The following is a 57,671-nucleotide window of genomic DNA, read 5'->3' as shown; positions in this document are numbered from 1 at the left end:
CGGCGATGTCCCCGGGCCTCCGGGGCGCCACCACGTAGGGGACCGCTCTCCCCGAGGCCGCTTCAAAAGCCGCCACCATGTCCAGAACGCTGTACCCCTGGCCGGTACCCAGGTTGTAGACATGGAGCCCCGGGGCTTCATCGGTGGGCTTCAGGGCGCACAGATGGCCCTTGGCCAGGTCCACCACATGGATAAAATCCCTCACTCCGGTACCGTCATGGGTGGGATAATCGCTTCCGAAGACGCTCAGGCACTCCAGTTTTCCCACGGCGACCTGGGCAATATAGGGCATGAGGTTGTTGGGGATGCCATTGGGGTCTTCCCCGATGAGCCCGCTCTCATGGGCACCCACGGGGTTGAAATACCGAAGGAGCACCACGCGCCAGGAGCTGTCCGCCACCAAAAGGTCTTCGAGCATCTCTTCGACGATGAGTTTCGACCGGCCATAGGGGTTGGTGGCGCTTCGCGGAAAGCTCTCGTCCATGGGGACCGTCTCCGGCTCTCCGTACACCGTGGCCGAAGAAGAAAAAATGATATTCCTGACATCGGCCCTGTCCATGGCATGGAGCAGGTTCAGGGTGCCGGTGAGGTTGTTCTGATAGTAGGCCAGGGGCATCTCCACGGACTCGCCCACGGCCTTGAGCCCGGCAAAATGAATCACGGAATCGAACCGATGCGAAGCAAACAGCGCATCCAGAACAGCTTCGTCCAGCAGATCGCCCTTCACGAACTCCAGGGACTTGCCCGTCAGGTTCCGGACCCGGTGCAGGGACTCCTCCGAGCTGTTGGACAGGTTGTCCACCACCGTGACTCGATGGCCGGACTCAAGCAACTCCAAACAGGTGTGGCTGCCGATGTACCCGGCACCGCCTGTGACCAGTACATGCATAATCTATCCTCTCTGCCGTTGCCCCAAAGGCAAGGGCGTATCCGTATGGTTCATAAATAAAGCTACAGCGCCCTGACAACGGAGGGAGAGCGGCCCTCCACAGGGCAATCTTCCACCACGGCCTGGGGGTTGTCCCTGACCAGCCTCAAGGCAGCCTGCTCACCGATGACCTTGGAGGCCGCCTTCACCCCGTCGCTCATATCCGTTGTTCGGTAATTCTCATCGTGGGCGTCCGACCCCATGATATCCACCGCCCCCTTTTTAAGAAGGTAGCGGGCACAGGAGGCGATCTCCCGACCAAAAGTCCCGGCCACGCTGTCTGCAGTAACCTGCACCAGGGAACCGGTCTCGGCCACCATCTCAAAAAGGCGATTCGGATCCCTGATGATGCTCGGGTTTCGTTCCGGATGGGCGATGATGGGATGAAGCCCCCGGTCAAGGTAGGCCCTCAAAATAGGCACCGCCACCCTGGGAAGATGGCTGCTGGGAAACTCCACCAGAAGGTACCGGGAGCCGTTGATGGTAAAATCCTCCAGGTTGTCCGGCATGAAGCCTGCCACCACCTCGGCGCCGGGCACCAGGGTCACCCCGATGCCCTCCTCCCGGAAACGACGGTTGAGCTTGTCGATGAGGGGCCGATAGCAAAGGGCATCCAGAAGGTCCACCCCGGCGTGAAAGGTGGCGGCAATACAGGAGGTGCCCCCTTTGTCTGCCTGGGCAGCCATCACCAGGGTTTCGGCCATATCATCGGAGCCGTCGTCCACTCCGGGCAGTATATGGCAATGTATATCCGTCCAACGGGTATGCGGCATGGGTAATATCCTCGTATCTCAACTGAAATCGCCGGCTGGCGTCAAGGCATGGCTCGGGCTGTCACAACAAATCAACACGAATGCAGGTGTCCCAAGCATCTGCGGTGCAGTCCACATGGCGGGGTATGGTCGTTTCAAGGGCCGACCGTCGTCACTCCTGTACTGAATCCACCACGATTCAGTGTAACCACAACGCGTGATTACGGCAATACATTTTCTCCGAACAGCCCCGACTTTCGCGGCTTCGAAAGGATCCGCCCTGTTCCCGCGCAGCTGTCGCATCGCAATATTTCTCTTTTCATGCCTCAGAGTTTCCCTTATAGTCATACGTTGTTCAGGGTAAGGAATTGATGTCATGCCCACCGGAGGCGTCCCGACGCAAAACACCGTATCTTTCGGTTCATGACTGAAACATAGTGCTACTCATCTTATCTATATCTTTCGGAGGTTCTTCATGTCTTACGAAACCATTCTTGTGACAGCGGAAAAAAACATCGCCACCATCACCTTCAACCGCCCCAAGGCCCTGAACGCATTGAACGACAAGCTCCTTACCGAACTCTCCGCCGCCCTCGACGACATCGCCGCCCGGCAGGACATCCATGTGCTCGTGCTCACCGGAGCCGGGAGCAAGGCCTTCGTGGCCGGTGCGGATATCACCGAACTCGCCACCCTGGACGCCGCACAGGGCAAGGCCTGCTCCGAAAAAGGCCACAAGGCCATCGGCAAGCTTCAGGAACTGGAGATTCCGGTCATCGCCGCCGTCAACGGGTTTGCCCTGGGCGGAGGCAGCGAAATGGCCCTGGCCTCTGATTTTATCTATGCGTCCGAGGCGGCAAAATTCGGCCTTCCCGAAATCACCCTCGGCCTCATCCCGGGCTACGGGGGCACCCAGAGACTTCCCCGGGCCATCGGCGCCAACCTGGCCAAGGAGATGATCCTCACCGGAAAGATGATCTCTGCAGCAGAAGCCAAAGAGATCGGCATGGTCAACAAGGTCGTGGCCCCCGAGGCCCTCATGGACGAAGTGATGAAGACCGCCGAGGCCATTGCGTCCAAGGGCCGCGTTCCGGTCCGTGCAGCCAAAAAAGCCGTCAACGAGGGATTGAACGTGGACCTGCCTTCGGGGTGCGCCATTGAAGTGGAGGCCTTTGCCGCCTGCGTTTCCGGCAAAGATGCCAAAGAGGGCACCAGCGCCTTCCTTGAAAAACGCAAGCCTGTGTTCAACGCCTGATCCAAACCGGGCGGCGGGTCCCAGGGCCCCATGCCCCTGTCGCGTCCTCGCCCGGCGGCCTCTCTCCGGCTGCCGGGCATTCGCCTTCGGGAGCCGGCCTGTTTCGCCCGGCAGCCCGGACAGTTACCCGCCATCACCCTCCGTTGCCGTCCCAGGGAACACCCTTTTCCCCTGTCCTTTAAGAAATACCCTCCATCTCGTTGTATGTGTTCATATTTCGGCCGTCCGATTTTATAATTGAAAAGTTTTTTTAAGTGACATTTGCAGGTGAATCATTTATGACCTGTTAACTGTAACGATATGATTGACACACACGGCCGTGACCCCATGGGACCCCGCCTTCCACACCAGTATCCGTAAGCCTGGTTCTTACAGGATGCCCTGTGTTGTGATCCGGTTTTTTTGACGTCACGGTCACCACCCATACCCACCGTCGGGAGAGGACAGCTCGCATGATTTACGATATTGATTTTGAAACGATGCCGAGGGAAGCCTTGGAAGCGATTCAGCTCAGGCGACTTCAAACCACCCTTGAGAATGTCTACGCAAAGGTTCCCTTTTACCAGAAGCAGTTTAAAGAGGCAGGCATCGTCCCTGCGGACATCCGCTCTCTCAAAGACCTCTCCAAGCTTCCCTTTACCACCAAGCAGGACCTCAGGGACAACTACCCGTACGGGATGTTTGCCGTGCCCATGGAGAGCGTTGTGCGCATCCACGCATCCTCCGGCACCACCGGTTCTCCCACCGTGGTGGGATACACCCGCCGGGACATCGACAACTGGTCCGACCTCATGGCCCGTGCCCTCTGCGCAGGGGGTGCCACCCGAGGCGACATCATCCACAACGCCTACGGTTACGGACTGTTCACAGGCGGCCTGGGGGTCCACTACGGCGCCGAGAAACTCGGGGCATCCGTCATCCCCGTCTCAGGCGGCAACACCAAGCGCCAGATCGTCATCATGAAGGACTTCGGCCCCACCATCCTCACGGCCACTCCCTCCTACACCCTGCACCTGGCCGAAGTGGCCCAGGAGATGGGCTTCTCCTTTGCCGATCTGAACTTCAAGTTCGGTATCTTCGGCGCCGAGCCCTGGAGCGAAAGCATGAGGCGCGAGCTGGAAGAGACCCTGGGCATCGATGCCGTGGACATTTACGGCCTCAGCGAGGTGATGGGACCCGGTGTTGCCATCGAATGCCACGAAGCCAAAAACGGGCTCCACATTTTCGAGGACCACTTCATCCCCGAGATCATCGACCCTGTCACCGAAGAGCCCCTGCCCTACGGTGAGACCGGGGAGCTGGTGTTCACCTCCATCACCAAGGAGGCCTTCCCCATCATCCGGTACAGGACCCGGGACATCACCTCCCTGCACCCCGAGCCCTGCGTCTGCGGCCGAACGCACATCCGCATGAAGCGGGTCAGCGGCCGAACCGACGACATGCTCATCATTCGAGGGGTCAACGTCTTCCCCTCACAGATCGAGAGCGTGCTCATGAAGAGCTCCGATACCACCCCCCACTATCAGCTGGTGGTGGATCGCGAGAACACCCTCGACACCCTCACGGTGAAAGTGGAGGTGAGCGAAACCCTCTTTGCCGATGAGATCAGAATGCTCCAGACCACGGAGAAAAAAATCGCCAAGGATATCAAAGAATACCTTGGCGTGTCTGCCAAAGTGATGCTGGTGGAGCCGAAATCCATTGCCAGAAGTGAAGGAAAAGCGGTAAGAGTTATTGATAACCGGAAGCGATAAACCGATACGGACGGAGATAATCGGAGACCGGCCGACCCGGTATTCGGTTATCCCGGACAGGTTGATCGACATAGCCATCACGTATTTTATTCATTACGATGCTCATGAAAGGAGGCCTTTGATGCGCGTTGAACAGATATCCATTTTCTTAGAGAACACCGGCGGGCGCATTGCCGAAGTGACCACGATTCTTTCTGCCGCCTCTGTGAATATCCGCGCACTTTCCCTTGCGGACACCACAGACTTCGGTGTGCTCAGGCTCATTGTCGACGACAATGAAGCAGCGGAAAAAGCCCTGAAGGATAACGGCTTCTCCGTCGGAAAAACCAGCGTGGCAGCCGTTGCTGTCGAGGACAAACCCGGAGGCCTCAACCGCATCCTGATTCTCCTTGCCGAAGCCGACATCAACGTGGAGTACATGTACGCCCTGCAGCAGAGCGGGGACCACGCGGTCATGATCTTCCGTTTCGACAACATCGACGACGCCGTGAAGGTCCTTGAAAAAGAGGGCATCCGCGTCTACAAGGCAAGCGAAGTCGCCTCACTGTAAGCACGCGAGAGCGCAGCCGGTGTGCACGATGTCACCCCACGTGTCCCGCACAGGCCCGCGTTTCATGATTGTTAAAAAAAGCGGTTCCCCATGGGGAGCCGCTTTTTTCATTTGGAGTTGCCGCCCATGGCTGAATCACATTCCGAACAGCCCTCGGCTGACCTCGAACGCAAACTGCTCCACGGCCTTCACCTGGAGTGGACCTCCGCACGCGATTGCAACGGAGACCCGGGGATCCTCAGCCTGCTCCCCCCGCTGTTTTCCCTCAACAATGCCCGGGGCACCCTGGCCCACTGGAACGTCAACCGGCGCGAGATCTCCTTCAGTCGCCATTTTATCCTCCACCACCCGTGGGATGCCGTGCGGGAAGTGCTCCTGCATGAAATGGCCCACCAGGCAGCCTATGAACTCTTCCATGCCAGGGAGGAACCTCCCCATGGCCCGGGGTTCCGCAAGGCCTGCGCGCTCCTCGGAGCCAATCCGAAGGCTTCGGGCACCTACCCCACCCTGCGGGAGCGGCTTGTTGCGGGCCACGCCTCCCCGGAAGAGACCCTTTCGCGGCGCATCGAAAAACTCTTTGCCCTGGCCAAAAGCAGCAACCCCCACGAGTCCGAAGCAGCCCTTGCCAAGGCCCAGGCCCTCATGGAAAAGCATCGCATCGACACCCCGGAGGCTGCCGAGCCCCAGGACGGATACACCACCCTCTTCCTGGGCCACCCTGCCCTGCGCCACCACCGGGAGTTCTATGCCCTGGCCAATCTCCTTACCGAGCACTACTTTGTCCGCTGTGTCTGGGCCATGGCCTGCGTGGTGGACAAAGGGAAGATGGGTCGGGTGCTGGAGGTGAGCGGAGCCCGCTCCCACGTGCTCACGGCGGAGTATGTCTACACCTTTATCCTGGACTTCATCGACCGCACCTGGACAGAGCTCCAGAAAGAGAGGGGGCAAAAACTCGGGCGGCTACGCAAAAGCGACTACGCGGAAGGGGTTGTGGCGGGATTTTCACAAAAACTGGGAACGGAGAAGGTAAAACGCCCCACCACTCTCCTCCCCGAGGTGGTCAAAGACCCGGTACTCGACGCTTACATCGAACAGCGCTACCCGAGGCTTGCCACCCGGAGCCGGAGAGTCCGACGGGTTGATACAGAACTCATCGGTCGAGGCAGAGAAGCGGGACGCCGCATGACCATCCGCCCGGGGCTCAACGAAAAAAGGGCACCCAAAGGTGCCCTTCTCACCGACTGATAAGCCGGTGCCGCTGTCTGTCAGACGGCGGCACCGTGCAAAAGATCAAGCGCGATCAAACCCTCCCACGAGGTGCAGGTGGAGATGGAACACCTCCTGGCCGCCGCCCTTCTCCACATTGAAAAACACACGGTATCCGGACTGGGCAGTCCCCTCTTTTTCGGCCAGGCCCCTGGCCACGGTCATCATCCGCCCGATAAGCACTTCGTCACACGCCTCGATGTCGTTGATGCTCCGAATGTGCTTGCGGGGAATGATGAGAAGGTGAACCGGGGCCTTGGGGTTGATGTCCCGGATGGCGATCATGTCCTCGTCTTCGTAGATGAACTCCGAAGGAATCTCTTTGCCGATAATTTTACAGAAAATGCAGTCAGCAGCCACAGCCTCTCCTTTCTCGTTTCCATTAGGATCATGCCAGGATTAAAGTACACATGACGAATTTGAGGCAGAGTTTCGTTATGTATTATTATTCGCAAAAAACGGCCCTGCAGCGCCTGAAGGACGCCGCCGCGCCGTTATGACAGGTCAACGTTCGTAAAACATATCCGCCCATGACCCGATGAGGTCATCGGCGGTGAGGGCCTCGTCCAGCTCTCTTAAAAACCGGCTCCTGGGAATCTCTTCGGCACCGAACCGCAGGAGGTGATCAGTGGTCACCTGGCAGTCCACGAACCGGAACCCTTCCGCCTGCAGGAACCGCACAAGTCGGACAAAACAGACCTTGGATGCGTCTGATTTTCGGGAAAACATGGACTCCCCGAAAAAGCCCCGCCCCAGGGAAACACCGTAAAGCCCTCCCACCAGCTCATCCCCGTCCCAGGCTTCCACGGAATGGGCGTAGCCTTCGCGGTGAAGGGCCAGGTAAGCCTCCTGCATCTCGTCAACGATCCAGGTTCCCTCCTCATCACCCCGGGGCACCGACGCACAGTTTGAGATCACCTCGGCAAAGGCACGGTCCATGGTGACCCGGTACCGTCCCCGATTCAGGGTCTTGCGCAGAGACCGGTTCACCACAAGTTTTTCGGGGTAAAGGACCAGCCTGGGGTCGGGAGACCACCAGAGAATGGGTTCACCGGGACAGTACCAGGGAAAAATGCCCATGGAATAGGCAAGGATAAGGCGTGGCACCGTCAGGTCACCGTCCAGGGCCAGCAACCCGTCCTCACGGGAAAATTCAGGGGGTGGAAAGGTCAACTGCTCGGACAATTGGAACAACGGCATGCATCGTCACCTTTACGCGTAGCTGAAGGTGAGCTCATCACGCCGGAACCCGATGGTCACGGTGCCGCCCTTGGACAATTTTCCGAACAGCAGCTCGTCTGCCAGCCGATCCTTGATGGTGGTCTGGATCAGGCGGCCCAGGGGTCTTGCCCCGTAATCGGGATCATACCCCTTGACGGCGAGCCAGTTCCGCGCCTTGGGCGTCAGCTTGAGCTGCACTTTTCGCTCGGCGAGCTGGCCTTTCATCTCGGTCATGAACTTGTCCACGATCATCTCCATCACCTTTTCAGACAAGGGGTTGAAGGTGATGATGGCGTCCAGGCGGTTGCGGAATTCAGGGCTGAAGATCCGTTCGATGGCCGAACGTCCCTTGCCCTCGATCTCGCTGTCCGGGCTTCCGAAGCCGATGGTCTTGGTGCTCATCTCCCGGGCCCCGGCGTTGGAGCTCATGAGGATAATCACGTTGCGGAAATCGGCTTTTTTGCCGTTGTTGTCCGTCAGGGTGCCGTGGTCCATGACCTGAAGCAGGATGTTGATGAGGTCCGGATGGGCCTTTTCGATCTCGTCCATGAGCAGCACACAATGGGGGGTCTTGCGGATGCGCTCCGTAAGAAGCCCGCCCTGCTCAAAGCCCACATATCCGGGAGGGGCCCCGATAAGGCGTGCCACGGCATGTTTTTCCATGTACTCGCTCATGTCGAAGCGCAAAAACTCCACGCCCAGGTTAAGGGCCAGCTGTTTGGCCACTTCGGTTTTCCCGACGCCGGTGGGGCCGGAAAAGAGAAAGGAGCCGATGGGCTTGTCCGGAATGGAGAGCCCGGCGCGGGAGCGCTTGATGGCGGTGATGAGACCGCCCAGGGCTTCATCCTGACCGAAAATGGCGTGCTTCATGCGCTTGTCGAGGGTCTTGAGGCGATCCCGATCGGATTTGGAGACGCTGCGCGCCGGAATCTTGGCGATGACGGCCACCACCTTCTCCATGTCGGAGACACGCACCTTGTGGGTGGTGTCCGCCTCGTCGAGGCGCTTGATCACCCCGGCCTCGTCGATGACGTCGATGGCCTTGTCCGGGAGATGGCGGTCGTTGATGTGCTTAAAGGAGAGATCGGCTGCAGCCTCGATGGCCGCAGGAGTATACTCCACCTGATGGTGGGCCTCAAAGCGGTCCTTGAGTCCGTTTAAGATCTCCACGGTCTCGGCCACGCTGGGTTCGCTGATATCGATCTTTTCGAACCGGCGGGACAGGGCCCGGTCTTTTTCAAAGTTGTTCTTGAACTCTTCATAGGTGGTGGAGCCCATGCAGCGCAGCTCCCCGTTGCCCAGGACCGGCTTGAGCATGTTGGAAGCGTCGATGGACCCGCTGCTGGTGGCTCCGGCCCCCACAACGGTGTGGATCTCATCTATATAGAGAATCACGTTGGGAATGGCCTTCAGGGCTTCGATGACTCCCTTCATGCGCTTTTCAAAGTCTCCCCGGAACTTGGTGCCGGCAAGGACCGCAGGCAGGTCCAGGGAAAAAATACGCGTATCTTTCAAAGGCTCGGGCACCACACCGGAGGCCACCATCTGGCCAAGACCTTCGGCAAGGGCGGTTTTTCCGACCCCGGGGTCCCCCACGAAGATGGGGTTGTTTTTCCGCCTCCGCAACAGGACCTGGATGATGCGCTGCATCTCCTTGGTCCGCCCGATGAGGGGATCCAGGCGCCCGTCAAGGGCCCGCTCCACCAGATCGACGGTGTAGAGTTTCAGGGGATCTGTCTCTTCCTTGTCGTCACGGGCCTCACCGCCTTCGGAACCGGGCTGTCCGTCTCCGGCAGGTGTCTGCTTCTGCTCCTGCTCATGGGAGATATAGCGAAGCACAGAGAGCCGGGTCACCCCTTCGGTTTCCAGGAAATAGCTGGCATGGGAGTCCCTCTCCTGGAAAATGGAGGCAATGACATCGCCCACCTCCACCTCTTTTTTCTCGGCAGAGCGCACATGGGATACGGCCCGTTGTATCACGCGCTGAAACCCTAAGGTCTGTTGGAGCACATAATCTTCGGAGCCTGCGAGTTTCTCGATCTTCTCCTGAAGGAATGTGTCCACCTTGCTTTTGAGTTCAATGGTATCGCCGCCACAGCTTTCGATGATATCTATGCCTGTGGGATCATGGAGGATGGCAAACAGCACATGCTCTATGCAGACATATTCATGGCGTCGTTTTTTGGCTTCTCGAACTGCAAAGCCCAAGGTTGCGCTGAGTTCTCTGCTTATCATAGGTCGTTATTCTCCATAACGCTTCGCAAGGGGTAGCCGTTCTCCTCGGCCAGTTCATGGACAGTATCCACCTTGGTTTCAGCTACCTCGTACGTGTAAATACCGCACAATCCCTTGCCCTGGTGATGAACGTGAAGCATGATCTCCGTCGCTTGTTCCTGCGATTTACGAAAAACCGTCATCAGGATATCCACCACAAAATCCATGGGAGTATAGTCATCGTTCACAAGGAAGACCCGGTACATGGGAGGCTCATTCAGCCTGGTGTCCCTGTCGACATCCAACTCTTCGTGCAGATCGGGATGATTCTCGGCCATTGGTCACTCATTCCCCCTGAAATCCTATGGTTAAAATTATAACACAGAACAAGGCAAAAAAGCATCGACGATCGCGAGGGCCAGGGGATCGGCTGAAGGGTAAAAATCCCCGCATACCTTTGCCCTTTAAGGGAATCGTCGATGCTTCCGTTGAAAAAAACGGTCCAAACGATCAGGACATGCCACAGCATTTTTTGAATTTCTTGCCGCTTCCGCAGGGGCACGGATCGTTTCGACCCACCTTACTGTCCGCGCTGCGCGCGGGCTGCTTTGCAGCGCCGCTGTCTGTGTGGGAGTAAGAAAGGTTGGCCTGGGTCCGCTCAGGATTGACCTCTTCCACCTGCTCGGGTTCGGCGATCTGGATCCGGAAAAGGATGGCCACCACCTCCTCCTGAATCCTGTCGATCATGGCCTGGAACATCTCAAAACCCTCTTTCTTGTAGACGATCAGCGGGTTCTGCTGGGCATAGCCCCTGAGGCCGACCCCCTCCTTGAGGTGGTCCATGGAGAGGAGATGATCTTTCCAGTGGTTGTCCACGGTCTGGAGAATCACGTAGCGCTCCAGCTGACGGAACTGATCGGTCCCGATGAGGGCCTCTTTGCCGTTCATGATGCCCATGGCATGCGCCAGAATCTCTTCGGCCAGTTTCTCCTTGGTCAGGCCGTTGCCGGAGGCATCCACGGTAAGGGTGGTGTTGAAGTGGCTCCCCATGAGCTGGGCAAAGGTCTCCCAGTCCCAGGATGCGGGGAGGGATTTTTCCACGGCGATGGCCGAGGCAATATCCCAGGCGATCCCTTCCACCATGCGCTCCACGTCCTCATGGAGATCTCCGCCTCGCAACGCATCGCGTCGCTGACGGTAAATCACCTCGCGCTGTTTGTTCATCACGTCGTCATATTCGAGGATGTGCTTTCGAATATCGAAGTTATGGCCTTCCACTTTTCTCTGGGCGTTTTCAATGGCCCGGGAGATGAGCCGGTGTTCGATGGGCTCTCCGTCTTCGAGGCCGAGGCGCTCCATGATGGTGGTGATACGCTCCCCGCCGAAAATGCGCAGGAGGTCGTCCTCCAGGGAGAGGAAATAGCGGGAGAGACCCGGATCGCCCTGGCGACCGGAACGGCCCCTGAGCTGGTTGTCGATACGTCGACTGTCGTGGCGTTCGGTGCCGAGGATGTAGAGCCCCCCCAGCTCGGTAACGCCCTCGCCGAGGACGATGTCCGTCCCTCGACCGGCCATGTTGGTGGAGATGGTCACCGCCCCTTTCTGGCCCGCCATGGCAACGATTTCCGCTTCCTTGCCGTGGTGTTTGGCGTTGAGCACCTCGTGCTTGACGCCCTTCTTGCTCAGTTTCTTGCTGAGCTGCTCGGACATATCGATGGAGATGGTGCCCACCAGAACGGGCTGCCCTTTTCTGTTGACGCTGATGATCTCGTCGATGACCGCATCGAATTTCTCTTTGCGGGTCTTGTAGATCACGTCCGGCATGTCCTTGCGGAGCAGGGGCTTGTTGGTGGGAATCACCAGGCACTCGAGGCTGTAGATCTTCATAAACTCTTCAGCCTCGGTCATGGCCGTACCGGTCATGCCGCAGAGGGTGTCGTACATACGGAAGTAGTTCTGGAAGGTGATGGACGCCAGGGTCTGGTTCTCGTTTTCAATGCGAACCTTCTCCTTGGCCTCCAGGGCCTGGTGAAGACCTTCGCTGTAGCGACGCCCTTCCATGAGGCGGCCGGTGAACTCATCGACGATGACCACCTTGCCGTTTTTGACGATATAATCGGTGTCTCGCTTAAAGGCCACATGGGCCTTCAGGGCCTGGTTCACGTGGTGAAGGATCTCGATGTTGGAGGGATCAAAAAGGTTCTCCACATTGAGTTTTTCTTCCGCCTTCTGAACCCCCTCCTCGGTGAGGGTCACGCTGCGGCTCTTCTCGTCCAGGGTGTAATCCACCTCGCTTTTAAACAGGGGCATGATGCTGTCCACCAGCCCGTAAAGCTGGGTGGACTGCTCGGCAGGGCCCGAAATGATAAGGGGCGTCCTGGCTTCGTCGATGAGGATACTGTCCACCTCATCCACAATGGCAAAATTGAGATCCCGCTGAACCAGCTGCTCCTTGGTGAACTTCATGTTGTCGCGGAGGTAATCGAAGCCGAACTCGTTGTTTGTGCCGTAGGTGATATCGGCGTTGTACGCGGCCTTTCTCTCGGCATCGTCCAGGCCGTGGACGATCTTGCCCACGGTGAGACCCATGAAGCTGTAGAGCTGCCCCATCCACTCGGCGTCTCGGCTGGCCAGGTAGTCGTTGACGGTGACCACGTGGACCCCTTTGCCGGTGAGGGCATTGAGATAGGCAGGAAGGGTGGCCACCAGGGTCTTGCCCTCCCCTGTTTTCATCTCGGCGATCATGCCGTTGTGAAGGGCCATGCCACCGATGAGCTGGCAATCGTAGTGCCGCATTTCAAGGACCCTGCATGAAGCTTCCCTGACGGCTGCAAAGGCTTCGGGAAGGAGATCGTCCAGGGACTCTCCGTCGGCATATCGCTGCTTGAAGGCGGGGGTCAACGCCTGGAGCGCTGCATCATCCAGTGCTTTGTATGTGGCCTCGAAGGCGTTGATCTGCTCAACCACCTGGGCAAGGCGCTTGACCACACGGTCATTCTTTGTTCCAAACAGACGGGTCAGTAATTTTATCAGCATCGGCTGCATTCCTCTCTCAGCGGGAAACCGTTTTCAATTTCACGATCATCAATTGATGGCCTTTCCACACGGACGTTTGCCATGTGTGGGACCGGGGGACGTCATGGGAGGCCCATGACGATGGGGGGACCTTCGGTGGCGGCTCACGTTGATCCTGTCAGCACGAGGGAAGCCCATGGACAGCCGGGATCCGGCATCCGCCACATAGTTGTACAAAACGGGGATAAAATCAAGGGAAAGGCGGTGGGGAACCCGGCAAAAAAAGTGAGCCCGGCGGGGGATCTCGGTCAATCGAGGATATATTTCTCGGGATTAACAGGCATGCCGTTGAGATGCACCTCGTAATGCAGGTGAGGACCGGTGCTCCGCCCGGTGTTTCCCATCAGGGCGATCTTGTCCCCACGCTTTACATGCTCCCCTTTTTTCTTCAGGGTTTTGGAGAGATGCCCGTAGCGGGTCAGCATGCCATGCCCATGGTCCAGGGAGACCATAATGCCCATGGAGCCGCGGGCTCCGGCATAGGTCACCACCCCGTCGGCAGGCGCGTAAATGGGGGTGCCCACATGGTTGGCGATGTCGTAGCCCTTGTGAAACCTCTTCTTGCCGGAAAATGGGGAGATGCGGTGCCCGAACCGTGACGAAATCCAGCCCGTGGTGGGGCTGATGGAAGGTGTGGATTCCAGGATGGAACGCTTTTCATCCAAAATATCGTACAGAGAGGTGAAACGCCCCAGCTCCTCTTCGGCTGCCAGGCTCGTCTCCTGGATCTGCTCGGCCATTTCACGGACCAGGGCCTCGCCCTGCTCGTGGATAATCAGGTTTGTATCGATGTCCCGCGGTGTTGCACCACCCACACCAAAAAGACTGTCCCCCTTGGAGGGGCTGCCCAGGTTGGCGATGACGCGGATTTTTTTCTCGAAGTCGTAGAGGGCCATGAGGTTTCCCTTGAGCCCGTTGATCTCCCGGGCAAGGGCCACAAGCTGCTCTTCTTTGGCCTTGATCTCGACGTCCTTGCGCTCCATGGAGAGGGAAAAAGCGTCAGCGGCTTTCTGGTGGCGAAAGGAGGCCCACTGGGCATAAAGGGCAACGGATAACGTTGAGGAGAGTGCCGTGAGAAGGACGAGAAAGACAAGGATACCCCGTCCGGTCAAGGCAAGCTGCCGGAAGGGTTTCTTTCCGGAACCGACTATATAAAAGGTATACCTGTGTTTCATAGGCTCCACGGTGTCAACAGCCAGGAGCGAAATAAAACGCCCTGGAATAGGGATACTCTGGCAGGCCGAAGCCCTTGCGGCAGATGTGCAGGGAGAGCGCACATCATTGTTATCAGGCTAATTTGCTACCATGGAGAGGTGCGGCTGTCAAGCATCGCGCAGGAAAAGCCAGGCCGGAGCCCCCGGCCCCACCCATAAAAAAGGTTTGCCCGCCCAAAACACACTTAACGGATATCATGTATTTTCAGAGCCTTTACCCATCAACACGCTCCACAGGCTACCGAAGCAAGCCGGGTAACCACATCACAAGGCCCGGAACAAAGGTAATCAGAAACAATACCGCCAGCTGAATGAGGAGAAAAGGCATCACCGCCCGGGACACAAACACCAGACCCCGGTTTGCAATGGAACCGGTGATAAAAAGGCTCACCCCCATGGGTGGCGTGCAGTACCCGATGGCCAGATTCACGGTGAGAATCAGGCCGAAGTGCATGGGGTCCACCCCGAAATGCGGAAGCATGGGAATCAGGACCGGCCCCAGGATCAGGGTGGCGGAGATGATATCCATGAACATCCCGGTCACCAGCAGAAGCAGGTTCATCAACAGGAGAAATCCCCACCCCGATGAGACCGTCATCATCACCCCTTCTGTGATGCGTCCCGGTATGTTTTCAAAGGTGAGATAACGCCCGAAGCAGGTGGCCCCGGCCACAATGATCAGCAGGGTTGCCGAGGTCACCGCAGAACTGACGGTGATCTGCTTCAGCTCGGCAAGGTTCATGGACCGGTGAATGAAAAGCTCCACGGAAAACGCGTAGACACAGGCCACCACCGCCGCTTCATTGGCTGTGAAGACCCCTGAAAAGATACCGCCGAATATGATCACCGGAAGCATCAGGGCCCAGAAACCCTCCTTAAGGGCCCCCATCACCTCTCCGGCGTGTGGCACATCACGCCTTTCCACCCGCCCGCCGCGACGATGCAGGATCCCGGTGTAGAGACAGATCCCCCCCACAATAAGCACTCCGGGGACAAAGCCCGTAAGAAACAACCCTTCCAGGGACACATTGCTGATCATGCTGTACAGGATCATGCCGATACTCGGAGGGATGATCACCCCCAGGTTGGGAGAAGTGGCCATGAGCCCCACCGTGTACGATTCATCGTAGCCGTGATCCATGAGGGCCGGAACCATGAAACCACCGATGGCCACCACCGTCGCCACCGTGGAACCCGAGATGGCCCCAAACAAAGCGCAGGCCACCACCCCGGCCATGCCGAGCCCCCCGGGAAGCCATCCCACCAGCACGTCGGCCACCCGGATCAGCTTGGAGACAATGCTTCCGGCGGTCATGATGTTTCCGCAGAGAATAAAAAAAAGGACCACCACCAGGGCGAAGTTGTCCAGGCTTTTAAAAAGAGTCTGCACAAGCAGGAGCACCGGAAGATCGGTGAACAGAAGAAACCCTGCCGCCGCCGTAAAAAACAGCGAGATGGCAACCGGAATGTACGCGGCCATGCAGCCCAGGAGAACAGAGAGGATGATGAGTTCGTTACTCCCCATGGTCACCCCCGGTCTCCCCTTCGCGGGTTCCCTTGAAAAGGGTCAGGGCCTGGGCGCAGGCGCGAAGCCCCATGAGTCCCCCGGAGAGGGGAAGAATCCCATAGAGCCAGGCCATGGGGATCTGCATGATGATGGTTTTCTGGCCGGTTCGGGCCTGGAGCCCCACCATCTTGGCCCCGTAGACGATAAGCACCCCGGCAAACACGAGGACGGCTGCGTATGAAAAGAGCATCAGCGGCTTCTTGAGGCGGGGAAAAAACTGAACAAGGGCGTCGATGCGCACCATGGCCCCGTTTTTCACGGCTCGGCTGCACCCCACAAAGGTGGTGTAGACAATGACCAGCCTGACCAGCTCTTCAGACCAGGCCAGGGAGTGATTTATGCCGTAGCGCAGGCACACGCTGGCAAAAAGCGCCCAAAGGGCCGCCATGACGGTAAGAAACAGGGTCCACTCCTCAAAGGAGGTCACCACACGATCGATTTTATTCCACAAGGCTGTCATTACATATCCAAGGCAAAGGGCTTAAGGGCTAAGGGCTAAGGGCTAAGGGCTAAGGGCTAAGGGCTAAGGGCTAAGGGCTAAGGGCTAAGGAAAAGGCCAGAGCCCGGAGCCCGGGTCAAGGGTTAGTTGGTGTAGCCCAGATGGTTTCGGACCTCGGAGAGGTAATCCTTCGGACGATAGGTATCCCCGTCGCCCAGGCGGTTGATCTCCTCTTTCCATGCCTGGTGAACGGAATCGCCCTTCTCTTTAAGCTGCGCCATCTCCGCTTCAGGCAATGCGTAAAATGTCACCCCCTTTGCCTTGGCATCGGCAATCTGCGCCTCCTCCTGGGCACGGGTCTCTTCCCGGATTTCGGCGCACACCTCATGGACCACCTCGATAAAGGTGGCGCGGAGGTCCTCGGGCAGGCTTTCCAGCCAGGCGGAGTTGAACACCCAGATAAACAGCCCCTGGGCGTAGTTGACCCGGGTGTAATGCTTGGCCACCTCAAATTTTTTCGTGATATTGCACACCATGGGGGTATGATCCAGCCCGGTGATCACGCCCTGCTTGAGGGACACGGGCACATCCGGCCAGGGCATCACCACAGGGTTCAGGCCCCAGGCGTCGTACAGGGATTTGTTCACGCCGGCTTCGGCGATGCGAAACTTCACCTTTCCGGCCTCGGCGAGCTGGGTTACGGGGGTTGTGGTGGCCCAGCCGTAGCTTCCGTAGCCGGTGATATCCAGCCCCGTGATGCCCTGATGGGCCATGGCACGCATGAAATGATCAAAAAGGGGCCCGCTTTTGATGAACCGGTCCAGCTTGTCAAAGGTGTTCACCAGGTAAGGAAGGTTGACCAGTCCGAACCGCGGCCCGAGGTTTGTGGCGGCCACCGAACTTACGGCCATGCCCTGGATGGCGCCCATCTGGAGCTGCCCCAGGACCTCCACCTCCCCTCCCAGAACCGAAAGGGGCCGGTAGTCGAAGTAAATTTTTCCCCCGGTCCGCTCCCACAGGACGTCACGGATGGCAAACCCGGCATAAACGCCCTTCATGACGGGATGAGAGACATTGGATACAATGCAGCGGTATGTGGCCGTGGACGGGTCAAACCCGGGCCGCCATTGCTCCAGGGGCGAAGCTGTCTTTGTGGCAGCGGCCTTTTCCGGGGCCGCCTTCTTCCCGGCGCCATTGTCCCCACTGCACCCCACCAGCACAAGCACCCCAAGGAGCACTGCCCTTACCGCCCATCCCGGGCCCATTGCCTTAGTTCTCTTCCCCACGCTCATTCTCCTTCGCTTTCCTGTATCATGATTGCGCCCAAACAGGCTCGTGACCATCGCCCACTTTATGACCAGCGGTCACTCATAGGCACAAAAAAGACAGGCGCTGCCGGCAAAAGGATAAAATCCCCTGCCCCGCCTGTCTTTCTTTTATGGATTGTCGATGTGCAGCACCAGTGTACGGATGGCCGTGCGCAGATCCTCTTTGTCGATGCTGTTGGAACCCAGCAGAATCTGAATGAGGAACCCTTCAAAAAGGGCGGTAACAATACCGCCCAGCTTCTTCGACGGGTAGACAGGCTCCCTGCGGTGGGGAGCCACGATATCGGCAAACAGATCGCTGGAGAGGCGGTAGAAACTCTTGTTGAGTTCTTTCCTCACCTCGTCGTTGCCCGATGCGTGAATGGTGAACTCAAGAAAAACCCGCGCCCACTTGCCGTCGTCAAGGATCTGCTCAAGAAAATCGATGATAACCCCGATGACATCGTCCATGCTGGACGCCTGGTTCAGGGAATCCACGCGACGGGCCCTGTAGAGACGGTACTTCTCTTCCATGATACTCAGGAAGAGATCGTCTTTGCTCTTCCAGTACCTGTAAAAGTTTCCCTTGGCATAGCCCGCGTGCTCGGTGATTTCGGAGATGGTGGTTGTGTTGAACCCCTTCTCTCCGAAAAAATGAATCGCCGAGGCCCTGAGCTCGTCATGGGTCTCCATGGATTTTTCCTGCTGTCGTCGCGCCATCTCACCACCTGTCCGTTCTTCTGGAAAACCGGCACACACAATCGGTTCAATTTCTGACCGCCGGTCACATTTCGCTGATTATGAAAGACAGCTTCCTGCCTGTCAACGAAAAAGAGGACAATCCGGCGCATCGTCCATGGAATCGACGGTCTCCTGAGTTAAAGCAGCCCGGCGCGTTCGTCCAGGCCGGCCATGATGTTCATGTTCTGAACAGCCTGCCCGGACGCTCCCTTGAGGAGGTTATCAATGGCAGACATGACCACCAGGCGCCCGCCGCGGGCATCGGATGCAAGGCCTATATCGCAGAAGTTCGTGTGCTGGACATGGAGAATATCGGGTACCCTGCCCTTCTCGCGCAGCCGGACAAAAGGACTCGCCCCATAGGTTTCAGCAAGGACCTTCCGGGCGTCGTCCTCGGTTTTCCCCTCCACAAGGGTGCAGTAGATGGTGGACAGCATGCCCCGGGTGGCGGGAATCAGATGCGGGATAAAGGTAATCTCCACCGCATCCCCGTGTGCTGCGGAAAGCACCTCTTCGATCTCGGGCCTGTGGCGGTGCCCGTCAACCTTGTAAGCTTTAAACGACTCGTTGGCCTCGCAGAAATGGGACCCCAGGGAGAGCCCCCGGCCCGCTCCGCTCACCCCGGACTTGGAATCGGAAATGATCCCTTCGGCCCGGATGATCCCGGCTTTCAGCAGCGGCACAAGGGCCAGCAGAATCGTTGTGGGGTAGCACCCGGGGTTCCCCACAACGCGCGCGTCACGGATCTGGTCCCGGTAGAGTTCGCACAGGCCGTAGACCGCCTTTTCGGAGAGCTCGGAGGCGGTGTGGGGCTGGTACCAGGCTTCGTAATCCGCCACATTGCGGAACCTGAAGTCTGCAGAGAGGTCCACCACGCGAACCCCGCCCTTCAGGAGACCGGGCACGATATCCATGGGTATTTTATGGGGAAGCGCGGTAAAGGCGATGTCCACCCGGTCGCAGAAGGTCTCGAGGTCAAACGCTTCACAAACCAGCTCGCACCGCCCGGAAAGGGAGGGGTATACGTCGCTGATGGGACTTCCTTCGTATTGACGTGACGTAATAACGGTGAGCTCCACATCCGGGTGAGCCGAAAGCATACGCACCAGCTCGGCTCCGGTGTATCCCGTGGCCCCGATAATTCCTGCCTTTATCATAAAAATCGCCTCCAACTGTCGGTAATGGGTATCCCTGTCGTTTTATTTCGTGTTCCTTATACCCCCTGCCCCGCATTTTTTCAACAGACCGTTTGGTCTTGATATGGCTTGCTCCGCAGCCCTGAAACGCGCTTTGAAGACCCGTGTTACAGGGCTGAACCCCACGCGGGCATTTCCGGGATATCGTGTTGACAATACATTCTTTTACCTATATCATTTGTCACTAAAGCTTGACACTGCACGTGATCTCCGCAAATCACCGGGTCGTCACCACACCCTGATCCGGTACTCAACAGTATTCCACTTCAGCTCAACTCGCTATATCTCTGACTTATGACGTTTTTCAGCCGGTTTGATACGGCTTGTCGTTTTCAAGAACCCTGAATTTGATGGCATCGCAAAAGGTCATTCCCTCACCGAAAGGACGAAGCACAACAAAAGCCGCCTTTCCGAGAAACCGTGGGGTTTGCCACAAAAGGCGCTTTCGGCAATGCCTTTTTACGATAACATCATCGTTGCGCATACCAAACATCCTGCGTGTGCCTGATTACCTGATCGACACCGGTCGTCGGACATCGGGCCATTCCGGTATCAGGTGCGTATCACCCCAAACCACTTCAACGCATGCCCCGCCCTCAAGGAGGAACCCATGAACCAGGCTTTTACCGACATGATGAAAGGCTTTGACGTATGGAAGAGTTGGGATATGTCAAAGAACATGGAGATGTTCAACACGTCCGATGCCGCACGCATGGGAGTCCGGTTCATTGACTTCCAGAAAAGTGCCTTCAACACCACCTTCGACACCATGCTGAAGATGCAGGAACAGTCACAAAAGGTCACCACGGCGTTCATGGCGGGCAACAAGGGAATCCCCGATTCCGGTCGCGCGTTCCTGGATGAGTGGCAGGCCCAGCTCACCAGCAACCAGAATGAGTTCCGAAAGTACGTCACCGATCACTACGATCGCCTCATCGACATGCTGCAGCCCAAAGATGAGAAGTGACAACTTGGAGGCCATGTTTTCAAGCTTTTCACAGACCCAAAGGCGCTACCCGAACCGGCAGCGCCTTTTGTGTTTTCAACACGTCACCCGCCTCTTGCACGCAACGACAACCCCGCAACCCATAAGGATCTTCCCATGAACCCTCTGAACCTGATGCAGCAAATCATCCAATTCCAGAAAACCCTGACGGACAACAGCTTCCGATCCATGAACCTCCTTCTGGAACACGGCGAGCGACTCCAGTACGCCTGGCTCAACAGCGTCTCCATACTGCACGGCCCCGCACAGGAGACAGCAGCCCTCTGGCTCGATGCAAGCAAAACCTCACGGGCCTGTTGGCATTCGGCGGCCAATGCCGTCTTTGCGCCCTTCAGCCCATGGAAAATTTCCTGAAGCTTTCCTTTGCGTTATCTGGCCGATAAGGCTACACTCTCCATTTTTTCCAATAAACGATTCCACGACTCATGAGGCCACCATGACATGCCGCCCACCCGCTAGCGCTCTTCTCTTTCTTCTGATCTGCATTTTGTGCGCGCCCGCTCCGGCCGGTGCGGGCCGGGCCGGACTCACCATCACGGCGGTGGGAGACATCATGCCGTCGAGTTCGTTCCCGGACCCCAAATATCTCTCCCCGATCCCCCATGGGGTCTTCTCCACCACCCTAGCCCGGATCCTGGGGGATGCGGATGTCCGCTTCGGAAACCTCGAAGGCACCATGGCCGGGGACGCGCCCTGCCTCAAGGCCTGCAAGGACTCTACGACATGTTACGCCTTCAACATTCCCTTTGGGTATGCCGACACGCTGAAGCGCGGAGGGTTCAACCTCTTCAGCCTTGCCAACAACCACATCAGCGATTTCGGGGAGCCGGGCCGCAGGAGCACGGTTGCGCGGCTCGGAGAAAGCGGGATTGCCTGTGCAGGCACCCTGGAAAAGCCCTGGGACATTCTCTACGCCAACGGATTGTACATCGGCTTTGCAGCCTTTGCCCCCCACAAGGGGGTAGCGGATCTGCTGGACAGAGAGGCCGCTGTCCGGCGCGTCAGAACCCTCAGCCGCATCTGTGACGTGGTCATTGTCTCCATGCATGGCGGGGCAGAAGGAAACGGGGCAGAGCATGTGCCCCGCGCGTCGGAGACCTACCTGGGAGAAAACCGGGGTGATCTCCATGGGTTTGCCCATGACATGGTAGACGCGGGCGCCGATCTCGTCATCGGCCACGGGCCCCATGTGGTTCGCGGGATGGAGCTCTACAAAGGCCGTCTCATTGCCTACAGCCTGGGCAATTTTTTCACCTGGGCACGCTTTAACCTGGAAGGCCCCAAAGGCCTGGCCCCTGTACTCAACGTCACCTTAGGCCCGGACGGGCGGTTTGAGGAAGGACGCATCCGCTCCCTTCGACAGCCTTACAAAAGCCTGCCCGTTGCCGATCCGTCCCATGAAGCGGCCAGGGAGGCGGCACGCCTCTCTTCTGAGGATTTTCCTGAAAGCCCCCTTCACATCTCAGACCAGGGCGTCCTGTCGGTGCGTGACAAGGGCTGAAAAACAAAAAACGGCAGCCCTTACAACTTGAGGACTGCCGTCAGTTATCTGTGTCACGCCTTTGCCATGCCTTGAAGGCACGGCCATTCACTAGTGGTGGTCGCAGGCATCTCCGTGACCGCCGCACACATCAATGGGCATAAACTCCTTGAGTTCCCCCTTGTCGAGTTTGGCGAGGTTCTCCCGCACCGTCCCCTCCACGGCTTTATAAACAGGTACCGCCTTGTGCTTGAGCTTTCCGAGGGCGCTGCCACCGATCCCCACCACCACCACCGCATCCACGGAACGCCCGCCCAGGGCCTTCAGGGGCTGGCACTTGCCGTGCTGATGGTCCAGGTCCTGGTTCAGCACCTTTTCACAGGTTTCGGTCTCCGTATCAACAATCACGAAAAAATTTGCTGACCCGAAATGGTTGTATACAGGGCTCTCAAGTTCGTCGAATTTTTCTGTCGGGAACGCGATCTTCATGGGAACAAACTCTCCTTTGACATCTGTGGTCGGACTCAATAACGATGAATGCAACGGCATGCGTTGCGTCAAAGCGGCGCTGAAGCGTTTGGTGCCTGTGGCGCCCCATCATGAAACAGTCAAAGAAATATAGGGATCGAATCTATCGTTGTCAACGGGAAGGGAACGCGATGAAAAAAGGAGGGACCGGGCTCCCTACGCCGCGGAGAGCAGCGTTAATGCCAGGGAGCCCGAGGGTGAAAATAGTCTCTTGATCATGTAAGGTCTGACATCGGGAATTATCGATTTCTTATGAGGTGGGATAGGGTTCCTGGATTCACCTTGTCAGAGGAGGCGTCCGAACCGAAGGTAACACAATCCTTAGCAGATTCATCGGGAATGTGTTAACCGTAAAAACACGGTAAAAATACGGTAACCCATACCGTGTTGATTACATCTGCATCAGGTAAACCTTCAAGTTCACCCCACTTTTCTTAAGCCCCAGTTTTTCCCGAATACTGTCCCGGTAGGCATCGATGGTCCGGGGGGACAGGTTGAGCAGGTCGGCAATCTCCTTTGTGGTCTTTCCGCTGCGCACCAGCTGGGCGGTCTGGATTTCCGCCGGGGTCAACCGAAAATAGCCGGCATTGATGTTCCGCGCAAAGGGTGAGAGGATGTCGTCGATATTCTTCCCCAGCATCTCCACGAGGTTCTCCTGGGCCTTTGTCAGCTGGGTCCCTTTGAGCCTTTCGATGTAGGGTAAAATCAAGTCATCCACATTTCTCATCATGTTTTCCTGAATCTCACTCATGTTTTCATCGCTCTTGCTCAACATCTGCTTCAGGGAAATGTTGGCCTCGGACAACTTTTCACCGGACTCCTTGAGCTCCCTCTCCTTCTCTTTGAGGGCATCCTCTTTGGCCCTGCGGTCCGTCACCTCGTTTTTCAGCACCCGGTTCACCATCTGGAGTTTTTCCGCCTGGTCCTTCAGGCTTTCATACAGCCGGGTGTTTTCCATGGCCCCGGCCATCTGGGAGGCAAGGGTTTTGAGGACGCGCAGGCGCCGTCCGTCAAAAAGATGGTCCAGGGTCCGGTTTTCAAGGTAGAGGATACCACATTGCCGGGATTGTACCATGGACGGAATGCAGATGGCACTGCCGCACCCAAAGTCATCAAAGTAGGGATCATAGACCACGGGGGTTTCACCGTGATTGTACTGAAGCAGACTGCCGGTCCGGGCCACGTAGTGGATCATCGCCACCGGCAGCCGGGTCTCCTCGGAAAGAACGGAAGAGCCGCAAAGGGAAACCTCCCTGGCACCGAACCCCTTCCACGCCTCAAGCCGGACCTGGCCGTCATCCGTGCGACAGACCGCACCGGCCTCGGCACCGCCGTACTCAAGGGCCGTGTCAACAAGCTTCCTGACGAGCCGATCGTAATTCCGTTCCGTGGACAGGGCCTCAAAAGCCCTGGAGAGCCCCTCCAAATCGAGAACCCCCTCACTTGAACAGCACGCCTCACCGGAATATCCCCTGCGGGAAAGCCCCCGAGCCTTACCGGCCATGGACGGAAGACGCCAGAGCACCTGCTCGTAGTCCGTCTCGAGTTTCCGGGCTTTGGCCTCGGCCCCCCAGAACCGCCAGAGGTTCACCGCATCTGTGAGGCACACCCTTGCCAGCCGCTTCCTCCCCATTTGCAGATAGCAGGCACCGGCCCTCTCCGAGGCATACGCCTCATGAAACGTGAAGTTGTTTTTCTTGGCCTTCTCAGCGGCCTGCTCAAAATGATAAACCGCCTTCTGGACATTCTTTCGAGCCATGAACCGCTCTGCCCGCACCATGTCATGGAGATGGGCAAAGTTACACGGCGCATCCACCGCCGCCTTGCCCAGCTTTTTTTCGATTTCCCGGACCAGCTTCATCCATCCGTTCTGCCGGAATGGAAGTCCCCTTCCCCCGTGCCGTGCGCAGATCGCCGCGGCAAAAGCCGAAAAAACCGGAATGGTGTACGTGCTGGTCACCATGTCGATGAGGGCCGCATACCGCCCCACATGATGCAGGGCCAGGGCGTCGTCCCCGAAGAGAAAAGCCAGGAGGCCTTTGGTGATATGGTAGTTCAATGCGGCGATATGGTCGTTGGGCATGTCGCCCCCGCGGGGGCGCTCATCATCGGTGAAGAAAGGACCTGAAAACGCTACGGGCTGGGCTTTGGCATCGGTGAGATTGGCCACGGTCTGCTGAAGGTTACGGACGGTCCCCGTGAAGGGGAGCCTGAGGCGCTCCATCTCTTCTCCGTAGGTCACCATGTCCCGAGCCAGCTGGTGCAAATCATCGGAGCCGAAAAAGCGGGTGTAAAACCATGCGGAGACGGCCCCTCCCGCATACTCTGTGTCCCCTTCGGCCAGAGACTGCTCGTAGGCGCGCAGGTACACCGGAAACAGGTCCTGAATGGGCTCTTTCCAGTGCTGGACAAGACAGACCGTAAGAGACAGGGTCTTGCCCCGGACCCCGGACTGCTCCTCTTTTTCCAGAAGCGAAAGGGCGTTGTAGGCATGGGCCGTCCCCTTCTCCACCTTGTTGTCGACCCGGAGGCAGATGAACCCGTAGGCGGCCAGGAGAAACGGGGTGTGTTTGGAACGACCGTGCTTCAAGCTGTAACGCAGGGCGGTGAAGATAATCAGAGGCGACAGCTCGCTTCCGGAGAGATAGGCGGCCATGGTGGCCGAGAAAAAAAGCTCCATGATGGAGAGATGCTCGGCATCTGTCATGGCGGGAACCTGTTCGAGCCCTTTTCGTCCCAGTCGCGCCAGGGAACTGCGGATGCGCAGAAGCCCGGCCAGCTGATGCAACCGGGTGGCCTTCTCGGGCAGGCGAAAACCGAACCGGCCCAACGCTTCCCTTGAAAAGGCAATGGCACCCGTCAGGTCGTTGGCGGCAATGGCTCCGCGTATTCGCATGCGCCAGACATTCACACAGTCCCAGTCGTTTCTCGCCTCCTTCTCCACGGTGGCCACGTGGGCCTCCATGACCGTGTACTCCCCTAAGGCATACGCGGCTTCTGCAGCGGCCGAGGTCATCTCCAGGCTCAGGGAGTACTCCCGCTCCCACCCGTCCTCCCCCAGGAACCTGAGCCCGCACCGAAAGCACTCAAGGGCCTGTCCGAAGGAGGACGTCTCCATGGCCTGCTTGCCAGCATCGAGATTCAGCAGGACCAGCTCCTTGCGGTAGCTCTCCCGTATGGGCACCGACCCCGAGGCATTGAACTGATAGACAATATCAAAAAGGTAGGGACCGGCCCGATGCTTGAGCCCCTCATAGATATGCATTCCGGCGCTGAAGTGGGCCAGCTCCCGCTGACCTTGAGTCATGCGCTCATAGGCGGCCTTCTGCACCAGGTCGTGGGCAAAACAGTATCCCTCCCGGGTACGCACCAGGATTTTTTTGTCGCAAAGGAGCTCAAGACCTTGCCTGACCTTCTCTTCCGAGCGCTGAACCACCATGGCAAGGAGTTCGGGCACCACCTTGTGCCCCAGCAGGGAGGCCGACTCCACAAGCCTTCTCATCTGCATGTCCAGGCCATCCACCCGCTCGGAGATCCACTGGGCCGCCGAGGTGCACATGGGAAGGGCCTCGAGCTTTTGCTGGTTCCAGTGCCAGGTTTCTCCCTCGGGGCCGTGGGCCCTGACCAGTTCACCGCCGGAAAGAATCCGTTCGAGAAAGGCGTTCACATGATAGGGAATGCCGCCGGTCTTGGCATACACCAGCTCGGCCAGGGGGGCGATCCTCTTTCTGTCCTCGCCGAGGCACATGGAAAGAAAGGTCTCCACCGCAAGGCTGTCCAGTCCCTGGATGGGCATCACATCCACAATGCCCTCCTTCTTCATGGTCGAGGCCTGGAAAAACGATTCCACCAGGGCGCTTTTGCCCTCACTGGTTCGAAAGGCGGCAAGCAGCCCCACCTTCTCCCCGGAGATACCTGTCAACAGGTTGAGAAACAGGCGGGAGTCCTCATCGGCCCACTGGATGTCATCGATAAACAGGATAAGGGGCCGCCCCATCTGTTTGAACACCCGGAAAAAGTTGGCCATGGCCATGTGGATGACGTTGGCCTTGGCCGATGACTCAAGGTCCATGGGGGCCTCACCCTGTTCCGTCTCCAGAAGCAGGGAAAAATCAGGCACCATGGACGACAGGACGGCGACCCCGTCCCCCATGAGGCGCTTGATGACCTTTCGCCACTCCCGAAGCTTGGCGTCGGGTTCGCCCAGCAGGGTGCTCACCACCTGCTGCAGTGCGCCGACAAAGGCGGCACCGGGCCGCTCCACGCTCTGATCGAATTTGCCGGAGGCCACGATCACTTCGGGGTGGTGCTGGCGGGCATACCGGCAGAGCCACTCGGCCAGGGCGGTTTTCCCGCATCCCGCCGCCCCGGAGAGCACCATCACACCGGGCCGTTCAAAGGCAGCGGCACCGACTTCGGCGATGCCCTTGACCCATTGTGCCAGCTCCCGTTTTTCGTCATCCCTGCCGCAGAGCACCGCCTCACCATGGGGCAAAGAGGGCCGCAGACTGAGGTAGTCGGCCGACTCACCGGTGCGCATGCCTGCCTCCATGGCCTCGATGAGGGCCTCGGCAGAGGGAACGCGCCCTTCCGGGTTTCGATTCATCAGGCCCATGATGATTTCATCAAGCCAACGGGGAATCTCGAGGCAGAGCGAACAGGGACGGGCAGGCGTCAGGGCCACCCGGGAATGAATCATTCCCCCCACCGTCTCCATGTCAAAGGGAAGGCGACCGGTGAAGGCCTCGTACATCACCACACCCAGGGAGTAAAGATCGCTGCGATGATCCGGTTCCCCCTCCCTGGCGACGGTGAGCTCCGGGGCACTGTAGGCAAGGGCCGTGAGCAGGTGATCCACTTCCTGGAACTCGTCGTCCCGGATCACCCCGGGTTCGTTGTTGAACCCGCCCATCTGCACCTGGCCCGTATCCTGATTTACGATGATGTGTGAAGGGGTGATGTGACCGTGAACCACGCCTGCCTGGTGGCAGTATGCAAGGGTGCGAGAAAAGTCGAGGAACCATGAGATGAGAACGTCGCGACCGGGAAGTCCTGTGTCGTATAGTTTTTTGAGGGGCTCGCCGTCGATGTCTTCCAGAATGAGGGTCAGCCCCAGGGACGTCTGTTTCAATCCATAGGTCTTGATGATCCCGGGGTGAGACAACTCCCTCAGGATGGCGTATTCATGTTTGACCATCTCCACCTCGGACTCGCCGGGGCGTTCACGCTTCAACACCTTTAAAATAACTTTTCGGCTGTGTGCCGTGCTCCATGCCCTGTAGTACCCGGACACCCGATCCTGAAAAACCAACTCCGGCTGAACAAATTCGTCAATAACAGCCATGCGCCCCCTCCATCTCCGCGGTAGCCTGAGAACCCGCCAACGGACGCGTACCAACCCACCATTCATCCTCTTCCCCGGCATCGTCTCCACAAGGCAGGCCGACCAGCTTCCGCAACAACCTTCGGCACGCCCACCCACGTTCGCAACCGGCATCACCGCAATTCTCATCGCCGATTGAACGTGTTATCCACCGGTATCATCGTCGGTTCTACCCATCACATCGCCGGAAGTCAATACAGATCACAAGGAACGGCAGGGAGGAAAAAGGCAAGGCAACGGGCTGCAGACCATCGCCATGGCGGAGGGAAACAGGCCCGGCATCCTGGGGACACCGGGCTCGAAGCGGGATAAAGGTCAGCCGGCCAGGGTGGGCCGCCCGGCAAAGATCTGCTCCACGGCCGCTTCATAGGCGGCAAGATCGGTGAGCCGGCGCAGGGGCTTGAAGAGGCGATCGCCATGTTCAAAGGCGTCCTTGAAATAGACCCAGAAGGCTTTCATGACGTTGGTCACATGCCCGGGACCGTCGAGCCGTTCCACCTGGCGGGCGTAGATGGCGTCATGGAATTGCTTGAGCAGGCTCAGTTTCGTCTCGTCATCAAACCGGTCGCCCTTGATCTCAGCCGGGAGAAAGGGGTTGGGGATCACCCAGCGCCCGATCATCCAGTCGGAGATGGTGGGAAATCGCTTTGACAGCGCCGTGAACCGGTCAAGGGACCACAGGTCTCCGTTGTAGATTACGCGATGCGTGATCCCGGGGAGCACGGACTCAAAGAAATCGAGGTCCGGATCGCCCTTGTACATCTGCACGCCGGTGCGGGGATGGACCGTGAGGTCTTCCAGGGGATACCGGTTGTAAATCTCAATGAGGGTGTGGAACTCGTCCCGGGTGTGACGCCCCAGCCGGGTCTTGACGGAGAGGCGCCCTTTCATGCCGCTCACCAAACGCTCCAGCAGGGCGTCCAGTTCATCGGGAAAACAGAGGATCCCCGAACCCTTTTTCTTTTTGGCCACCATTTTATAGGGGCACCCGAGGTTCAGGTTCACCACGGGATGGCCAAGGTCGTAGAGACGGTTGGCAAGCAGCACGATATCATCGGCCACACTGCCCATTACCTGGGGGATCACGGGCATCTTTGTGTTGAGTTCCGGCAAGACGTCGTTCCACTCCCGGTCCTTGGCGCGCCCTTCGGGAAGGGCAGAGATAAAGGGAGAAACGGCAACGTCGATGCCGGAAAAAATCTCGGCATACACGTCCCGGAAGAGCAGCTCGGTGTAGCCCTGCATGGGGGCCAGCCAAAGTCGATGTGTCATGATCTCACCATAAAAAAAGTGACCGTCGCTGCATGGAGCGCGGTCACGAGATATGTGTTGCCGATGCGGGCCAGGGCCCGCAGCCGGATATGGAATACATCTGTTTTTTTTGTAACTATTCAGCTCAAACAAGCCTCCGGCGGCCCTGCCGGGGGCCAAACGTTTAAAACGTTTGACAAACAGTTCTTAAGCAAGCCGTTCCAGGCTCCGCCGAAATAATGTCCACTTTTTCACATTAGAAACGTTTTTTGCGGAGCTTTTTTTCAAAAAAGCGACCCGCCGGAGGCAAGCTGAATAGTTACTGTTTTTTCCTACCTGATATGCACATGCATGGTGGTGGCCGCGGTAAAAATCCCCAACAGGATACTTACTGCGGTCACACTCCCGCACAGGAGGGCCAGGAACTTGTCTCTCTGGGACTCCCGCTTGCGCTCAAGGTAGCCAAGGGCCCAGGCCAGGCCCGCCCCTGCGATAATGCCGCCGCCGTGGGCCCAGTTGTTGATCCCCGGCACGATAAACCCGAAAAGGGCAAGGCTCACCACCCACCCGCTCACCTGGCGGTAGACGGCGTTGCCGTAGGCCCCTCCCCGGTTCTTGCCAAAGTAAAGAGCCGCCCCCACCAGGGCACAGACAGCCCCTGAAGCCCCGATGGTCAAATCCACCCCGGCCAGATACGACACCAGATAGCTCAGGGTCCCGCCCAGGGTAAAAATGATCACCAGACGATAGGTGCCGAACTCACGCATGACAAAGGGCGCAAGGTTCCGAAAGGCGAGCATGTTGAACACAATGTGCAAAATGCTGCCATGGAGCCAGTTGGCCGCCACAAGGGACCACCAGTACCCCAGTCCGTTGATGGGTGCCACCCCCGAGGCCCCCAGAAACAGCAGGGTTTCATTGGACGGAGAAAAAAAGCTCAAGGGGTTGCCCGTCAAGCCCACGCTCTCCCCCCTCAACACGCTGACCACAAGGGAGGCCACATACATCACGACATTGATCCCGATGATTACCTTAAAGATAAGGTCTGGATCGGACATGCCGCGGACCATGGCGTTGTTCTTGAGCCCCGAACCGGGCTTGCGGATTCCGCAGTAAGGACACGACGGCTCGTCGTTGCTGATCAGGCGCCTGCAATTCGGACAAAGCAGGGATGTTCGGGAAGGTTTTCTGGTCATGGGGCCTCATTGGATAAATGGATACGAAAGAGAACACGCCAACCGACGTGGAGGGACGGCTACGGAAGCTCAGGAACACAGCCACGGAAGATTTCCGTGGGCTTGTGCTTGCACGGCACCCATCATAAAAGATCCGCGCCGCAGCTTCAATAAAAACCGAAACGAGCCATGGCAAAGGACCGCAGGGACCGGAGCCCCGTTATGAACCGGTCAAAAAAAGCCGCCCGGAACACCGGATGCGCATCCGACACGCCTCCAGACGGCTTGGAAACAATTCACTTCCTGAAGGTAAGGACCGGATCCGCGGGTAGGGCCAGACCGACACTTACCTCAAGGGTCTTGAGGATGGCTGCGGGCACGGGACAGGAGACATGGGGAAGATGCGCCGTGCAGAGGGTAATCACCTTGGACTGCCCTTTGGCAAACAACTCGTTCATGATATCCAGGGGCTCGTCCCCCAGGGCCTCGGCCACCTTTTTCAGGTTCGGGCACCCCGTTTCAAGGGTACAGACTGCCTTGTATTTATCCGTCGGGTCGGCCGTGATCACCGTCTTGAACCCGCACACACCTGCAAACACTTCCATTTCCGTCATGTGACACCCTTTCTCACAAGGGGGGACGCCTCGAAAGGCTCCCCCGAAAACATAATACGCCAAACAATAGCAAGCCCGTGGCACCCCCATGGCCGCCCCTTGTCATGGGGACAGGCCGCCGGGTCCCATATCAAGCGCCAAGAGTATAGGACGATTCACAATCAAACACAAATCAGAAAAAATCGAGCAACCCAACCCCGCGCAGCCCCCTTACTTCCCCCGCTTACACAGCCCCCCTCATTGACACGCGGAAGAGCGTTACTGTATAAACGTCCTTTGCCCATGCCACGCCTTACCGGGTTCGATGGTAAAAGCAATCTGTGCCACCGCACATATGGGGCCGGGGTACCCGATGTTTTTTAGGTATCCGGCCTCTTTTTTTGGGCCTTTTCGCCCGCAATGTAGATTTGGAGAATGCGAAGGTATGCAACAGAAAGGAAAGAGGGACCAGTTCGGAAGCCGACTGGGATTTATTCTGGCGTCCGCAGGGTCCGCCGTAGGGCTTGGAAACATCTGGCGATTCCCCTATGTCACGGGTGAAAACGGAGGGGCTGCCTTTGTTTTTATCTATCTTCTGATGGTTTTTTCCTTAGGGTTTACCGTCATGCTGGCTGAATTCACCCTGGGGCGCAACACCCAGCGCAACAACGTGGGCGCCCTCATGCGCTTGGGGGGCAAGGCCTGGTCCATGGTGGGATGGCTGGGCATCATCGCCTCCATCATTATTCTTTCATTTTACGGCGTCATCGGCGGCTGGACCATCAAGTACGTTGTGTCTGTGTTCCAGGGACTGCCCACAGGAGCAGATGCTGCGGCCCAGGCAGGCCAGGCCTTTGAAGGGTTCATCACCCACTCCCCCTCCGTCATCTTCTACCAGGCCCTGTTCATGGGAGCCACCATCTGGGTGGTCTCCAAAGGGATCGGCCAGGGCATCGAGCGGTTCTGCAAGGTCCTCATGCCTGCCCTGTTTCTCATCATGGTGGTCCTTGTGGTGCGTTCCCTGACCCTGGACGGGGCCATGGCGGGCATCTCCTTCTACCTCAAGCCCGACTTTTCCAAAGTGACCGGCGGCATGTGCCTGGCGGCCATGGGACAGGCCTTCTTCTCCCTGAGCCTCGGCAACGGCGGCATGCTCACCTACGGGAGCTACCTGAAAAAAGAGGAGCCCCTCCCCTCCTCAGCCTTCCAGATCTGTATCCTGGACAGCCTGGTGGCCTTCCTCTCCGGCCTCATCATCTTTCCGGCGGTTTTTGCCTTCGGGTTTGAGCCTGCTTCTGGGGCGGGTCTCTCCTTTGTGACCCTTCCCGCGGTTTTTTCCCAGATGTTCGGCGGCGTTTTCTGGGCGGGGCTCTTTTTCCTCCTGCTCGTCATCGCCTCCCTCACCTCATCGGTGAACATGCTGGAGGTGGTCTGCGCCCACTTTATCGATGAAAAGGGATGGTCCCGAAACAAGGCGCCCTGGGCCATCGGCTTCGGCATCTTCCTGCTGGGCGTGCCGTCGGCCATTTCCCTTGCTGGGGGCCTTAAGGTGTGCGGAAAGAGTTTCCTGGACACCATGGACTTCATCGCCTCCAACCTCATGATGCCCCTGGGCGGATTGTTCATCGTTCTTTTCACCGGGTGGGTCATCGCGGACATTGCAAAGGACGAAGTCACCAACAAAGGCGATGTCTCCTTTGCCCTGCTGCCCGTATGGCAGGTGGCCTGCAAGGTGGTGGCCCCCCTTGCCGTGGGATACATTTTCTTCCAGGGACTCTCCTGGTAACAGCAAACGTCGGATCCCCCGGCCATGGAGCCGGGGGATAAACCGCGCAACGCGCCGGACACTCAACACGAGGGTATCATGAGCGACTACTCTATTTTCATCGGCCTTCTGGCCCTCTACATCGGCAGCCTCATCGGCATCGGCCTCTATTACAACAAAAAACAGAAAACCAGCGTGGACTTTTTTCTGGCGGGCCGGGAACTCAACGCTTTGTCCATCGGTTTTTCCGCTGCGGCCTCCTGGCTCACCGCAGGGGCCCTGCTGGCCGTCACCGGCTTTTTCATGCTCCTGGGCATGGGGTCTGTCTGGGGCTTTGTGGCCCCCAACATCATCGCCCTTGTGGTCATTGCCCTTTTGGTCAAAAAGCTGAAACGCCTGCCGGCCATTACCCAGCCCGAGCTCCTTGAGATGCGATACGGCGACTCCCTGAGGGGACCGGTGGCCATCATCATCACCATCGTCATGATCCTTTTTGCCGTCTCGGACATCAAAGGGTTCTCCCTGGTGCTGGAAATCTTCTACGGCCTGGATTCCCTCTACTCCGTGCTCATCGTGGGGGCTGCCGTGGCCCTTTATGTCAACTTAGGGGGCTTTTCCGCGGTGGTTTTCACCGACCGCATCCAGTTTACCCTTCTCTTTCTCTTTGTCATGGCCATGGCCGTCATGACCACGGGGGCTGCCACAGATGCAGACGCCGCCTTGAGTTTTTCCAAAATGGTCGGCGAGGTACCCGGAAGCTGGTACAACCCCTTCTCCGTGGGGCTTCCCATGGTCCTGATCTTCACCCTCTCCATCGTCCCCGGCTGGATCACCGAGCAGGATCCCTGGCAGAAGGTGTGGGCAGCAAAGGATGACAAAGCCGCACAAACCGGGATGATCATCGGGGCCGTGCTGGTCACCCTGGTCTTCGGCGGATGCGCCGTCATCGCCATTGCCCTCAACCGCCTCTACCCGGAAATCGCCGCTGCGGGCTTTCCCGCCGGCATGGCCAAGGCAGAGCCCGCCCTTCTCGTCTTCATCACAGAAAGCGGTTTCTCCAAATTCGGCCTGGCCCTGTGCGCCATCGGCCTTGCCACCGCCGCCATGTCCTGTGCCGACACCTTTGCCACCTCCGGTGCCTCGTGCATCTCCCGGGACATCTACCAGCGATACATCAACCCCGATGCGGATGAAAAAAGTATCATGAGCATCAACCGGCTCTCCGTTCTTTTCATCATTGGTGCGGCCACCCTCTGTTCTTACTTCATCCACAACATCATCGAGGCGATTCACATCGCCACGTTTATCGCCAGCGCCTCCTACTTCTTCCCCCTCATGGGCGGTCTCTTCTGGAAGCGGGCCACCCGCAAAGGCGCTGTGGCAGGCCTTGTCTGCGGTGCCACGGCCCAGATCGCCCTTGTGGCCATGGACCTGATAAAGACCCCGCCCATGGCCCCCGGGTACCTGGAATCCCTCTCGCCACTGCTCTCCGGCCACGGCGTCATCGCCGGGATGCTCATCAGCGGCATCGCCTTTGTGGCAGGCTCTTATATGGATAAGCCCGTGGACCAGAAACGACTCGATCTCTTTTTTACGTCATAAAATTTGTAACTATTCAGCTCAAATTTGCCTCCGGCGGCCCTGCCGGGGGCCAAACTTTTGAAAAGTTTGACAAACAGGTATTAAGATAGACATTCCAGACTCCGCCGAAATACATTCGTCATTTCTTCACCCGCCCTTTGTTTTGATCGCCCTTCGGGGCGATCAAAACAAAGGGCGGGTGAATTGGGAAAGTTTTTTGCGGAGCTTTTTTTCAAAAAAGCGACCCGCCGGAGGCAAGCTGAATAGTTACTAAAATTTTGCAGAAACGATTCTGCTCATGCCCCCGACGACCTGTCGGGGGCTATACATTTCGTATTCTGCTAAAAAAAAGGGGCGCCCTTGCAAAAGAGCGTCCCTCAACCACGCACCAACACTCATGACGGCACAGCCACCTATCCGCCCAGAAGGTCACCGAGCCCATCAAGGTCTATGGGAATGCCATTGACCAGAAGCGTACCCTCCACACCCACCGGCGCGATGGCTCCCTCGCCCAGGCTGAAGAAAAACGTAAAATCCTCAAACGCCAGGGTGGTCCCGTCAAGCTGTCCCCCGCTGATCACCAGGGGGTCTCCTTCTTCGGTGTTAAGGATCATCTTGATTTTCGGATCCATGGCCCCTATCTCCACGCAGACCAGCAGAGTCAGATTGCCGCTGACGGTCTCTTCCATGCCCTCCACAGGGGCAAACGCATCAAAGGCAAACCCCAGGAGAAGCCCCGGCGGTGTCGTGCTAATGCCGTCAAAGGTGATGGTAATCCCCTCGCCCTCATAGATCACACCGTCTTCCGGCAAACCGGGCAGCTCAAAATCGGGGGTCAGACCGTCAAGGAGATCCGGCAGCCCCGTCAGGGTGGTGCCGTTTACGGACGAGCCCAGGACCAGTGCGGCAAAAGCAACAGCTCCCTGTTGGGCAAGCAACTGCTCTTCAAACATGTCCAGATCAACGGGCGTCCCGTTCACAAGAAGGGTACCCTCCACCCCCACCGGCTCAAGGCTTCCCTGGCCCAGGCTGAAATAAAAGGCAAAATCCTCGAACCCCAGGGTCATTCCGTCAAGCTCTCCGCCGCTCACCACAAGGGGTGCGCCCTCTTCGGTGTTGAGAATCAGTTTCACCTTTGAGTCCGGAATCGCCATGTCCAGACAGAGAAGAAGCGTAAACCTGCCGCTGAGTGTCTCTTCCCCGCCCTCCACTGGTGTGAACTCGTCAAAAACAAACCCCAGGAACAGACCGGGCGGATCCGTGCTGAACCCTTCGATGGTCACGGTTATGCCGTCGCCTTCGTACACAACGCCATCCTCCGGCAATCCGGCCCCGGCCAGAATATCGGGAAGTTCAGCAGCCGAGGCGCCCGACACATCCTCGGGTCCAAGGGCGCGGAAAACCTCATTCGGTACGGCGGCCACCGACGAATCCACGGCTTTTGCGGCAAAATCGACCTGCCTGGTGGATACGTCCGCAGGCTCACCCCCCGAAGGGGTTGGGGTCACTTGGGTGCTTTCACTGTCCCCGGAATTGCAACCGACGGCAAGGCAAAGGCACATCGTGGTGACAAGGGCAAGATACAGTTTCGGTGTTCTCATGGTTTCCTCCGTTTGTGTGATATCGTCAATTTCGACATGAAAGACGCCAATGGCGTACAATTCTCATAAGCAAACATTGATCACACACGACATAGACAAATCATTTCACCTTGTAAACACCTAATTTAATGCTTCTTTTCTTCCAGAAATACTCACATATCCCATTTAACGGTTCCTGACATACCTCTTTTATCGCCCCCGCGAAAAATGCCTTCGCCGAAGCACAGGACCCTTTCACACAACGATTCCGCCATACCAGGCTCCATGGTCCCCATTTACGGACCACCTGCCGCTCCGATGCCCTGAATTGGGTGCACTCGACGTGCACACGTTCCAGGTCAGATGCCATGCATATCCATTGACAAACAAGTGACAATACATTAATATCATTACCCATACTTCACTACAATCCATGGTCCACCCATGCCCGTTTTCCTGCGTTCCTTTTCTTTGCGTAAGACAACCGAACAGAGATCATACCCCCTAACCCGGATATTTCATGAGAAAACGCAGATATTAAAGCAATAGACCATTATTACAAGTCGTTACCTCAAAAAGTTAGATATTTCAAAAATACAACATGTCATTCATCGTTTGCTGCTCGATTTTCTTACCCTTCGGGCGATCCGAGTGCACCCATCTTCTGCGTTATCAGAGCCTTTATAAAACCACGACTTCTACAGCTCTGAGGCCTTGAATATGGGTTCACTCGACTCGTGAAATATCCGGGCTAACTCTCATCGGAATACCGGATCATGTACCGCCCGTGCCCCCCCTTGCATACGGTTTTTCGACACCCCACGACGGGCAGCCAACCCCACGTATCGTATCCACCCCAACAAAAAGGAAGGACACCATGACATCACGCAACGTGAAAACGGCGTTTCGCTGCATCTGTTTTTCCCTGGGCCTCGCCCTGCTCATCACCACATACGGCGACGCTGCCGCATCGGCTCCCCCCATAACGGCATCACGGGGCACCCTGCCCGATGCCGTGGAACTCCACTGGCAACCCGTCAGCTGGGCAACGGGGTACCACATCCTTCGCTCCGGCAACTTCAACGGGCCCTATTTTCCCGTGGGATGGGCGGACGACGGAAACGAGACATATCGAGACGAAAAAGCGGAAGGCGGGGTGTACTACTGGTACAAGGTCAAACCCCAATTCGGCATCATTGCCGGACGGTCCACCCCGAGGGCACAAGGCTGGATCACCCCCAGGGAGCCCGGTGGCATGGTGGATACCACGGAAAGGATTCCGGGGCTTCTCAAGCAGGTCCCCCATTTTCACAACGTCAGGAACCTGGCGAGAAAAAGGGAAAAGTCGCTTCCGGTACCGACGCTGACAGACGGGTTCATCCCCTCCAACGATCAGATATACGATTGGGTGGAGGGAATCTGCGCCACAGAACACCGCCGCATCGGCTCACCGGAATCCCGCATCGCCATTGCCACCCTGACCGGATGGCTGGAAGAGATCATCGGCCCCCAGGGCACCGTCCACGACGAGCCCTTTGCCCTGGAGGCCGTGTACACCGCAACGGACTGGGGCCTGGACATCGACAGGGGCGACGGCTTCAGGCCCTTTGACGCCTTTTACGCCGTGAACACGGGCATGACCCTGGACAACCCCAACGGCTCCATGGTCACAGGCACCATGGTGTGGGCCGGGGACGGCAGCCCCGAGTCCTTTGACAAACTTGGCAACATCCAGGGCAAGGTGGTGGTGGCCGAATGCGAGTTCTCCAACCTGCCCCTGGGGTTCATCGACATGCTCTACAACGGAGGCTACGCCAAATCTGACCCTGAGAACTGGATCAACCTGTTCACCTCCCTTCCCATGACCTTTACCCGCTCCAATTTTCCGGCGGAGTACCTGGACGAGGATCATTACGATGAGGCGGTGTACTGGCAGGCCTTCGACAGGGGCGCAGCCGGGCTGGTCCTTATCATGAAAAACCACCCCGGTGATCTCAATACGCACTGGGGGCCCTACGACGGCCGCATGCGACCCATGCCCTGCATGTGGGTAAGCAGCCACAAGGGAGAGGAGATCAAAGAAATCGCCGAATCCGGCGCCACGGCCAGGGTCCACATTACAGGGGAGGTCAAACCCGGAGAGGGCCACAACATCTACGCGGTGCTCCCGGCCACGGAGCCCGTGGACGGAACGCTCTCCGATGAGATCATCCTCATCAGCACCCACCATGACTCCTGCTTCAAAGGGGCCACCGAAGACGGCACGGGCGTGGCCATGGTCCTTGCCCAGGCCGCCTACTGGAGCCGGGTGGAAAAGCGGGAGAAAAACATCGTCTTCATCTTCACGGACGGACACCACTACCGGGGCCTGGGCGCCGAACTCTTTGCCCATGACCACCTGCACGACATCATGGAACACACCATCATCAACATCAACCTGGAGCATCTTGCCGCAAGTGGTGTAAAGGAAAACAAGGAAGGCAAACTCGTTGTCCAGGACCACGGGGCCCTGACCACCATCTTCATCAACGAAAACCCCACGGCCATTGCGGCCACGGCTCGCATGCTCGAAGCCGCGCAACCCGACCGCACCGTGGCCATCCACTCCACCCTTTTAGGCAACGTGCCGCCGGGGGAATCAGGCCACTTCCACGTGGTGGCGGGCATCGACTTCATCCACTGGATCGGCTACCCGGTCTACCTGCTCACCTCGGAAGACACCCTGGACAAGGTGGACCGAACCATCCTCAGCCCCCTGGCCCGTGCCGCCACCGAGCTCACAGCCACCTTCATGATGCTCCCGGACGGGTACTCGGACTACGCTGAGTAATGCAAGGTATGTCGTCACTATTCAGCTCAAAAATACAGCCTTCTATGGTTAAAGTGCATGGAAAAGCCTGCCTCCGGCGGCCAGGGGCTTTTTAGCCTAAGTGGCTTCGCCACCCCTGGACCCCAGGTTGCGAAAGCCCTCCCCCTTCGTTCCTCAGGGGAAGAACTTCCGCGAAGGTTTTCATGAAATTGAGCAAAACCTGTTTGTCAAACCCGGTTTTATAAATCAGGCTAAAAGTTTGGCCCCCGGCAGGGCCGCCGGAGGCATAAGCTGAATCGTTACAGTATGTCGTCACTATCCAAATCAAAAAAACCTCCGGCGACCCTGCCGGAGGTTTTTTGCATTATTCAGATCGCCTCGATCAGCCCTATCAGGCTGTCTGTTCGCGATGATGAAACAGGAATTTTTTCTGCTTTCGGCACTCACCCCAGAACATGTTGGAGCCCTGAAGCGCGGGCTCTTTGGGAATGGGCTGGGCCACGGCCGCGGCCATGGTCTCCTCGCTGATCTTGCCGTCCTTGACGAATTCCCTGCCAGCCTGCCTGATGGCCTCATGGATGGCGGGCACCTCTTTGGGGAGAAGCTCTTCCATGGCCAGGACATAGGAGTTGGGCCGCAGGAGCTCCCCTGCGTACTCGGCCTGGAAGTTCTTGCAGATTCGCTTGACGTGATCCACCAGCCCGTCGAAGTTGTCCATCTCCCAGAACCCGCAGACGCTCATGAGGAAAAGGCTCGGAATTTTTGAAATGCGGGACTTGTGGCGGTAATGACCGTCCACCATTTCAAACTCGGGCTCCACCAGGGGAATGATCCGGTCGGTGAAGGTCTTCATCTGAGCCGTCATCCCGTCCACATACAAAGGCGTTGCCAGAATGAGCACATCCGCTGCCGCCACCTGTTCCAGAATGGCCGGCATGTCGTCTTTATGGATGCACTCACCGGGGGTGCGAACCCAGCAGTTAAAGCACCCGTCGCAGTACCTGATCTTCTTGTCCACCACATTGAACCGTTCCACCTCTGCCCCTGCCTCTGCAGCCCCTTCCAGAAACAGGTTCAACATCAGATGGGTCATCCCTTTGTTCGTCGTCGGACTTCCGTTTACAGCCAGAATCTTCATGTGTGCTCTCTCCTTATCAAAGCAGTGGGATCAACGGCCTGTCATCCCGAGCAGAGCACCCGGCAAGGTACAATCAACGGAAAAGACAGGATTTGTGACTGTCAGGCTGCCACAAACCCCGCCAAATAGCAAAGGGATGTCCCTTAAAAAAACAGCACTACAGACAGAGCCATTCAGCTCTTTCGCCTGCACACCATACGGGTTTCAGCCCAGCCCATGCGTGAGTAAAAGGCCAGGGCATTTCGGTTGGTTTTGTCCGCAAGGAGCTGGAGCCTGGAAGCCCCGAGCCCACGAGCCCAGGTTTCCACAGCCGCAAGGAGCATCGCCCCAAAACCACGCCCCCTGTGGGCCTCTTCAACCACCAGATCCTCCACCAGGGCGGAGAGCCCGCCTTCGGCCGTGGAGACCAGGCACTGGGCGCTGCACATGGCCACAACGCGGCCGAAGGCTTCCACGCACAGGATCACCGCGTCGTACCGGGACAGAAGCATGCGCAGGCCCCGTGCCTGTTTCTCCGGATCAATGGCAAAGTCCTCTTCCAGGGCGAACAGAACCGCAAGGAGGGACACCAGCCCCTGGATATCCTTCTCCCCTGCCCGCCGCAGGACGTAGCCGCCACCTGCCATCGCCTCAGGCCTCAACGGCCGTCAGGAGATACGCTTCGGCTGCGGTGCCGTCTTCAATGGCGTCCAGAACCGCGTCCACGGCCTCTTCGGAGTCAATGCCCCCGTACCAGTGATTTTCCGGGTACACCACCACCACAGGGCCCCGCTCGCACTGCTTGAGGCACCCGGTGCTGGAGAGCAGGACATCGCTCATGCCCCGATCCAGGATCTCCTCTTCAAAGTACTGGAGAAGGGACACCGATCCTTTTTTGTGACAGATCCCCTGGGGCTCCCCGGAGACACGATAACTTGCGCATACAAAAATATGATGTTTCGGACATTCCATGATCTGCTCCTTATGTCTTAAGATCGCTTTAGATTCGGTGTAACTATTCAGCTTATGCCTCCGGCGGCCCTGCCGGGGGGCTAAACGTTTAAAGCGTTTAATAAACAGGTTTTAAAACATCTTTTTTTAGTCTTCTATGGTGCGCACGCGCACCATAGAGCCACGCGTCAGGCTTCGTTATTTAACCGCACCCCATGCCCATGCCGGAGCACATTTCGCCCCGCCGCCTGGCTGGCCTTTTTGCCATGGGGGCAAGGCTTCGGCCCTCGAACACCGCCCCCAGGGCTTCGTCGATGAGCCCTTCGATGACGTGGACATCCACCCCGCTCTCTGCCATGGCTTTGCGGGGCGCCTCACCGATGCCGCTCACAAGAAGGGTCGAGCAGTCGGACAGGCGCTCTGCAAGGCCCCGCCACCTCTCGGCACCGGTGCCCGCTGCCGGTGTGGGCCGGGTCTCCAGGTGCACAAACTGGCTCTTTTTCTTGCCGAAAATCTTCAGTTCCATGGCTTCGCCAAGGTGCTGATTCACCAGCAGTCCCTCCATGGAGGCCACAGCCACAAAGGGCCGCTCACTGTGGGTGGTTCGGCAACTCTCTTGGGGGGACTCCCACACGGAATCGGGCACTTCGGGCATGTGTTCACACGCCTTGAGCTTGGCCATGAGGCCTGTATCCTGGGCATCTCCCAGGCACCCCACGGCGTCGGCACGACACCGGGCGCAATGGGTCATCTGACGGATATAGGCCCCGGCCTCTTTCCTCACAGCGGCAACGTCGGCGGCGGACGGCTCCTTGATAAGGGCAAAGGCCGACCCCTTGTTTTCATGGAAAGGCAGGCAGTTGAAAATATCCACGCCCAGGTCCGCCACTGTCCTGGCAATCTCCACGATGTGGTGATCGTTGATGCCGGGAATCATGATGGCGTTGACCTTCACCATGATCCCCGCTTTCTTCAGGGCCCTGATGGCGGCAAGCTGGCGTTCCATAAGAAGGGCGGCACCTGCCTGGGAGCCGACGACCCGCTTGCCGTCCCGTACCCAGGCATAGACCTCCGCCCCCACGGCCGGGTCCACGGCGTTGACTGTGACGGTGACGTGGCCGGTGTCGAGTTCAGCCAGTTCGTCGATGTAGGGTGCGATGGCCAGCCCGTTGGTGGCCAGACAGAGGATCACCTCGGGATAGGCCTGCCGGACCAGGCGCAGGGTCTCCATGGTCTGGGACGGGTTGGCAAAAGGATCCCCGGGACCGGCAATGCCCACCACCGAAATGTTCTTCTTGGCCTCGAACACATGCTCCAGGTACACCAGGGCCTGATAGGGCGAGAGCACCCCGCTGGTAACCCCCGGGCGGCTCTCGTTGACGCAGTCGAATTTCCGGTCGCAGAATCGACACTGGATGTTGCAGCGGGGGGCCACGGGCAGATGGACCCGCCCGAAGCGCTTGCGAGCATTGACGTTAAAACAGGGATGGTTGACGCTGTTGATATCCTTATCTGGTTTCATTGGCTCTCTCCTGAAAATAGCTGTAAAGATCCCGCCTGGAGCAAGATGATCCGCCGTGGGCACATGTGCGAATGACGAGCCGTTCACACATCGTTTAGTGTCACTATTCAGCTTATATCTCCGGTTGCCCAACGTTTTCCCGATGTCATGAAAGCAGACCTAACAACCAGACATTCTGCGTTTATCTTAAATAACACCTGGGCCTTGGTGATCGTTTGGTCACGACCTTCGAAAAAACCGGGAAACATCGACCGAAACGGAGCGCCGCACTTTTACCGAGCCGCACCGGAGTGCGGCGCTCCAGGGGCTTGAAAAGCGGATGTGATTTGCCCCGAGGAACGAGGGGCAAAACGCATTCGCAATCTGCTTTCAAGGTGGCACACCTTGCCGCCGGAGTTATTCCGGTTAAAGACGCCTCCGGCGGCCCTGCCGGGGGCCAAGCTTTTAAAAAGCTTGACAAACAGGTTTTTGCTCAATTTCACAAAAATCTTCGCGGAAGCTATTCCCCTGAGGAACGAAGGGGGAGGGCTTTCGCAACCTGGGGTCCAGGGGTGGCGAAGCCACTTAGGCCAAAAATCCCCTGGCCGCCGGAGGCACGCTTTTTGAGCCCACTTTAACCATAGAAGGCAGCGTTTTAAGAGCTGAATAGTTGGCTTTTTTTACATGACCAGCTCGAAGCTCTCCTCTGAGGAGTCGCGGTCCTTTCGGTCGAGGAGGGCGCTGAGTATCTGCTCCAAAAGCCTCAGGCCGCCCCGGTAGCCCACCGTGGGAAAATAGGAGTGGCCCACCCTGTCCAGGATGGGAAACCCGTGCCGCACAAAGGGGATGTCCTCGTCCCGTGCGATGTACTTGCCGTAGGTGTTGCCCATCAAAAGGTCCACGGGCTCGTTTTTGATCCACTGGTGCAGCTGGAACATGTCCCCGTGGGATTTGATGTTGACGGGCACGGGGGAGTCCCTGGTGAGGTCGGCGATGGTGGACTCAAACTCCTTGCCCGGGGTGCCGGTGACGATGTGCACGGGCACCATGTCCAGGGTCACCAGAAACTCGGTGAGGGCGATGAGCTGGTCCGGGTCTCCGAACAGGGCCACCTTTTTCCCGTAGAGGTACTGCTGCATATCCGTCATGACGTCCACGAGCTGGCCGCGCTCAAAGGTCAGGGAGTCCGGCACGGTGACCCCGGCGAATTTCCGCAGGGTGTCGATGTACCGGTCCGTGGCCACAAGCCCGATGGGCAGGGGCAGCACCCGGCACGGCACCTTGAACTTGGTGTCCAGGAACTTGGCGGCAAGGGAGGAGGCAAAGGAGCCCAGGGCCAGGGTCCCCATGCTGTCCCCTGTGGACTTGAGCTCCTCCACGGTGGTGCCCCCCTTGGGAAACATATGGTACCTGCCGGTCTGGGGGCCGTTGAGCACCCCGGAGGTATCGGGAAACAGAACGGTCTTTACCCCCATCTCCGTTGCCAGGCGCTTGACCTCGGCCATGTCCGACGGCTCCACAAAGCCCGGGATGATGTTCATCTGGTTTTTCTGCTCCCCGGTCTTTTCGGCAAAGCCGCTGACGATGCCCTTGCACATGTTGGAAAAGCCTGTCACATGGGAGCCCACGTAGCTGGGGGTCGGGGCGTAGATCACGTGCTTTCCCTCGGGTACCTTGCCGTCGTCGTAGGCTTTCTTGACGATCTGGGTCAAGTCGTCCCCTATGGTTTCCGACAGGCATGTGGTATGAACGGAGATGATGTCAGGCTCGTACACGGTAAAGATGTTGTCTATGGCCTGAAGCATGTTGGACTGACCGCCGAACACCGACGACCCTTCGGTAAAGGAGCTGGTGGCCGCCACCACCGGTTCCTTGTAATGCCGGGTCAGGGTACTTCGATGGTAAGCGCAACACCCCTGGGATCCGTGGCTGTGGGGCATACAGCCATGGATCCCCAGGGACGCGTACATGGCGCCGATGGGCTGACAGGTTTTGGCCGGGTTGATCATCAGGGCCTTTCTGTCCGTTATCTCTGTGGGTGTGTGTCTCAGTAGCATGATGTGTCCTTTTTTGTCTGGTTGCTTCCGTCACCGCGCTTTACGCCGCTGCATAGGTCGCCGTCAGCTCCGGCTCTTTCTCCCAGGGCGCCTTCACATACGACCACACCTTGCTGTTGGTCATCCGCGCGATCTCCCGGTAAAAGTTAATGGCCCCCTTGAACCCCGCGTAGGGCCCTCCGTAGTCGTAGGAGTGGAGCTGCTTCATGGGCACCCCGCTCTTCTGGATGATGTACTTCTCCTTGATACCCGCGCAGAAGACGTCGGGCTTGATGGCTTCGATGAGCTTTTCCGTCTCGTACTGGCTGATGTCGTCGATGACAAAGGTGTTGGGCTTCATGTCCGCGATAAGGCCGTCGTACTCGCGGTAGATCTGGCCCGTGGACGTGAGCTCCTCCTCGGTCTTTCGCAGCCGGTACTTGTCCGGGTCCTGTTCCACGGAGAGTTCCTCGATGTTTCTCGAATCCGCGTCCACCTTGATGGAGGAGAGGACTTGTCTGCCCTCATAGTCGTCCCGATGGGCAAACTCGTAGCCGGCGGCCATGGTCTTCATGCCAAGCTCGCTGAAAAGCTCCTGGTAATGGTGGGCCCTGGACCCGCCCACAAAAAGCATGGCCAGCTTGCCTTCGCACAAGGGACGGTTCGCCTCCATGGCCTCGTTCACAGCAGGCATCTCCCGGGCGATGACCTCTTCCACCCGGGCGGTGAGTGAATCATCTTCAAAGTACTGAGCAATTTTCCTCAACGATTGGGCGGTGGCCCGGGCCCCGATAAAGTTGATCTTGATCCAGGGCATCCCGTACTTCTTCTCCATCATCTCCGCCATATAGGTAATGGAGCGGTGACACATCACCACGTTCAAGTCCGCTGTGTGGGAGTTGGCAAACTGCTCCATGGTGGAGTTGCCGCTGAAGGTGGAGATAAGGGAGATCCCGCACTCATCCAGGATCCGTTCGATTTCAAAGGCGTCCCCGCCGATGTTGTACTCGCCCAGAAGGTTGATCCTGAACTCCCCGCCCCGGATGGTGTCGTCCAGGCCCACCACATGTTGGAAAATGCCGTTGTTGGCGATGTGGTGCCCCGCGGACTGGCTCACCCCCTTGTACCCCTCGCAACTGAACCCGAAGATGTTGATGCCCAGGGTCTCCTTCATCTCCCGGCACACCGAATGGATATCGTCCCCGATGAGCCCCACCGGGCAGGTGGAAAAGACGCTGATGGTCTGGGGATGAAAGATGTCGTACGCCTCCTGGATGGCCTGCTTGAGTTTCTTTTCCCCGCCGAAGACGATGTTTTCGTCCTGCATGTCCGTGGAAAAGCAATAGGGCATGTAGTTCGGGGAGTCATCGGAGGCGGGCCGGGTCTGGTTTCGCCGAGTCAGCCAGGCGTAAAAGCCGCACCCGATGGGGCCGTGGACAATGTTGATCACGTCCCGGGTGGGCCCCAGGATCACCCCTTTGCAGCCTGCGTAGCAGCATCCCCTCTGGGTGAGGATACCGGGCACGGTTCGCACGTTGGCACCGATCTCGGGAATGTCGGTGCCCGCGCCGCCAGGCTTCACCAGGATCTGCTTGGCCCGTTTCCGTGCGACCTTGGTGGGATACTTGGAGAGAATCTCGGACCTGACCTTGTCAAGGTCCACATCGTGGGTGCTCTCGGTTCGGTTGGTATCTGTGACTGGTGCTTCCATGGTTTTCCTCTCTTGATGTTCGTGTGGGTCTTGCATTCACCCTGTGCCGGTTGCCCGGGTTCACAGCTCGTCGAGCACCGCATCGCCATGCTCTCCCGTGCGGATACGGATGGCGTCTTTGGAGGGCAGAACAAAGATCTTGCCGTCCCCGGATTTTCCCGTCTGGTTCACCCGGATCAGGGTCTGCACGGCCGTCTCCACGAGGTTGTCGGGAAGGGAGATGAGAATCAGGCGTTTGGGAATGAGCCGGTCGGTCTGGCCCAGCCGGGACACCGCCTCTTCGTAGCCGTGTTCGGCCCCTTCCAGAAGGTCCAGGTCCACGATGCCCTTTCCCCTGCCCAGCACTTCCCTGGCGGTCATGGAGGAGATCCCGGCGTCCGACAGGGCCCGCTTGGTCTGGTTCATCATGTTCATCCTGATGATGGCGATGACCTCCTTCATACCGGCACCTCCTCAAGCTCCCCGGCAGCGTTCTGGCGAATCCCAGAGCTGATGGTGTAACTTTCCTCCACGGGGGTGATGAAAATCTTCCCGTCCCCGAAGGCCCCTTTTTCGCCGGAGCGGGCCGCCTTGATGATGGTCTTGACCACGTACTCCCGGTCGGACTCCTTCACCACGGTGAAGAGCAATTCCTTGATGATCTCGTCGTAGGTCACTTCGCCGATCTTGATGCCCCGCTGCTTGCCACGGCCCACCACGGAAAACCGGGTGATGGCGGGAAACCCCGCGGCCATGAGGGACTCCAGGACATGGTTGACTCTTTCAGGACGGACGATGGCGCGTATCATAATCATGGTAACGGTCTCCTTTGCGTACGTTTTCTGTCACTATTCAATTAATATGCGTTGAAAATACGTTTACCCGCCCAAGCCGTAATCCATCAAAAGGCTTTCGAGTTCTTCAATTTCAATGGGGGTCGGAATCACGTGCAGGGTGTTTTCCGAAATCTTCTTGGCCAGGGTACGGTATTCATCAGCCTGGGGATCTTCGGGCTCGTACTCGATGACCGTTTTCTTGTTAATTTCGGCCCGCTGAACCACATTGTCCCTGGGGATAAAATGGATCATCTGGGTCCCGAGCTTCTTGGCCAGCTCTTCGATCATCTCTTTTTCAAAATCCACGTTTCGCGAGTTGCAGATGAGCCCGCCGAGGCGCACCCCGCCTGACTCCGCAAACTTGACGATGCCCTTGCAGATGTTGTTGGCCGCGTACATGGCCATCATCTCGCCGGAGACCACGATGTAGACCTCCTGGGCCTTGCCCTCCCGGATGGGCATGGCAAACCCGCCGCACACCACGTCGCCCAGGACGTCGTAAAACACGTAGTCAAGCTCCTTGGAGTCCGAATAGGCCCCCAGCTGCTCCAGCAGGTTGATGGAGGTGATGATGCCCCGGCCCGCACACCCGACGCCTGGTTCGGGGCCCCCGGATTCGGTACAGACAGCGTTCCTGAAGCCTTCCTTCAGCACATCGCTCAGTTCCACGTCTTCGCCCTCTTCACGCAGGGTATCCAGCACCGTCTTCTGGGCCAGCCCTCCCAAGAGAAGTCGCGTGGAGTCGGCCTTGGGGTCGCACCCCACCACCATCACCTTTTCACCGCTCTCCGCCAGGCCAGCCACTGTGTTCTGGGTTGTCGTGGATTTTCCGATGCCGCCTTTCCCATAGATCGCAATTTTTCTCATGGTGTGTCTCCTTAAGGTGTTGAGTCGTTGGGTAGATGCCGGGTGCCCGTCCCTTTCGGGGCCTTCAACGGGCGATCCCGGGAAATAAAAATTCGTCGTTCGCAGAGTTTACGTAGCAACAGCCATGCCATGGTGAGCAATCCCCAACATCGAAAATGGTCAACGCACTGATAACCCGATATAAAACGCCATAAATCTCACATTCACCCCACGCGATAACCGAGGAATTTCACGCCCACCACACCAACAAAATTGTAATAACCATCCAGCAGCATAACATTTTTGTAGTAACACTGTTCAATACCCATTCCCCAAGCCACAACCAGACCCGACACCGCGTCCCCACCCCTCACCTATATCCGGCTGTATCAGCGGCCGCTTAGCCCATAAGGCCCCACCCATAACCCCATTGTTTCAGACATATCGCGGTAAAAACGAAGCCCCGCTCAAGATCCTATTTTCTGCCGTGTCACAGAAGCCCTCCGCTCCTTGACCGTGGAATCGATCCGCGACAGCGTCGTCCCCCAAAAAAGAGACATCGATGTCATTTCTCAACATCAAGTCAACAAAATTGTCATTACGTACACAACGTAGCGTAAACCCACGCTCACACAGCCCATCAAAAAAGCCCCACAAAACCTGGCATTACGGTAAATTATCCATACAACCCCACAAAACAATCGCCAACTGGCACAGTCATTGCGATGTTATCGTCATGATATTCGTCAACCCACCCACCAAAGGAGCCACAGCATGACGGAATTGAACATCCTTAAAGAGAGAGAAAAACAGGTCCACAGAAACGACCTCACCACCTTTCAAATGGACTGTGAAACCAAAAGCGCCGCAGGCTCGGTCAGTCAGAGGGCCTGTGTTTTCTGCGGCTCGCGGGTTGTTCTCTACCCGGTGGCCGACGCCCTTCACCTGGTCCACGGCCCCATCGGGTGCGCAGCCTACACCTGGGACATCCGAGGGGCCCTCTCCTCGGGGCCCCAGCTCCATCGCCTCAGCTTTTCCACGGATTTGCGGGAGGAGCAGGTGGTCTTCGGGGGCGAAAAAAAACTCCGCCAGTGCCTCACGGACCTCATTGATCGTCACGCACCGGCCGCGGCCTTTGTCTACGCCACGTGCATCGTGGGCATCATCGGAGACGACGTGGACGCCGTGTGCAAAGCCGTAGCCAAAGAAAAGGGGATCCCCGTGATTCCCGTGCACTCGGAAGGATTCAAGGGAACCAAAAAAGACGGATACAGGGCGGCCTGCAAAGCCCTTTTCCAGCTTGTGGGCACAGGGGACATAAGCGGCATCCCGCCGGTGAGCATCAACATCCTGGGGGAATTCAACATCGGCGGGGAAGCGTGGATGATCGAAGAGTACTACCGAAAGATGGGCGTGGAGGTGGTCTCCGTCCTCACCGGGGACAGCCGGGTGGAGAAGATCAAGCGGAGTCACGGCGCGACCCTCAATGTGGTGCAGTGCTCCGGGGCCATGCTCCAGCTGGCCGAGATGATGGAAGAGGCTTACGGCATCCCTTACATCCGGGTCTCCTACTTCGGCCTGGAGGACACGGCCCAGGCCCTCTACGACGTGGCTGCCCACTTCAGCGACCACCCGGACGTGATGGAGGCCACCCGGGCCCTGGTAAAAACCGAGATCGAGGCGGTCCACCCGGACCTGTTGGAGTTCAAAAAGGTGCTCCACGGTAAAAAGGCCGCCATCTACGTGGGCGGTGCCTTTAAGGCGTTCTCCCTTATCAAGGCCCTCCGGTACCTGGGCATGACAACGGTTCTGGTCGGATCCCAGACCGGCAACACCCAGGACTACGACCTGCTCAAAAAAATGTGCGACACGGACACCATCATCGTGGACGACTCCAACCCCCTGGAGCTCGCCACTTACATCACGGAAAAGGAGGCCGACATCTTCATCGGCGGGGTCAAGGAGAGGCCCATCGCCTACAAGATGGGGATCGGGTTCTGCGACCACAACCACGAGCGAAAAACACCTTTGGCAGGCTTCAAGGGGATGCACAACTTCGCCAAGGAGGTCTACACCACCGTCCGAAGCCCGGTGTGGCAATTTGCACCGGCGCAAAACCGTGTGTATTGAACACTTTTTTCTAAGCCCTCCCCTACCTGCACCGGAGGGACTATTTCCTATTTTCCCACCCAAGGAGAGAGACATGGACGTCACCTACAACGACTCGGCCACAACCAACGCCTGCAAACTCTGCACACCCCTGGGAGCGTCCCTGGTGTTCAAGGGAATCCGCGGATCCGTGCCCCTGATGCACGGGTCCCAGGGATGCGCCACCTATATCCGGAGGTACCTCATCAGCCACTTCAGGGAGCCCGTGGACATCGCCTCCTCGAACTTCTCAGAAGACACGGCCATTTTCGGAGGGGGCGATAACCTGAAACAGGCCCTCATCAACGTTACCCGTCAGTACAAGCCGGAGCTGGTAGGCATCTCCACAACCTGCCTGAGCGAAACCATCGGCGATGACGTGGGCATGATCTTAAAGGAGTTCAAGGCAGAGCAGTCCGGCGGCCGCCTGCCGGAGATCGTCCACGTCTCTACCCCAAGCTACCGGGGGACCCACGTGGACGGGTTCCACGACGCGGTGGCGGCCCTGCTCCACGCCCTTGCGGACAGCCTGGGCGGGAACAACGGGTGCATCAACATCCTTCCCGGCATGGTCTCTCCGGCGGACATGCGGCATCTCCGGGAAATTTTAGATGACTTCGACACCGGCTGCTTCATGCTCCCCGATTACTCAGAGACCCTGGACGGCGAGCTGTGGGACAGCTATCAGAAAATCCCCGCAGGCGGCATCGGCATCGACGAAATCCGGGAGATGGGCGGTGCCCGCGCCACCATCGACTTGAGCCGCGTCTGCAACGAAAAACGAAGCGGTGCCCAGGTTCTCAAGGCCCGATGCAATATCCCGGTCCATCGCACAGGCCTGCCCCTTGGCATCAAGGCCTGCGATCACTTTTTCGCCACCCTGTCGGCCCTCACGCGCCGTGACGTGCCCGAAAAATACACCCGGCAGAGGGGGCGCCTTCTGGACGCCTTTGTGGACGGCCACAAATACATCTCAGGCAAACGGGCCGTGGTCTACGCAGAAGAGGATCTGGTGGTGGGGCTGGCGGGTTTTCTCTGCGAAATCGGCATCGTCCCCGTGGTCTGCGCCTCAGGGGGCACCAGCGGGCACATGCGGGATATTCTGGAAAAGACCCTGCCGGACAACATGAAAGAAGACGTGACTATCATCGAAGAGGCAGACTTTCAGGACATCGAAGAGGCGGCCCTGAAGGCGTCTCCGGACCTTTTCATCGGCAACAGCAAGGGCTACTCCATCACCCGGAAACTGGGGATTCCCCTGATCCGAGTGGGCTTTCCCATCCACGACCGTTTCGGCGGCCAGCGGACCCTCCACGTCGGCTACAGGGGAACCCAGCAGCTCTACGACAACATCGTCAACGCGGTGCTTGAGGCCAGGCAGACGACCTCGGATGTGGGCTACAGCTACATGTAAGGCTGCAAGAGAGAGAAAGCAGCCTCCGGCGGCAAGGTGTGCCACCTTGAAAGCAAATCACCGCCGGGCTTTGCCCCTCGTTCCTCGGGTCAAATCCCAGCGGTGTTCTGGCGAACTACTGTGTGATTATTTGTTTCCGACAGCCTAGCCCGGATATTTCATGAGTCGCGTGCACCCAAAAGCCGCACAGGAGTGCGGCGCTCCTCCTGACACATTGGAGAACTCTTCATATACATATTAAGTGGGATATCAACCATGGACACAAAATATAAGACATCGGGACGCGTCATCCTCTCCGACACCACCTTGCGGGACGGGGAGCAGGCACCGGGCGTGGCGTTCACCAGACAAGAGAAGATAACCCTTGCCGCGGCCCTTTCAGATGCCGGGATCGATGAGCTGGAGGTGGGGACCCCGGCCATGGGAACCGAGGAGAGACACACCATCCGGGAGATGGCGGGATTAAAGCTCAAAGCCCCCCTCACCTGCTGGTGCCGGGGCACGGCCGAGGATCTTGAGCTGGCCATGGGCTGCGGAACCCAGGGCGTCCACCTGAGTTTTCCCGTCTCAGACAGGCTCCTTGCGGCAACGGGCAAAGAGGCAGAACAGGTGATAGAGGCGCTCTACGCCCTCGTGGCCCGGGCAAAAACATCCTTTGACACCTGCAGCGTGGGCGCCATGGACGCGTCCCGGGCTGAAAAGAAAACCCTCGATGCCTTTGTCCGATGCGCCCGGGAGGCTGGGGCAAGCCGGGTACGCCTGGCAGACACCGTGGGCATCTTCACGCCCCACGCCATCAGTCGCCTTATCACCGACCTCAAGGCCTCGGCCCCGGACATGCCCTTAGAGTTCCACGGGCACAACGACCTGGGCATGGCAACGGCCAACAGCGTGGCCGCCGCCGAATCCGGCATCGACGCCCTCAGCGTCACCGTGGGCGGCCTGGGCGAACGGGCAGGAAACGCGGCCCTGGAAGAGGTTGCCGCAGCCCTTGCCTGGGGCACCCCCCTGTCCACGGGCATGGACCTGACCGCCCTGCCCCGGCTCTGCGCCCTTGCCGAACAGATCACCGGCATCTCCACCGCCCCCACCAAACCCATCACCGGGTCTGCGGTCTTCACCCATGAATCGGGCATCCACGCCCACGCCATGCTCAAAGACCCCACGGCCTTCCAGCCCTTTGCCCCGGATGCCGTGGGCCGGGAAGCCCCAACCATCGTGGCGGGCAAGCACTCAGGCACCTCTGCCCTGGCCCATATCCTGGCAACCGAAGGGATTCGCATGAGCCGGGAAACACTCGCCGCGTCCATCCCTGCCATTCGCAGGGAGGCCGAAAACAAAAAACAGGGTCTTACCCCTCGGGAAGTCACGGCCATTTGCCTTGGACAAAAACAAAAAGTCTCAAAAAAAATGCCTCCGGCAGCGAGGTGTGCCACCTCGAAAGCAATTTGCGAATGCTCCAACCCTCGTTCCTCGGGTTGTCACATTCGCTGACGGGCTGCGCCCGCGAAATGCGCTTACTTGATTCGCTCCCAGGCTCTGCCTGGGAGTGACGGATGCAAGGCTCTGCCTTGCCTATTGGTTAAATGACAATACGATGGCCCTGTATGAGAGGTTCGGGCGACACCAACATGGAGGCAGAGCCTCCGAAGTGCATTCCCAGGCGGAGCCTGGGAACGAGCAACCGTTCCCCCTGACCATGGGCTATGTGGATTCATCAAAGGGTCATAAGACAGGCAGGCTCACACCCGCTGTCACGACCCTCTCATCGGCTGTGTTGGGAGGGATCCGTCCGTCTGCGTACCGGATGAAAAAAACCGGGTTCTTCAAAAACGATAGGGTCATGGTGCTGCTGTAGGTCAGGGCGGCGGCCAGATAGGAGACCTCGTCCTGGTCTGCCGCCTTGAGTTTGTCGTCCATGTCCCAGGCCCTGTTGTACCGTCCGTCCAGACGAAGCTCGAAGGGCATCAGGGCCTTGTGATCAAACAGCAACTCACCGAAAGCACACTTGAGCGATGCCTCCGCACGGAACCGGCCGTAGGTGTCTTCCTCGATGTCCGATGCCACCCCGTTGACGTACTCCCCAGCAACGATCACTGAAGGGATAAAGGAAAAAAGCCCTTCGGTTCGTATGTTGATGTAACCGGTTTCAAAACCGGCTGCAAGGTTCTGCTCGTCAAAGGATTGGATGGTTTCGTGCCGGGCGTTGAAACCTCCGTAGATGTACCCCCAGCTGCTTTTGTCCTTGCTTGCCCCCACGCCCGCATTAGGGTCCATGCCCGGTGAAAAGTCGGGGGAAACCGCCTGACCGCCGAGGAGGGAAAACCCTGCGATCACCTGAGACACAAGGGCCTCGTTATTCAGGTCCTTGTCTTCAAGAACCGTGCCCTTAAGCTGAAGCTGAACAAAGGACTCTGCTTCGCCCAATTGAAGAGATTGCAACTCGGACCACGGGTAATTCACATCGTAGGAGAACCCCAGGGTCCAGTCGCTGGCACTTTCATCGGTGGCTATTTTCGGTGAAATCTCAACAAAGCGGTCCTTGGGTGAGGCATAAACAAACCCGGATACAGACATCACAAGTAAACAGGCAAGCACGTACTTTTTAATCACGGATCAACTCCTGTCGGTTATCGGGTAGTGTACGGCCGTGAACATCAGGCCCCTTCGGTTGAAAAGTTGTAGAGTTCGTCGCAAAGGGAGGCCAAATCAACAAAGACGCTCCCCTCATCGGCAAGGGCTGCAACCAGCTTCTGCAAGGCCATGGCGCGGTTCGCATTCTTTTCATACGTGGCCTTGCTCTCCCGAAAGTACCGATCCATGCCTTTTGCCAGCGCTTCACATTTTCGGTAGAAAATCGCCGATGATTCAAACCCCTTGTTCCAGTACTGCAACCGGGTAACGGAAAAATAGGCGTCGGTGTAAAAATCAGCGGACGACCTGTCTTTCTTACCCATCTGATTGTCCCTGAGATACCAGAACAGCCGGACATGGGCCTCATTGTTGGCATTCCATCGGGCGTTGGGTGTTGTGGTCGTCCAGTTCACGTCGGCGCCTTGCGCCTGCAGTTCGTCTTTGATCCAGTTTGCTGCGGACACAGGATTCATGGTCCCACGGTGGTCCTTAATAAACTGGACGTAGTGGTGCATGTTCTCCCCCCCTGTGCCGGGGGCATCGCCAAACCCCAGAAAACCACGTGGGTTGTTTGTTGTGAGCTGCCTGAACAAGCCCTCGTCATCCAGGGCTTTCTCGAAGTACTCCCAGTGACTTGCCTCGGACAGTGCTGTACGGACCAGCCAGAAATCCGTGCCGAAGAGTATCCTGCTGCCGAGGACCGGATCATGGAGGAGCTCTTTGAGGTGACCGATGTAATGCGCCTGGCCGTTTCCTCCTTCCATAGGCTCGGTGTGAAAGGAGATGTCCGCATACACGCCCGTGTTGTCGGGATCGCGCATCAAAGACAAAATCTGGGAGGTCCAGGAGTCGGTTGGGATCTTGGCACCGCAGAGGTTTTCACCGCCGCCGAAGTGACCAAAACAGACCTTGAGCCCCTTATACTTCTTCAGGATAGGCTCCCACAATCGGGGCTCGCTGTTTCCCTGAAACGACGCCTTGGCGTAGAAGCCTCCGGGGGTACAGTGCATAAGAATCGGGATTTCGCGAGGATGACAGAAGTCATACACCGCGTGCATCTCAGGAGAATCCACATCATAGCCCAATGATGGGTAGAGCTTAACCCCCACAAACCCTCGGGAGAGCAAGGCCCGCTCCATAATATGCCGATGGCCGTCCCGCAGGGGGTTCACGGCGATAAAGGGAAGGACCCGGCCCGGATACCTCAACACCTGGTCCGAGGTATCCTGTATCTGACGCTCAAACAGCTCCGCATCGTTACTCCCTCCACTGGTGATATCCATCATCAGGGCAACGATGAGATCGTCTTCGTTCAGTTGCTCCATGATGTGGGCCGTCACAGCGGAGATGCCGGGCTTCAGACCGATGAGCACAAAATCAAGGAGATCCCCGATGGTATTGTGGCGCCCGGCATCATCCCTTGAGAGGGCTTTTTTCAGTTTTTCAACAACGGCCAGGGCCCCTGCCTTGGCGATCTCATCCGCACCGAGGAACTCAAGGGCCACGCTGTTCCCTGAGTCCAGGGCCTTGAGTCGCTCTGCAAGGGCCGCCTTTTTCACAAAGGCATCCACCAGGGACTCCACCTCAGCGTACCCCCCGGCCTTTGCCAGGGCTTCTTCCAAGAGACTTTGCAGGTCGTTTTTAAACACCTCGGGGACATCCACCTCCGTCACCCGCCGCAAAAGGATCTCCAACGTCTCGCTTGAGAAAACCGATGCGAGATTGAAAATGTGAGTGTGTGCATTGATTCTCACGATGTCTCCTTCGTTAAGTTTTCACTTTGTACCCGGGCAGATGGCTTAGGAAAATGATTCACATTGGGAACGAAAAGGCAGCCCACCTTCTCTTATAAAACAACAACGCTGCATTCACCCTGAATTTCGGGAGATAGGGTCCTTTTTCTTTTTTCTCCAATATGCAATTCCCCAAACCATGAAGCTATGGCGCTTCACCATCAAAGGCTGAAGAATTCAACAAGGCTTTACTCGTAGAAAACATTTTCTTACATCGTAAGTTTGTCGGCCGCAAGAAAACAAACAAAAAAATATCTGATTCAGCAGCCATAAGAGCCACGACCCGCGCTCATAAATAAACCATAATTGCAACCTCTTCATAGCTAAAAGAAGATTCCGGTCCTGACACCAAATCGTCAAATGCTACCCCCATAAAAAACAAGTTCAAAGTGCCACACAGAATCATCTGCAACAACAGATTGCTGAATGGTGTCTAAACGGCGCCCTTCCCCGGCTCGTCCGAAGGGTGAGAAAAACGACCTGAAAACGATGAATGACATTTTGCATTTTTCGAATATCTACACTTTTTTCTAAATAACACGTTGCAATAATGAATCATTTGTCAAGACCCTCCGTTTTCTCATGAAATATCCGGGATCAATAGCAAGGTAGAACCTGTACCTTGGTACATTTTTTTCTCCCTCAAAATGAAATACAACCGGTATACCTGCAAAAGGATAAGTCCGGCGCAGGGCAGATGAGTAAAAAAAAGCGCTACTGCGTATTCATATTTGTGTTTGGAGGACAACATGGCTCAAGTCGGTATCATCGCATCCCTTTCCGGAACCGCTACGGCAAAGACACCCCAGGGAGACACACGCATCCTGGCACCCGGGGACACCCTGCATGAAAATGAGGTCATTGAGACCTCCGAAGGCGCCGTGCTGTCCATTCGCCAGAACGACGGAACCCTTCTGGAGCTTTCTGAAAACTCAACCCTCGTTCTGGATGAGACCGTCACAGAGGCCGTTGACCCTCTGGATGCCGTCATCAGCGAAGCCGAGGCCATGCAACAGGCCCTTGAAAGCGGCGACGAAATCGATGACATCGAGCAGGACACCGCCGCGGGTGAAGAGATCCCCGACACCCATGATTTTGAACTGGCATCCCTCGATGGCGACCAGTCCAGTGGAGAGATCGGGAGTTATCTCATCGACTCCGACACCGACACAAACGCTGCAGCAACCCCCTACGACCCGTTCAATGTCGACGATGAGAACCTGCCTCCCCTCGTTGCCCCGACATTGAGCCTGTCCGCCGACATCACAGCCGACGACATCATCAACGCCTCCGAGGCAGCCTCCACCCTGACCATCACAGGCACCGTGGTCGGTAATTTCCCCACCGACGCCACCGTAACCCTCACCGTCAACGGCACTGACTACCAGGGAACGGTCAATGCCGGCGGCACCTTTGCCGTGGATGTGGCAGGCTCCGACCTCGTCCAGGATCCGGACCACACCATCGACGCAAAAATCACGGTAACGGATTCGGCGGGGAATACGGCGACTGCGACGGCGAGTGAGGGGTATGGGGTTGATATTGCAGCCGACGCTTCCTCGGTCACCATAGCCGACTCCGGGGCCGACGGAGTCATCAGCTCCACGGACGATCTGGGCCACACCCAGCTCTCAGGTTCCATCGAGGCCGGGGGCCGTATCACCCGGCTCACCATCTCCGACGGTAACACCACCATTACTTTAAATGAGGGCGACTACACCCTCCTGCCCGACGGCACCTGGACCGCCAACGTGGATGTCTCCTCGTTCAACGACGGCACCCTGACCGTGACCCTCGATTCCGAAGACGCAAACGGCAACACCGCCGCCCAGGTCACCGACACCATCGCCAAGGACACCGTGGCTGACGTATCTGAGGTCACCATCGCAGACTCCGGTAACGACGGCGTCATCAGCTCCACGGACGACCTGGGCAACACCCAGCTCTCCGGTTCCATTGAGGCCGGCGGCCGTATCACCGGGCTCACCATCTCCGACGGCTCCACCACCATCACCTTAAATGAGGGTGACTACACCCTTCTGCCCGACGGCACCTGGACCGCCAACGTGGATGTC

At 57.8% G+C, this 57,671-nt stretch carries 44 protein-coding genes (1 of these 44 running past the window's edge); 14 read left to right on the top strand and 30 right to left on the bottom strand.

Annotated elements, in window-relative coordinates:
• Both galE and MSL71_RS24390 read right to left on the bottom strand, forming a co-directional pair.
• Positions 1-889, bottom strand: the 5' portion of a protein-coding gene (galE, locus tag MSL71_RS24395; protein ID WP_180146473.1) for a UDP-glucose 4-epimerase GalE. The gene continues 125 nt to the left of window position 1, outside the view; 889 of the gene's 1,014 nt are visible here — the first part of the coding sequence; it begins with the start codon at positions 887-889; the stop codon falls past the left edge of the window.
• A gap of 62 nt (positions 890-951) precedes the next feature.
• Entirely contained in the window at positions 952-1,701 is a 750-nt protein-coding gene (locus tag MSL71_RS24390; protein ID WP_180146470.1) for a tyrosine-protein phosphatase, read from the bottom strand.
• 454 nt (positions 1,702-2,155) lie between these two features.
• On the opposite strand from MSL71_RS24390, the gene MSL71_RS24385 reads away from it, so the two are divergent.
• From MSL71_RS24385 to MSL71_RS24370, 4 genes are all read left to right on the top strand, one after another.
• A complete protein-coding gene (locus MSL71_RS24385; protein WP_180146467.1) occupies positions 2,156-2,935 on the top strand; it encodes an enoyl-CoA hydratase/isomerase family protein in 780 nt (259 codons plus the stop codon).
• A gap of 452 nt (positions 2,936-3,387) precedes the next feature.
• Complete coding sequence (locus tag MSL71_RS24380; RefSeq protein ID WP_180146464.1) at positions 3,388-4,689, top strand: phenylacetate--CoA ligase family protein; 1,302 nt, start codon at positions 3,388-3,390, stop codon at positions 4,687-4,689.
• 121 nt (positions 4,690-4,810) lie between these two features.
• Entirely contained in the window at positions 4,811-5,239 is a 429-nt protein-coding gene (locus tag MSL71_RS24375; protein ID WP_180146461.1) for an amino acid-binding protein, read from the top strand.
• A gap of 126 nt (positions 5,240-5,365) precedes the next feature.
• Positions 5,366-6,484, top strand: coding sequence for a DUF2786 domain-containing protein (locus tag MSL71_RS24370; protein WP_180146458.1), 1,119 nt, complete (start codon positions 5,366-5,368; stop codon positions 6,482-6,484).
• A 45-nt stretch (positions 6,485-6,529) separates the two neighbouring features.
• Here MSL71_RS24370 and MSL71_RS24365 read toward each other — a convergent pair whose 3' ends face one another.
• From MSL71_RS24365 to argC, 11 genes are all read right to left on the bottom strand, one after another.
• Positions 6,530-6,865, bottom strand: coding sequence for a histidine triad nucleotide-binding protein (locus tag MSL71_RS24365; RefSeq protein WP_180146455.1), 336 nt, complete (start codon positions 6,863-6,865; stop codon positions 6,530-6,532).
• Positions 6,866-7,009: 144 nt separating this feature from the next.
• Positions 7,010-7,705, bottom strand: a complete 696-nt coding sequence (gene aat, locus MSL71_RS24360) for a leucyl/phenylalanyl-tRNA--protein transferase (RefSeq protein ID WP_180146453.1) — start codon at positions 7,703-7,705, stop codon at positions 7,010-7,012.
• A gap of 12 nt (positions 7,706-7,717) precedes the next feature.
• On the bottom strand, positions 7,718-9,961 hold the full coding sequence (clpA, locus tag MSL71_RS24355) for an ATP-dependent Clp protease ATP-binding subunit ClpA (protein ID WP_180146450.1): 2,244 nt from the start codon (positions 9,959-9,961) through the stop codon (positions 7,718-7,720).
• Complete coding sequence (gene clpS, locus MSL71_RS24350; protein ID WP_180146447.1) at positions 9,958-10,278, bottom strand: ATP-dependent Clp protease adapter ClpS; 321 nt, start codon at positions 10,276-10,278, stop codon at positions 9,958-9,960. The genes clpA and clpS overlap by 4 nt, the downstream gene beginning before the upstream one ends.
• A 172-nt stretch (positions 10,279-10,450) precedes the next feature.
• The gene (gene secA / locus MSL71_RS24345) at positions 10,451-12,976 is read right to left on the bottom strand and encodes a preprotein translocase subunit SecA (RefSeq protein ID WP_281374549.1); all 2,526 of its coding nucleotides are present in this window, start codon (positions 12,974-12,976) and stop codon (positions 10,451-10,453) included.
• A 287-nt stretch (positions 12,977-13,263) separates the two neighbouring features.
• Complete coding sequence (locus tag MSL71_RS26770) at positions 13,264-14,190, bottom strand: M23 family metallopeptidase (protein ID WP_180146444.1); 927 nt, start codon at positions 14,188-14,190, stop codon at positions 13,264-13,266.
• A 277-nt stretch (positions 14,191-14,467) separates the two neighbouring features.
• Entirely contained in the window at positions 14,468-15,754 is a 1,287-nt protein-coding gene (locus MSL71_RS24335; RefSeq protein ID WP_180146441.1) for a TRAP transporter large permease, read from the bottom strand.
• Positions 15,744-16,256: a TRAP transporter small permease gene (locus MSL71_RS24330; protein ID WP_180146438.1), complete on the bottom strand. Its 513-nt coding sequence runs from the start codon at positions 16,254-16,256 to the stop codon at positions 15,744-15,746. The genes MSL71_RS24335 and MSL71_RS24330 overlap by 11 nt, the downstream gene beginning before the upstream one ends.
• 122 nt (positions 16,257-16,378) lie before the next feature.
• The gene (locus MSL71_RS24325) at positions 16,379-17,521 is read right to left on the bottom strand and encodes a TRAP transporter substrate-binding protein (protein ID WP_246317913.1); all 1,143 of its coding nucleotides are present in this window, start codon (positions 17,519-17,521) and stop codon (positions 16,379-16,381) included.
• Positions 17,522-17,671: 150 nt separating this feature from the next.
• Positions 17,672-18,262 (bottom strand): TetR/AcrR family transcriptional regulator, encoded by a 591-nt coding sequence (locus tag MSL71_RS24320; RefSeq protein WP_180146436.1) that lies wholly within the window; start codon positions 18,260-18,262, stop codon positions 17,672-17,674.
• Between the two features lie 158 nt (positions 18,263-18,420).
• Positions 18,421-19,440 (bottom strand): N-acetyl-gamma-glutamyl-phosphate reductase, encoded by a 1,020-nt coding sequence (argC, locus tag MSL71_RS24315; RefSeq protein ID WP_180146433.1) that lies wholly within the window; start codon positions 19,438-19,440, stop codon positions 18,421-18,423.
• 649 nt (positions 19,441-20,089) lie between these two features.
• Here argC and MSL71_RS24310 point away from each other — a divergent pair.
• The 3 genes from MSL71_RS24310 (at position 20,090) to MSL71_RS24300 (ending at position 21,986) form a co-directional block, all read left to right on the top strand.
• Positions 20,090-20,446 carry a hypothetical protein gene (locus MSL71_RS24310; protein ID WP_180146430.1) on the top strand — a complete coding sequence of 119 codons (357 nt, stop codon included), beginning with the start codon at positions 20,090-20,092 and terminating at the stop codon, positions 20,444-20,446.
• 135 nt (positions 20,447-20,581) lie between these two features.
• Entirely contained in the window at positions 20,582-20,839 is a 258-nt protein-coding gene (locus tag MSL71_RS24305) for a hypothetical protein (protein WP_180146427.1), read from the top strand.
• Positions 20,840-20,921: 82 nt separating this feature from the next.
• Positions 20,922-21,986 (top strand): CapA family protein, encoded by a 1,065-nt coding sequence (locus MSL71_RS24300; RefSeq protein WP_180146424.1) that lies wholly within the window; start codon positions 20,922-20,924, stop codon positions 21,984-21,986.
• 90 nt (positions 21,987-22,076) lie between these two features.
• Here MSL71_RS24300 and MSL71_RS24295 read toward each other — a convergent pair whose 3' ends face one another.
• The 5 genes from MSL71_RS24295 to MSL71_RS24275 form a co-directional block, all read right to left on the bottom strand.
• Positions 22,077-22,454, bottom strand: coding sequence for a NifB/NifX family molybdenum-iron cluster-binding protein (locus MSL71_RS24295; RefSeq protein WP_180146421.1), 378 nt, complete (start codon positions 22,452-22,454; stop codon positions 22,077-22,079).
• Positions 22,455-22,884: 430 nt separating this feature from the next.
• Positions 22,885-27,837: a protein kinase domain-containing protein gene (locus MSL71_RS24290; RefSeq protein WP_180146418.1), complete on the bottom strand. Its 4,953-nt coding sequence runs from the start codon at positions 27,835-27,837 to the stop codon at positions 22,885-22,887.
• A gap of 354 nt (positions 27,838-28,191) precedes the next feature.
• Positions 28,192-29,148, bottom strand: a complete 957-nt coding sequence (locus tag MSL71_RS24285; RefSeq protein WP_180146415.1) for a tRNA dihydrouridine synthase — start codon at positions 29,146-29,148, stop codon at positions 28,192-28,194.
• 311 nt (positions 29,149-29,459) lie between these two features.
• Positions 29,460-30,323, bottom strand: a complete 864-nt coding sequence (locus MSL71_RS24280; RefSeq protein WP_180146411.1) for a rhomboid family intramembrane serine protease — start codon at positions 30,321-30,323, stop codon at positions 29,460-29,462.
• Between the two features lie 275 nt (positions 30,324-30,598).
• Positions 30,599-30,916 carry a DUF6951 family protein gene (locus MSL71_RS24275; RefSeq protein WP_180146408.1) on the bottom strand — a complete coding sequence of 106 codons (318 nt, stop codon included), beginning with the start codon at positions 30,914-30,916 and terminating at the stop codon, positions 30,599-30,601.
• Positions 30,917-31,340: 424 nt separating this feature from the next.
• On the opposite strand from MSL71_RS24275, the gene MSL71_RS24270 reads away from it, so the two are divergent.
• Together MSL71_RS24270 and MSL71_RS24265 are read left to right on the top strand one after the other, a co-directional pair.
• Complete coding sequence (locus MSL71_RS24270; protein ID WP_180146405.1) at positions 31,341-32,681, top strand: sodium-dependent transporter; 1,341 nt, start codon at positions 31,341-31,343, stop codon at positions 32,679-32,681.
• Between the two features lie 78 nt (positions 32,682-32,759).
• Positions 32,760-34,262: a sodium:solute symporter family protein gene (locus MSL71_RS24265; protein WP_180146401.1), complete on the top strand. Its 1,503-nt coding sequence runs from the start codon at positions 32,760-32,762 to the stop codon at positions 34,260-34,262.
• Positions 34,263-34,654: 392 nt separating this feature from the next.
• Here the strand turns inward: MSL71_RS24265 and MSL71_RS24260 are convergent, their stop codons facing one another.
• On the bottom strand, positions 34,655-35,842 hold the full coding sequence (locus MSL71_RS24260; protein WP_180146398.1) for a hypothetical protein: 1,188 nt from the start codon (positions 35,840-35,842) through the stop codon (positions 34,655-34,657).
• A gap of 856 nt (positions 35,843-36,698) precedes the next feature.
• On the opposite strand from MSL71_RS24260, the gene MSL71_RS24255 reads away from it, so the two are divergent.
• The gene (locus MSL71_RS24255) at positions 36,699-38,651 is read left to right on the top strand and encodes a M28 family peptidase (RefSeq protein WP_180146395.1); all 1,953 of its coding nucleotides are present in this window, start codon (positions 36,699-36,701) and stop codon (positions 38,649-38,651) included.
• Between the two features lie 370 nt (positions 38,652-39,021).
• Here the strand turns inward: MSL71_RS24255 and MSL71_RS24250 are convergent, their stop codons facing one another.
• The 9 genes from MSL71_RS24250 to nifH all read right to left on the bottom strand — a co-directional run bounded on the left by MSL71_RS24250 (position 39,022) and on the right by nifH (position 47,733).
• On the bottom strand, positions 39,022-39,768 hold the full coding sequence (locus tag MSL71_RS24250) for a flavodoxin family protein (protein WP_180146392.1): 747 nt from the start codon (positions 39,766-39,768) through the stop codon (positions 39,022-39,024).
• Positions 39,769-39,941: 173 nt separating this feature from the next.
• Positions 39,942-40,394, bottom strand: coding sequence for a GNAT family N-acetyltransferase (locus tag MSL71_RS24245; protein ID WP_180146389.1), 453 nt, complete (start codon positions 40,392-40,394; stop codon positions 39,942-39,944).
• Between the two features lie 4 nt (positions 40,395-40,398).
• Positions 40,399-40,719 carry a (2Fe-2S) ferredoxin domain-containing protein gene (locus MSL71_RS24240; RefSeq protein WP_180146386.1) on the bottom strand — a complete coding sequence of 107 codons (321 nt, stop codon included), beginning with the start codon at positions 40,717-40,719 and terminating at the stop codon, positions 40,399-40,401.
• A 181-nt stretch (positions 40,720-40,900) separates the two neighbouring features.
• Positions 40,901-42,220 carry a nitrogenase cofactor biosynthesis protein NifB gene (nifB, locus tag MSL71_RS24235; RefSeq protein WP_180146384.1) on the bottom strand — a complete coding sequence of 440 codons (1,320 nt, stop codon included), beginning with the start codon at positions 42,218-42,220 and terminating at the stop codon, positions 40,901-40,903.
• 659 nt (positions 42,221-42,879) lie between these two features.
• The gene (gene nifK / locus MSL71_RS24230) at positions 42,880-44,256 is read right to left on the bottom strand and encodes a nitrogenase molybdenum-iron protein subunit beta (protein WP_180146381.1); all 1,377 of its coding nucleotides are present in this window, start codon (positions 44,254-44,256) and stop codon (positions 42,880-42,882) included.
• Between the two features lie 40 nt (positions 44,257-44,296).
• Positions 44,297-45,946, bottom strand: coding sequence for a nitrogenase molybdenum-iron protein alpha chain (nifD, locus tag MSL71_RS24225; RefSeq protein ID WP_180146378.1), 1,650 nt, complete (start codon positions 45,944-45,946; stop codon positions 44,297-44,299).
• 60 nt (positions 45,947-46,006) lie between these two features.
• A complete protein-coding gene (locus MSL71_RS24220; RefSeq protein WP_180146375.1) occupies positions 46,007-46,387 on the bottom strand; it encodes a P-II family nitrogen regulator in 381 nt (126 codons plus the stop codon).
• Positions 46,384-46,740 carry a P-II family nitrogen regulator gene (locus tag MSL71_RS24215; RefSeq protein ID WP_092215978.1) on the bottom strand — a complete coding sequence of 119 codons (357 nt, stop codon included), beginning with the start codon at positions 46,738-46,740 and terminating at the stop codon, positions 46,384-46,386. The genes MSL71_RS24220 and MSL71_RS24215 overlap by 4 nt, the downstream gene beginning before the upstream one ends.
• A gap of 63 nt (positions 46,741-46,803) precedes the next feature.
• On the bottom strand, positions 46,804-47,733 hold the full coding sequence (nifH, locus tag MSL71_RS24210; protein WP_281374551.1) for a nitrogenase iron protein: 930 nt from the start codon (positions 47,731-47,733) through the stop codon (positions 46,804-46,806).
• 648 nt (positions 47,734-48,381) lie between these two features.
• Here nifH and nifE point away from each other — a divergent pair.
• From nifE to MSL71_RS24195, 3 genes are all read left to right on the top strand, one after another.
• Positions 48,382-49,737 carry a nitrogenase iron-molybdenum cofactor biosynthesis protein NifE gene (nifE, locus tag MSL71_RS24205; protein ID WP_180146368.1) on the top strand — a complete coding sequence of 452 codons (1,356 nt, stop codon included), beginning with the start codon at positions 48,382-48,384 and terminating at the stop codon, positions 49,735-49,737.
• Positions 49,738-49,810: 73 nt separating this feature from the next.
• On the top strand, positions 49,811-51,169 hold the full coding sequence (nifN, locus tag MSL71_RS24200) for a nitrogenase iron-molybdenum cofactor biosynthesis protein NifN (RefSeq protein WP_180146365.1): 1,359 nt from the start codon (positions 49,811-49,813) through the stop codon (positions 51,167-51,169).
• Between the two features lie 255 nt (positions 51,170-51,424).
• Positions 51,425-52,663, top strand: a complete 1,239-nt coding sequence (locus MSL71_RS24195) for a homocitrate synthase/isopropylmalate synthase family protein (RefSeq protein ID WP_180146362.1) — start codon at positions 51,425-51,427, stop codon at positions 52,661-52,663.
• 231 nt (positions 52,664-52,894) lie between these two features.
• Here MSL71_RS24195 and MSL71_RS24190 read toward each other — a convergent pair whose 3' ends face one another.
• The gene (locus MSL71_RS24190) at positions 52,895-53,782 is read right to left on the bottom strand and encodes a hypothetical protein (RefSeq protein ID WP_180146359.1); all 888 of its coding nucleotides are present in this window, start codon (positions 53,780-53,782) and stop codon (positions 52,895-52,897) included.
• A 44-nt stretch (positions 53,783-53,826) separates the two neighbouring features.
• A complete protein-coding gene (locus tag MSL71_RS24185) occupies positions 53,827-55,557 on the bottom strand; it encodes an amidohydrolase family protein (protein WP_180146354.1) in 1,731 nt (576 codons plus the stop codon).
• 788 nt (positions 55,558-56,345) lie between these two features.
• Between MSL71_RS24185 and MSL71_RS24180 the strand changes: the two genes are divergently transcribed.
• Positions 56,346-57,671: retention module-containing protein (locus MSL71_RS24180; protein ID WP_180146351.1), on the top strand; the 1,326-nt coding region annotated here is incomplete at its 3' end.

Origin of the sequence: Desulfoluna butyratoxydans (genome assembly GCF_900699765.1) — a bacterium.
Lineage (GTDB): Bacteria > Desulfobacterota > Desulfobacteria > Desulfobacterales > Desulfolunaceae > Desulfoluna > Desulfoluna butyratoxydans.
The sequence above is the reverse complement of the archived record's forward strand: the minus strand, read 5'-3'. Positions and strand labels throughout refer to the sequence as shown.

Excerpts from the sequence above, each read along its gene's own strand:
- MSL71_RS24380 (WP_180146464.1), top strand. The coding sequence starts at position 3,388 with ATGATTTACGATATTGATTTTGAAACGATGCCGAGGGAAGCCTTGGAA.
- MSL71_RS24270 (WP_180146405.1), top strand. The coding sequence starts at position 31,341 with ATGCAACAGAAAGGAAAGAGGGACCAGTTCGGAAGCCGACTGGGATTT.
- MSL71_RS24260 (WP_180146398.1), bottom strand. The coding sequence starts at position 35,842 with ATGAGAACACCGAAACTGTATCTTGCCCTTGTCACCACGATGTGCCTT.
- MSL71_RS24335 (WP_180146441.1), bottom strand. The coding sequence starts at position 15,754 with ATGGGGAGTAACGAACTCATCATCCTCTCTGTTCTCCTGGGCTGCATG.
- MSL71_RS24330 (WP_180146438.1), bottom strand. The coding sequence starts at position 16,256 with ATGACAGCCTTGTGGAATAAAATCGATCGTGTGGTGACCTCCTTTGAG.
- MSL71_RS24305 (WP_180146427.1), top strand. The coding sequence starts at position 20,582 with ATGAACCCTCTGAACCTGATGCAGCAAATCATCCAATTCCAGAAAACC.
- nifN (WP_180146365.1), top strand. The coding sequence starts at position 49,811 with ATGGACGTCACCTACAACGACTCGGCCACAACCAACGCCTGCAAACTC.
- nifE (WP_180146368.1), top strand. The coding sequence starts at position 48,382 with ATGACGGAATTGAACATCCTTAAAGAGAGAGAAAAACAGGTCCACAGA.
- MSL71_RS24300 (WP_180146424.1), top strand. The coding sequence starts at position 20,922 with ATGACATGCCGCCCACCCGCTAGCGCTCTTCTCTTTCTTCTGATCTGC.
- MSL71_RS24240 (WP_180146386.1), bottom strand. The coding sequence starts at position 40,719 with ATGGAATGTCCGAAACATCATATTTTTGTATGCGCAAGTTATCGTGTC.
- clpA (WP_180146450.1), bottom strand. The coding sequence starts at position 9,961 with ATGATAAGCAGAGAACTCAGCGCAACCTTGGGCTTTGCAGTTCGAGAA.
- MSL71_RS24275 (WP_180146408.1), bottom strand. The coding sequence starts at position 30,916 with ATGACGGAAATGGAAGTGTTTGCAGGTGTGTGCGGGTTCAAGACGGTG.
- MSL71_RS24320 (WP_180146436.1), bottom strand. The coding sequence starts at position 18,262 with ATGGCGCGACGACAGCAGGAAAAATCCATGGAGACCCATGACGAGCTC.
- secA (WP_281374549.1), bottom strand. The coding sequence starts at position 12,976 with ATGCTGATAAAATTACTGACCCGTCTGTTTGGAACAAAGAATGACCGT.
- MSL71_RS24280 (WP_180146411.1), bottom strand. The coding sequence starts at position 30,323 with ATGACCAGAAAACCTTCCCGAACATCCCTGCTTTGTCCGAATTGCAGG.
- MSL71_RS24255 (WP_180146395.1), top strand. The coding sequence starts at position 36,699 with ATGACATCACGCAACGTGAAAACGGCGTTTCGCTGCATCTGTTTTTCC.
- MSL71_RS24265 (WP_180146401.1), top strand. The coding sequence starts at position 32,760 with ATGAGCGACTACTCTATTTTCATCGGCCTTCTGGCCCTCTACATCGGC.
- clpS (WP_180146447.1), bottom strand. The coding sequence starts at position 10,278 with ATGGCCGAGAATCATCCCGATCTGCACGAAGAGTTGGATGTCGACAGG.
- MSL71_RS24215 (WP_092215978.1), bottom strand. The coding sequence starts at position 46,740 with ATGATTATGATACGCGCCATCGTCCGTCCTGAAAGAGTCAACCATGTC.
- MSL71_RS24385 (WP_180146467.1), top strand. The coding sequence starts at position 2,156 with ATGTCTTACGAAACCATTCTTGTGACAGCGGAAAAAAACATCGCCACC.
- MSL71_RS24390 (WP_180146470.1), bottom strand. The coding sequence starts at position 1,701 with ATGCCGCATACCCGTTGGACGGATATACATTGCCATATACTGCCCGGA.
- MSL71_RS24290 (WP_180146418.1), bottom strand. The coding sequence starts at position 27,837 with ATGGCTGTTATTGACGAATTTGTTCAGCCGGAGTTGGTTTTTCAGGAT.
- MSL71_RS24245 (WP_180146389.1), bottom strand. The coding sequence starts at position 40,394 with ATGGCAGGTGGCGGCTACGTCCTGCGGCGGGCAGGGGAGAAGGATATC.
- nifD (WP_180146378.1), bottom strand. The coding sequence starts at position 45,946 with ATGGAAGCACCAGTCACAGATACCAACCGAACCGAGAGCACCCACGAT.
- MSL71_RS26770 (WP_180146444.1), bottom strand. The coding sequence starts at position 14,190 with ATGAAACACAGGTATACCTTTTATATAGTCGGTTCCGGAAAGAAACCC.
- MSL71_RS24370 (WP_180146458.1), top strand. The coding sequence starts at position 5,366 with ATGGCTGAATCACATTCCGAACAGCCCTCGGCTGACCTCGAACGCAAA.
- MSL71_RS24375 (WP_180146461.1), top strand. The coding sequence starts at position 4,811 with ATGCGCGTTGAACAGATATCCATTTTCTTAGAGAACACCGGCGGGCGC.
- MSL71_RS24195 (WP_180146362.1), top strand. The coding sequence starts at position 51,425 with ATGGACACAAAATATAAGACATCGGGACGCGTCATCCTCTCCGACACC.
- MSL71_RS24250 (WP_180146392.1), bottom strand. The coding sequence starts at position 39,768 with ATGAAGATTCTGGCTGTAAACGGAAGTCCGACGACGAACAAAGGGATG.
- MSL71_RS24220 (WP_180146375.1), bottom strand. The coding sequence starts at position 46,387 with ATGAAGGAGGTCATCGCCATCATCAGGATGAACATGATGAACCAGACC.
- aat (WP_180146453.1), bottom strand. The coding sequence starts at position 7,705 with ATGCCGTTGTTCCAATTGTCCGAGCAGTTGACCTTTCCACCCCCTGAA.
- argC (WP_180146433.1), bottom strand. The coding sequence starts at position 19,440 with ATGATAAAGGCAGGAATTATCGGGGCCACGGGATACACCGGAGCCGAG.
- nifK (WP_180146381.1), bottom strand. The coding sequence starts at position 44,256 with ATGCTACTGAGACACACACCCACAGAGATAACGGACAGAAAGGCCCTG.
- nifB (WP_180146384.1), bottom strand. The coding sequence starts at position 42,220 with ATGAAACCAGATAAGGATATCAACAGCGTCAACCATCCCTGTTTTAAC.
- MSL71_RS24295 (WP_180146421.1), bottom strand. The coding sequence starts at position 22,454 with ATGAAGATCGCGTTCCCGACAGAAAAATTCGACGAACTTGAGAGCCCT.
- MSL71_RS24310 (WP_180146430.1), top strand. The coding sequence starts at position 20,090 with ATGAACCAGGCTTTTACCGACATGATGAAAGGCTTTGACGTATGGAAG.
- MSL71_RS24285 (WP_180146415.1), bottom strand. The coding sequence starts at position 29,148 with ATGACACATCGACTTTGGCTGGCCCCCATGCAGGGCTACACCGAGCTG.